The organism is Bradyrhizobium sp. 138, from assembly GCF_023074075.1.
In the GTDB taxonomy this organism is placed as follows: Bacteria; Pseudomonadota; Alphaproteobacteria; order Rhizobiales; family Xanthobacteraceae; genus Bradyrhizobium.
Map to the genome: position 1 here is coordinate 224365 of NZ_JADPKT010000022.1, position 57415 is coordinate 281779.

Annotated in this window: 51 protein-coding genes (1 of these 51 cut by a window edge); 21 read left to right on the forward strand and 30 right to left on the reverse strand. The window is 62.6% G+C overall.

The window, feature by feature from the left end; genetic code table 11:
- The first annotated feature begins 11 nt into the window (after window positions 1-11).
- On the forward strand, window positions 12-1007 hold the full coding sequence (locus tag IVA79_RS12785) for an MBL fold metallo-hydrolase (protein ID WP_247553352.1): 996 nt from the start codon (window positions 12-14) through the stop codon (window positions 1005-1007).
- Window positions 1008-1142: 135 nt separating this feature from the next.
- Window positions 1143-3605: a hypothetical protein gene (locus IVA79_RS12790; RefSeq protein ID WP_247553353.1), complete on the forward strand. Its 2463-nt coding sequence runs from the start codon at window positions 1143-1145 to the stop codon at window positions 3603-3605.
- Between the two features lie 75 nt (window positions 3606-3680).
- On the opposite strand, the gene IVA79_RS12795 is transcribed toward IVA79_RS12790, so the two are convergent.
- From IVA79_RS12795 to IVA79_RS12805, 3 genes are all read right to left on the reverse strand, one after another.
- Entirely contained in the window at window positions 3681-4634 is a 954-nt protein-coding gene (locus tag IVA79_RS12795) for a phosphatase PAP2 family protein (RefSeq protein ID WP_247553354.1), read from the reverse strand.
- Between the two features lie 78 nt (window positions 4635-4712).
- Window positions 4713-6503 (reverse strand): adenylate/guanylate cyclase domain-containing protein, encoded by a 1791-nt coding sequence (locus tag IVA79_RS12800; RefSeq protein ID WP_247553355.1) that lies wholly within the window; start codon window positions 6501-6503, stop codon window positions 4713-4715.
- Window positions 6504-6904: 401 nt separating this feature from the next.
- On the reverse strand, window positions 6905-7624 hold the full coding sequence (locus tag IVA79_RS12805; protein WP_247553752.1) for a haloacid dehalogenase type II: 720 nt from the start codon (window positions 7622-7624) through the stop codon (window positions 6905-6907).
- 172 nt (window positions 7625-7796) lie between these two features.
- Between IVA79_RS12805 and IVA79_RS12810 the strand changes: the two genes are divergently transcribed.
- Complete coding sequence (locus tag IVA79_RS12810) at window positions 7797-8990, forward strand: hypothetical protein (protein WP_247553356.1); 1194 nt, start codon at window positions 7797-7799, stop codon at window positions 8988-8990.
- Between the two features lie 77 nt (window positions 8991-9067).
- Here the strand turns inward: IVA79_RS12810 and glpX are convergent, their stop codons facing one another.
- The 4 genes from glpX to IVA79_RS12830 all read right to left on the reverse strand — a co-directional run bounded on the left by glpX (window position 9068) and on the right by IVA79_RS12830 (window position 13209).
- Window positions 9068-10069 carry a class II fructose-bisphosphatase gene (gene glpX, locus IVA79_RS12815; RefSeq protein ID WP_247553357.1) on the reverse strand — a complete coding sequence of 334 codons (1002 nt, stop codon included), beginning with the start codon at window positions 10067-10069 and terminating at the stop codon, window positions 9068-9070.
- A gap of 84 nt (window positions 10070-10153) precedes the next feature.
- Complete coding sequence (locus tag IVA79_RS12820) at window positions 10154-11470, reverse strand: homoserine dehydrogenase (RefSeq protein ID WP_247553358.1); 1317 nt, start codon at window positions 11468-11470, stop codon at window positions 10154-10156.
- A 29-nt stretch (window positions 11471-11499) separates the two neighbouring features.
- The gene (locus IVA79_RS12825; protein ID WP_247553359.1) at window positions 11500-12720 is read right to left on the reverse strand and encodes an LL-diaminopimelate aminotransferase; all 1221 of its coding nucleotides are present in this window, start codon (window positions 12718-12720) and stop codon (window positions 11500-11502) included.
- A 213-nt stretch (window positions 12721-12933) separates the two neighbouring features.
- On the reverse strand, window positions 12934-13209 hold the full coding sequence (locus IVA79_RS12830) for a hypothetical protein (RefSeq protein WP_247553361.1): 276 nt from the start codon (window positions 13207-13209) through the stop codon (window positions 12934-12936).
- A gap of 252 nt (window positions 13210-13461) precedes the next feature.
- Here IVA79_RS12830 and phaC point away from each other — a divergent pair, with 252 nt between their 5' ends.
- Both phaC and IVA79_RS12840 read left to right on the forward strand, forming a co-directional pair.
- Entirely contained in the window at window positions 13462-15270 is a 1809-nt protein-coding gene (phaC, locus tag IVA79_RS12835) for a class I poly(R)-hydroxyalkanoic acid synthase (RefSeq protein WP_247553362.1), read from the forward strand.
- Window positions 15271-15334: 64 nt separating this feature from the next.
- Window positions 15335-15733, forward strand: a complete 399-nt coding sequence (locus tag IVA79_RS12840) for an MAPEG family protein (protein ID WP_247553363.1) — start codon at window positions 15335-15337, stop codon at window positions 15731-15733.
- Window positions 15734-15810: 77 nt separating this feature from the next.
- Here the strand turns inward: IVA79_RS12840 and IVA79_RS12845 are convergent, their stop codons facing one another.
- The 6 genes from IVA79_RS12845 to IVA79_RS12870 all read right to left on the reverse strand — a co-directional run bounded on the left by IVA79_RS12845 (window position 15811) and on the right by IVA79_RS12870 (window position 22220).
- Entirely contained in the window at window positions 15811-18168 is a 2358-nt protein-coding gene (locus IVA79_RS12845) for a nucleoside triphosphate pyrophosphohydrolase (protein ID WP_247553364.1), read from the reverse strand.
- 92 nt (window positions 18169-18260) lie between these two features.
- Window positions 18261-18815 (reverse strand): hypothetical protein, encoded by a 555-nt coding sequence (locus IVA79_RS12850; protein WP_247553365.1) that lies wholly within the window; start codon window positions 18813-18815, stop codon window positions 18261-18263.
- A 99-nt stretch (window positions 18816-18914) separates the two neighbouring features.
- On the reverse strand, window positions 18915-19538 hold the full coding sequence (locus tag IVA79_RS12855) for a hypothetical protein (RefSeq protein WP_247553366.1): 624 nt from the start codon (window positions 19536-19538) through the stop codon (window positions 18915-18917).
- A gap of 266 nt (window positions 19539-19804) precedes the next feature.
- Entirely contained in the window at window positions 19805-20803 is a 999-nt protein-coding gene (gene argC, locus IVA79_RS12860) for an N-acetyl-gamma-glutamyl-phosphate reductase (RefSeq protein WP_247553367.1), read from the reverse strand.
- Window positions 20800-21465: an FMN-binding negative transcriptional regulator gene (locus tag IVA79_RS12865; RefSeq protein ID WP_247553368.1), complete on the reverse strand. Its 666-nt coding sequence runs from the start codon at window positions 21463-21465 to the stop codon at window positions 20800-20802. The genes argC and IVA79_RS12865 overlap by 4 nt, the downstream gene beginning before the upstream one ends.
- A gap of 224 nt (window positions 21466-21689) precedes the next feature.
- Window positions 21690-22220 carry a DedA family protein gene (locus tag IVA79_RS12870; protein WP_247553369.1) on the reverse strand — a complete coding sequence of 177 codons (531 nt, stop codon included), beginning with the start codon at window positions 22218-22220 and terminating at the stop codon, window positions 21690-21692.
- Between the two features lie 272 nt (window positions 22221-22492).
- Here IVA79_RS12870 and parE point away from each other — a divergent pair, with 272 nt between their 5' ends.
- The 4 genes from parE (at window position 22493) to IVA79_RS12890 (ending at window position 26996) form a co-directional block, all read left to right on the forward strand.
- Window positions 22493-24535: a DNA topoisomerase IV subunit B gene (parE, locus tag IVA79_RS12875; RefSeq protein ID WP_247553370.1), complete on the forward strand. Its 2043-nt coding sequence runs from the start codon at window positions 22493-22495 to the stop codon at window positions 24533-24535.
- A 441-nt stretch (window positions 24536-24976) separates the two neighbouring features.
- The gene (locus IVA79_RS12880; protein WP_247553371.1) at window positions 24977-25759 is read left to right on the forward strand and encodes a porin family protein; all 783 of its coding nucleotides are present in this window, start codon (window positions 24977-24979) and stop codon (window positions 25757-25759) included.
- Window positions 25760-26024: 265 nt separating this feature from the next.
- Window positions 26025-26204 (forward strand): hypothetical protein, encoded by a 180-nt coding sequence (locus tag IVA79_RS12885; RefSeq protein ID WP_247553373.1) that lies wholly within the window; start codon window positions 26025-26027, stop codon window positions 26202-26204.
- Between the two features lie 21 nt (window positions 26205-26225).
- Window positions 26226-26996: a glucose 1-dehydrogenase gene (locus IVA79_RS12890; protein WP_247553375.1), complete on the forward strand. Its 771-nt coding sequence runs from the start codon at window positions 26226-26228 to the stop codon at window positions 26994-26996.
- A gap of 111 nt (window positions 26997-27107) precedes the next feature.
- Here the strand turns inward: IVA79_RS12890 and IVA79_RS12895 are convergent, their stop codons facing one another.
- From IVA79_RS12895 to IVA79_RS12905, 3 genes are all read right to left on the reverse strand, one after another.
- Window positions 27108-27881 carry an outer membrane beta-barrel protein gene (locus tag IVA79_RS12895; protein ID WP_247553377.1) on the reverse strand — a complete coding sequence of 258 codons (774 nt, stop codon included), beginning with the start codon at window positions 27879-27881 and terminating at the stop codon, window positions 27108-27110.
- 179 nt (window positions 27882-28060) lie between these two features.
- A complete protein-coding gene (locus tag IVA79_RS12900; RefSeq protein ID WP_247553379.1) occupies window positions 28061-29308 on the reverse strand; it encodes an FAD-dependent oxidoreductase in 1248 nt (415 codons plus the stop codon).
- A 334-nt stretch (window positions 29309-29642) separates the two neighbouring features.
- Window positions 29643-29894, reverse strand: coding sequence for a hypothetical protein (locus IVA79_RS12905; protein WP_247553381.1), 252 nt, complete (start codon window positions 29892-29894; stop codon window positions 29643-29645).
- Between the two features lie 549 nt (window positions 29895-30443).
- Here IVA79_RS12905 and IVA79_RS12910 point away from each other — a divergent pair.
- Both IVA79_RS12910 and IVA79_RS12915 read left to right on the forward strand, forming a co-directional pair.
- The gene (locus tag IVA79_RS12910; protein WP_247553384.1) at window positions 30444-31277 is read left to right on the forward strand and encodes a hypothetical protein; all 834 of its coding nucleotides are present in this window, start codon (window positions 30444-30446) and stop codon (window positions 31275-31277) included.
- A 59-nt stretch (window positions 31278-31336) separates the two neighbouring features.
- Complete coding sequence (locus IVA79_RS12915) at window positions 31337-31597, forward strand: hypothetical protein (protein ID WP_247553387.1); 261 nt, start codon at window positions 31337-31339, stop codon at window positions 31595-31597.
- Between the two features lie 577 nt (window positions 31598-32174).
- Here IVA79_RS12915 and IVA79_RS12920 read toward each other — a convergent pair.
- Window positions 32175-33689, reverse strand: coding sequence for a caspase family protein (locus IVA79_RS12920; RefSeq protein ID WP_247553390.1), 1515 nt, complete (start codon window positions 33687-33689; stop codon window positions 32175-32177).
- Window positions 33690-33888: 199 nt separating this feature from the next.
- Between IVA79_RS12920 and IVA79_RS12925 the strand changes: the two genes are divergently transcribed.
- From IVA79_RS12925 to fabA, 4 genes are all read left to right on the forward strand, one after another.
- Complete coding sequence (locus IVA79_RS12925; RefSeq protein ID WP_247553392.1) at window positions 33889-34845, forward strand: helix-turn-helix domain-containing protein; 957 nt, start codon at window positions 33889-33891, stop codon at window positions 34843-34845.
- Between the two features lie 298 nt (window positions 34846-35143).
- The gene (locus tag IVA79_RS12930; protein WP_247553394.1) at window positions 35144-36694 is read left to right on the forward strand and encodes a DEAD/DEAH box helicase; all 1551 of its coding nucleotides are present in this window, start codon (window positions 35144-35146) and stop codon (window positions 36692-36694) included.
- A 169-nt stretch (window positions 36695-36863) separates the two neighbouring features.
- Window positions 36864-37931, forward strand: coding sequence for a GGDEF domain-containing protein (locus tag IVA79_RS12935; RefSeq protein ID WP_247553396.1), 1068 nt, complete (start codon window positions 36864-36866; stop codon window positions 37929-37931).
- Window positions 37932-38032: 101 nt separating this feature from the next.
- Window positions 38033-38566 carry a bifunctional 3-hydroxydecanoyl-ACP dehydratase/trans-2-decenoyl-ACP isomerase gene (gene fabA / locus IVA79_RS12940; RefSeq protein ID WP_247553398.1) on the forward strand — a complete coding sequence of 178 codons (534 nt, stop codon included), beginning with the start codon at window positions 38033-38035 and terminating at the stop codon, window positions 38564-38566.
- A gap of 60 nt (window positions 38567-38626) precedes the next feature.
- Here fabA and IVA79_RS12945 read toward each other — a convergent pair whose 3' ends face one another.
- The 9 genes from IVA79_RS12945 to IVA79_RS12985 form a co-directional block, all read right to left on the reverse strand.
- Window positions 38627-39067 (reverse strand): TfoX/Sxy family protein, encoded by a 441-nt coding sequence (locus IVA79_RS12945; protein ID WP_247553399.1) that lies wholly within the window; start codon window positions 39065-39067, stop codon window positions 38627-38629.
- Between the two features lie 133 nt (window positions 39068-39200).
- On the reverse strand, window positions 39201-39602 hold the full coding sequence (locus tag IVA79_RS12950; RefSeq protein WP_158671097.1) for an iron-sulfur cluster assembly accessory protein: 402 nt from the start codon (window positions 39600-39602) through the stop codon (window positions 39201-39203).
- Window positions 39603-39651: 49 nt separating this feature from the next.
- A complete protein-coding gene (locus IVA79_RS12955; RefSeq protein WP_063683732.1) occupies window positions 39652-40023 on the reverse strand; it encodes an SUF system Fe-S cluster assembly protein in 372 nt (123 codons plus the stop codon).
- Complete coding sequence (locus tag IVA79_RS12960; protein ID WP_247553400.1) at window positions 40020-41267, reverse strand: cysteine desulfurase; 1248 nt, start codon at window positions 41265-41267, stop codon at window positions 40020-40022. The genes IVA79_RS12955 and IVA79_RS12960 overlap by 4 nt, the downstream gene beginning before the upstream one ends.
- A complete protein-coding gene (gene sufD, locus IVA79_RS12965; RefSeq protein ID WP_247553401.1) occupies window positions 41264-42568 on the reverse strand; it encodes a Fe-S cluster assembly protein SufD in 1305 nt (434 codons plus the stop codon). The genes IVA79_RS12960 and sufD overlap by 4 nt, the downstream gene beginning before the upstream one ends.
- An 11-nt stretch (window positions 42569-42579) precedes the next feature.
- Window positions 42580-43329: a Fe-S cluster assembly ATPase SufC gene (sufC, locus tag IVA79_RS12970; protein ID WP_247553402.1), complete on the reverse strand. Its 750-nt coding sequence runs from the start codon at window positions 43327-43329 to the stop codon at window positions 42580-42582.
- Window positions 43330-43391: 62 nt separating this feature from the next.
- Complete coding sequence (sufB, locus tag IVA79_RS12975) at window positions 43392-44888, reverse strand: Fe-S cluster assembly protein SufB (protein ID WP_247553403.1); 1497 nt, start codon at window positions 44886-44888, stop codon at window positions 43392-43394.
- 125 nt (window positions 44889-45013) lie between these two features.
- Window positions 45014-46153 carry a cysteine desulfurase family protein gene (locus IVA79_RS12980; protein ID WP_247553404.1) on the reverse strand — a complete coding sequence of 380 codons (1140 nt, stop codon included), beginning with the start codon at window positions 46151-46153 and terminating at the stop codon, window positions 45014-45016.
- A gap of 50 nt (window positions 46154-46203) precedes the next feature.
- Window positions 46204-47397, reverse strand: a complete 1194-nt coding sequence (locus IVA79_RS12985) for an acyltransferase family protein (RefSeq protein WP_247553405.1) — start codon at window positions 47395-47397, stop codon at window positions 46204-46206.
- Window positions 47398-47456: 59 nt separating this feature from the next.
- On the opposite strand from IVA79_RS12985, the gene IVA79_RS12990 reads away from it, so the two are divergent.
- Entirely contained in the window at window positions 47457-48449 is a 993-nt protein-coding gene (locus tag IVA79_RS12990; RefSeq protein ID WP_247553407.1) for a LytTR family DNA-binding domain-containing protein, read from the forward strand.
- A 338-nt stretch (window positions 48450-48787) separates the two neighbouring features.
- On the forward strand, window positions 48788-49435 hold the full coding sequence (locus tag IVA79_RS12995) for an alpha/beta hydrolase (protein ID WP_014495555.1): 648 nt from the start codon (window positions 48788-48790) through the stop codon (window positions 49433-49435).
- A 129-nt stretch (window positions 49436-49564) separates the two neighbouring features.
- Here the strand turns inward: IVA79_RS12995 and IVA79_RS13000 are convergent, their stop codons facing one another.
- A complete protein-coding gene (locus tag IVA79_RS13000) occupies window positions 49565-50323 on the reverse strand; it encodes an SDR family oxidoreductase (protein ID WP_247553408.1) in 759 nt (252 codons plus the stop codon).
- Between the two features lie 173 nt (window positions 50324-50496).
- On the opposite strand from IVA79_RS13000, the gene IVA79_RS13005 reads away from it, so the two are divergent.
- Window positions 50497-51396, forward strand: coding sequence for an AraC family transcriptional regulator (locus IVA79_RS13005; RefSeq protein WP_247553409.1), 900 nt, complete (start codon window positions 50497-50499; stop codon window positions 51394-51396).
- Between the two features lie 113 nt (window positions 51397-51509).
- Here the strand turns inward: IVA79_RS13005 and IVA79_RS13010 are convergent, their stop codons facing one another.
- Window positions 51510-51833: a multidrug efflux SMR transporter gene (locus IVA79_RS13010; RefSeq protein WP_247553410.1), complete on the reverse strand. Its 324-nt coding sequence runs from the start codon at window positions 51831-51833 to the stop codon at window positions 51510-51512.
- A gap of 10 nt (window positions 51834-51843) precedes the next feature.
- On the reverse strand, window positions 51844-52521 hold the full coding sequence (locus IVA79_RS13015) for a glutathione S-transferase family protein (protein WP_247553411.1): 678 nt from the start codon (window positions 52519-52521) through the stop codon (window positions 51844-51846).
- 180 nt (window positions 52522-52701) lie between these two features.
- On the opposite strand from IVA79_RS13015, the gene IVA79_RS13020 reads away from it, so the two are divergent.
- On the forward strand, window positions 52702-53727 hold the full coding sequence (locus IVA79_RS13020; protein ID WP_247553412.1) for a serine protease: 1026 nt from the start codon (window positions 52702-52704) through the stop codon (window positions 53725-53727).
- An 850-nt stretch (window positions 53728-54577) separates the two neighbouring features.
- Here the strand turns inward: IVA79_RS13020 and IVA79_RS13025 are convergent.
- On the reverse strand, window positions 54578-55681 hold the full coding sequence (locus IVA79_RS13025) for an anhydro-N-acetylmuramic acid kinase (RefSeq protein WP_247553413.1): 1104 nt from the start codon (window positions 55679-55681) through the stop codon (window positions 54578-54580).
- Between the two features lie 164 nt (window positions 55682-55845).
- On the opposite strand from IVA79_RS13025, the gene tyrS reads away from it, so the two are divergent.
- Window positions 55846-57099: a tyrosine--tRNA ligase gene (gene tyrS, locus IVA79_RS13030; protein WP_247553414.1), complete on the forward strand. Its 1254-nt coding sequence runs from the start codon at window positions 55846-55848 to the stop codon at window positions 57097-57099.
- Between the two features lie 56 nt (window positions 57100-57155).
- On the forward strand, window positions 57156-57415 hold the 5' portion of the coding sequence (locus tag IVA79_RS13035) for an MFS transporter (protein WP_247553415.1). 994 nt of this gene lie beyond the right edge of the window; 260 of the gene's 1254 nt are visible here — the first part of the coding sequence; the start codon lies at window positions 57156-57158; the stop codon falls past the right edge of the window.

A 57415-nucleotide genomic window follows, 5' to 3' on the forward strand; every position in this document is an offset into this window, starting at 1 on the left:
GGAGGAAACGCATGACAATCGATGTCTCACGCCGATCCCTACTCGCACTTGGAGCCAGCCTTGGAGCCAGCCTTGGGGCAGGCCTTGGTGCCAGCGCGATGCTCGGCAGCAGCGCGATGGCACGGGCTCCCAAGCTCGGCACCCAGACGCCCTACTGGCACCGCTTCATTCTCGGCGATGCCGAGGTGACCGTCGTGTCCGACGGGCCGTTGCCGCTCGGCGATCCCTCCGGGACCTTCACCGGCGTTCCCAAGGAAGAGGTCAAGAAGATGCTGGCGGACAATTTCCTGTCGCCGGACAACGTCGTGCTCGAACAGAACTCGCCGATCGTGAACACCGGCGACAAGCTGATCCTGTTCGACACCGGCATGGGCTCATCAAAGATGTTCGGCGCCAGCACCGGCCGGCAGCAGAAGAGCATGACCGAGGCCGGCATCAAGCCAGGCGACATCGACGCCGTGGTCTGCTCGCATGCCCATATCGACCACATCGGCGGCATCGTGGACGAAGGCGGCAAGCCGCTGTTTCCGAACGCGCAAGTCTACATCTCCCAGACGGATTTCGATTTCTGGACCGACGAGGGCAAGCTCGGCAGTCCGGTCAAGGACTTCGTCGTTCACGCCCGCAAGAACCTGCTGCCGGTCCGCGACCGCATCGTATTCTTTAGGGACGGCCAGGAATTTCTGCCGGGGGTGCAGGCGATTGCCGCGCCCGGTCATACTGTCGGTCACACCATCTTCCTGGTGTCGTCGGCCGGCAAGTCCTTCGCCTTCCTCGGCGACCTCTCGCACCATTCCGTGCTGCTGCTGGAACGGCCGCGGATGGAATTCTCCTACGACACCGACCCGAAGCAGGCAGCCGAGTCGCGCGTCAAGCTGCTGACGATGCTTGCGGCCAACAAGACTCCGGTGATGTCCTATCACTTCGCCTGGCCGGGTTACGGTCATGTCGCCAAGGCCGGTGAGGGATTCCATTATTATCCCGAACCGATGCAGATGACGCTGTAGCTCATCAGGTCCGGGCGGCGCGCGCTGCCCGGACCTGTGATGCCGGCAGACCTTGAAGGTCGCTTGCCTCGCGCAACCACCCGGAGCATGATCAAGCCCAACGGTGCCGGAGATCGAGACCCCTTGAGGTGAGCTGTGATTCTTCCGCAAGAACCAGATCTTTTGATTGAAAGGGATGCAAGCGGGATCGTTCGGGAGCTGCGCCATTTGCAGACACCGGCGAAGGCCGAGCCCGGCCAATCCGCAAAGCAGGCCGCGCTCGCATATCTCAAGGAAGCGGCGCTCGAGAGAGGATTGTTTCCGCTCGATGAGAGCGATTGGTACCACCTCAAGGACACCATCGCGTCCGACGGACCGGAGCGATCCGGCAAATCCAGATTTCGATGGGCAGAAGCTCGTGAGCTGAAACGAAATTCGGTGGTCGAGACCACGATCGTCTGGTGTCAGCAGACAGCTCCTCTCGAAAAGCATCCTGAATTTGTCCCCGATGCATTGAGCCGCAGCATACGCTTGGTTGTCCATCATCGGCGGCAGACCCCACAGATCACCAGTGCACGATTAACGACGATCGACCGCGCTCACCTGTCAATCACATCGGACCATGTCGAGCGGGCGTTCGGTCGCCTGGATCCAGCGTGGGCAGACAATCTCCGCACCGACATGGTTTCGCGCTTTCTCAGCCCGGTTCTGGGCCTTCTCGATCCAACAACTGGAATTGACGACGCAAGGCTCGTGGCCTATCTGCGGAATGAACACAGCGCCGTCTATGACGGCGTGCTGGGCCTGGCGATCAGCGCCACCGTTTTCATGCCCGTGGCGAGCGGAGACTCGATTGCACATCGAGTCCTGTTCGACCCACTCAAGAACGAGCTGATACGCAAGGCGCCGATCGCGTCGGGTTGCGCTGGATATGCCTTCCTCAATGATCCGAACAGCAAGAGGGGTGGCTTCGAGCTTCGCCCCGACAGCAACGCCGACCTGCTCGATCACGAACGCGATCCAGTCGGATTGCTGGACCTCGACCATGCCGGTGGCGGACGCCGCAAGCTTTCAGGACCGCGCGTGCGCGTGCTTGCGCCGGCGGCGTTGGGCAAGGACTACGATCCGCCGCGGCAGCGGCCCCCCTTCGCTTTCTCAGCCCGAACCAACGAGTTTGCAGCGGTCTGCGCCTACTGTCATTGCGATTCGATGATGCAGCTGATCGAACAGTTCGGATATGTCCTTACTGATCATTTCGGCAAGATAGCGTTGCCGCTGACCGTTGAACATCGAGCCAAGATGTTGACCGGGCCGGGAGCACGCGATGGCCGGGGAATCAATGCATATGTGACGCCTTTCCGCGCTGACGAACTGGCGCCAAGCTGGGACGTCAGAATGCTGTTCGGGCTCGCCGATTTTGCCGATACCTGGAGACATCCTCTTGGACTCGTCGCGGATGTGCGTTTTGTGTGGCACGAGTTCTGCCACGTCCTGATCCTCGCCGCGACCGGCTCGACAGAATTCGACTTCGCTCACAGCGCAGGCGATGCGCTGGCGGCCATCATGAGCGATCCATCCTCGAAGCTCCCGGCGGCGTATCGCGGCGTGACCTTCCCTTTCATTCAGTTGCCACTGCGGCACCACGATCGCAAGGTCAAGGACGGATGGGGCTGGAACGGCACGCAGTATGAGAGACCAACTCCCAGTTACGGACTACGGGACCCCGCCGGCTACAACGCGGAGCAGATCCTGTCGAGCACGCTGTTTCGCCTCTATTGCGCCATCGGCGGGGACGCGGTCCGCTGCAATGACGCGGGTCAATGGGAGGCGGATATCGAAAGCCGCAGGGCTGCGGCCTATCATTGCGCATATCTCATCGTGCGCGCGATCCGTTCGCTTGGACACGTCGCAACGGAGCCTACCGGCACGGTAAGCCAGTTCGCCACGGCGCTCATGGACGCCGATATCGGCACCACATCCGATCTCGACTATGAGGGTTCGAAGCGACCAGGCGGAATGATGCACAAGGTCGTCCGCTGGGCATTCGAGCGACAGGGCCTTTATCAGACCGCGCCGGGCGGCCCACGCAACGAACCTGGACAGCCGCCGGCGATCGACATCCACGTGGACGATGGCCGCGGCCCCGAGATATACGGCTACACTACCGGCTGGCACGCGCTCCCCGACGTACTGTGGATCCGGAATAGCGCGGACGGCGGCACGACAAGCCAGCCGCCACAGCCGGGCCGGACCAACTATGTCTACGTCATTCTGCGCAATCTCGGCGACCAGCCGGCGATCGCGGCGACAACGGATATTTTCGCAGCCGTCGGCGATGCTGCGGAGACCTGGGATACCAGGCCGGGCCGATGGTTGAAACTGCAGGGGAGTAACACGAGACAGGACGTTCACAGCGGGGCTCTGGTGACATTCGGCCCCTTCGAATGGACACCACAGGCCGGAGCCAGAAATGCGCTGCTTGTCCGCGCAACCGCTGCCGGCGACCCCAGCAATATCGACGACTACTCTGACCTGCCTTGTGCCATTGGTCCTACACCGCTGCCAGATCTCGTCCGCCACGACAACAATCTCGGTTACCGTGAGTGGACGATCCAGTAGGCGCCGCCACCGGCACAACGGCGGGCTGTTTCAGTTGGAGCGCCGGCTGTGCACTTCTACCCCTTGAAATCCGAATTATGCCGGAGCTGCGGGTGGGAAGGCGGGGAATGGTTCGTTCGTCGTGGGTGTGATCGATAGAGCCCACTCACTCTTCGCCTCCGCAAACAGTTTCATGATGTTCGGACACCGGCTCGGTGTCTTGATCAAGTCCACGCATGCTCGGGCGATGAATTCACCCGCGGCCGTATCGCTCGGATAGTGCACACCTGCCCGTTCGCGATTGAACGCAACCCGTCTCGCCAGCCAATCGAGCTCGTTCTGATAGTCAGGTAGCACTTCTGCAAGGAACAGTGACATCAGCCAGCTCTGGAGGGAGTGCCCGCTCGGGAACGAAGCGTGAGCCGGCGGGCCGAAGGCCGGCAACAGACCGGGACATACGAATGATGGGCGCGGTCGATTGTAACTCTTCTTGTAATAGGCGGCCACGATCTGGCCAATGCGCACCGCAAGGTTGATGACCACGAGAGTCTTGAAGTGCGCCCGGCTATTGATGTCCAACATGCTCACCCAGTAACCAGGCGCATTGTCATGCTGGAATATGATCTCGGTCATATACCGCTCGCGGTCGAACTGCATGAGCTGCTGGATGTGGTGAATTTCGGCATTGATGAATGTGAGATAATTCGCCTTGCTCGATTGCCAACCAAGCAAGTCAGGGCTCTGTCCCGTCAGATCAATCGTTTTCCAGTCGGGACCACATTCTTCTATGAACTCGGTTAGAAAGAGCAGCGAAAGCACATCGGGATCCCATGGACCGATCCTGCCTTGCCAAGCGGCCGTCGGCAGCGATCTGTCCGGAAAGCTCGGATCGGAGTTCGGTCCAAGGTCGAACTGCAGCGTCAGGGGCCGGAGGCCAAGCTCGGGCGGGGTCGCTCCGAAGGCCATTCCCATACCCATCCCCATACCCATACCCATCCCCATGCCCATGCCCATTCCCATACCCATGCCCATACCCATTCCCATGCCCATGTCATCCTCCAGAGTTTGTTCGGCGGGAAACCAGTTCCTTGAAGACCACCGGACGCGGCGATCCAATTCGTCTTGCAGTCAGCGAGGCAGCCCAGCTTCAATCAATCGCTCGGCAAGCAGAGCGCGCCGCGCCGGCTGCTTGATCGGATACCAACTGCAATATTTCTCGACGGAGAATGACGGGTCGATCCGCATATGCGCGGCGCCAACTTCGCGCGCCCGCTGTAGAGAACCCGCGGCCACCAAGCTCGCCGCGAGAAGTCGCAAATTGGCGACAAACTGAGGCGCGCTCGCCATGACCTTCGTGCCCCAATACACGGCCTCGTCAAAGGTCTCGTTGGTGTAATGCGCGTTGGTAAGCGCCGATTGGTAAAAATAGGCGTACGGATCGAGCGGCGACAACGATATGCCGTAAGAGGCGCGCGCCACCGCCCTCGGCCCGTCTCCGAGATAGCAATATGTCGATGCGCTGAGGGACCAGGCGATTGCGGAATTCGGCGTTCCCCCGATCGCACGTTCAAAGGCGTCGATGGCGCGATCATACGCGGCAAAGAGAAAGGAATTGATATGCCCGAAGATAGCGAGCGCCATGGGGTCAGACGGCTCGAATTCGAGTGCGCGCGACGCGAGCCTTAGAGCTTCGCGGGAATCGGCTTTGAAGTCGGTGGTATGTCCTTCGCCGATGTGCAGGATGTACCACTTTGCCATGAGCGCGTAGGCGACCGCATATTGGGGGTCATGGTCAAGAGCGCGCTCAAACAGGGTCCGCGCCAGTTGCATGTCATCGCGTCCGAGACGATAGAGGCGGTACATTCCCTGCAGGACCAGGTCGTAGGCGTTCATGCTCTGCGGAATTTTGCGCTCGGCATGCTTCAGTTCGGATATATGGATGTGAGGCAGGAGCGCGTATGCGATGCTTGTCGCGATCTTCTCTTGCACGTCGAACAACTGGCTGATCGCGGCCTGATACTGATTGGTCCACAGCATGGACCTGGTATCGACATCAATCAACTGCACCCGCATTCGCAACAATTCGCCGCTACGCGTGAGGGTACCGGTGACGAGATATCGCACGCCCAGCCGATGGCAAACGCCGGCAGGGTCGACGCTGGGATCAGTGAAACCGAGCGTTGACGTGCTCGACACGACGAACAGCTCACGGATCCCGGCCAATGATGCCACGATGTCGTGGATGATCCCCTGCGCGAGATAAGCATCAGCGGCTTCGAGACCGAGCATTTGCAACGGCAAGACCGCCACAGAAGGCTTCAGCGCATGGGCCACCGAGATCGTTGGAGCCCGCAACTCGTGATGCGCTATCTTAAATGCCCGGATGCGCCGCTCGATATTCTTCAGCGTGAGGAAGCCCAGCTCGGCGGCTTGGTAGCGTAGACTATCCTTCACTTGATCATGGATGGCCCCCGAAACTACGATCCCGCCCGGGCCGGCGAATTCCTGAAGCCGGGCCGCAATATTGATGCCGTCCCCGTAGATATCATCGTGCTCGGCGATGACCTCGCCGACATTCGCCGACATCCGCACCTCGAGGGGATTGCCTCCTTCCGACGAAGAATTGGCCAAATGGAGCTGCGTGCCGAGTACGAAGCGGATTGCGTCGAGCGGGTTCTTGAATTCCAGCAGCAGGCCGTCGCCGGTGCTTTTGATCACCTCGCCGCCATTCGCGGCGACGCGCGGCTCAATCACGTCCAACCGCATGGACATCCATCGTCGGTGCGTGCCTTCCTCGTCGTGTCCCATCAGCCGGGAGTATCCGACAACATCGATAAAGACGGCGGCTGCGGTGCGCCTTTTCGGCCAACTCTGATCCGAGCCGTTTTCCGAAGACGTGTTGTCGACACTGATCATCATCACAGGCGCAACAACTGCTAAGCGGCCACAACCATTTGCGGCGCCGAGAGATTGTAGCAGACAGCGACTGCCGGGCCAATGTAAGGCCTGCACACAGACGGAGCAGGACTCGCGCTCACGTCAGTCCCGCCTCCTCATACGGCGTGCGTTGCTGCGATACGCATTTGCCAAGGGGATGGAAACACTCGCCTTTTACCAAAAGAGCGGGCGTATGCGGGTGGTGATACCAAGCCGTTTGATGCTTAAAAGTTGTACCGCAAGAACGGAATGCTCGCGGACATGAGCAACCCGGATGTCATCCGGCGCACATGATCGCTGGCCCGCCCGCGGCCCTCTTTGCCGCGCAGCGACAACGTCGGTCCGGGTGCAAAACCTGACTTACGAGATTGCCAATACGCGCCTTAGCACCCCAGCCTCACGGCGATCCCGCCAAAGTCCTTGGCGACGATGTCCCAGTTGCCGGTCGCCTCGAAGTCCACTTTCTGAAGCGGCCCGTACTCCGTCGGCCGCGCCACGAAGGCGGTCTTCAGCCCGTTCTTCTGGGCGGCGGCGAGATCGCCGTTGTGGGCGGCGACCATCATCACCTCTTCCGGCTTGAGGCAGAGCAGCTTTGCTGCGCCGAGATAAGTCTCGGGATCCGGCTTGTAGTGCTCGAATAGCTCGGCCGACAGGATGAGGTCCCATGGCAGCCCAGCAAATTTCGCCATGTTGGTGAGCAGCGCGACGTTGCCGTTCGAGAGCGGCGAGATGACGAATTTCGACTTCAGCCGTGTGAGGCCGGCGACGCTGTCGGGCCAGGGGTGCAGGCGATGCCAGCCTTTTGTGAGATGGTCGAGATCGGCGTCAGTGAGGCCCTTGATCGAGAATTGATCGACCAGCTTTTCCAGCGAGCGGCGGTGCAGATCATCCAGCATGACATAGCCGCGCTCGGGATGTTTGCGCACGTCGTCCATCGAGGCCATGTACATGCCGCGCCAACCGTCGACCAAAGCAGTCCAGTCGGCGGCGATGCCGCGCTGTTTGCCCCACCACATGAACTCGCTGATCAGGCTGGTGCGCCAGTCCACGACAGTGCCGAACACGTCGAACACGAGGGCTCTGACGGCGGAGAGATCGGGCATCGTTGTCATGGTTTTCTCCGCGCTTTCCCTGGGCCTTGAAGCAGCGCGAGGGTGCGTCGTGGCTTTAAAGCACGATCCATCCCATGCAACAATAGCGCTAGCCTGGCTAGCCAAACACGTCAAAGATGAGCACAATGATTGGCCTCAACCCCTCGGAGCGTGCGCACCCGCCATGACCACCCCTGTCGCATTCGTGATGCTGGAGGAGGCGCGACTTCCAGACGAGGCGGTCCTGATCGAAACGCTGCGTCGCCGCCATCCGGCTTTGCGATGGGAAAGCAGCACGGCCGCTGCAAAAGAAAATGCCGATGGCCCGACGCTGATCCGTGCGGGCGATCATCTCATGGCCATCCTCTTGATGCCCGCGCCCATGCCCTTCGATCAGCGGCTGTGGCAGCAAGCCTCCTGGGTATGGCCCGACGCGTTCCAGGCGGCGGGGCGACATCGCGCACACCTGATTGTCTCAACGATGGGATCCGCCGTGGAGGGCGCTGGAGCGGTCAAGCTGAGCATGATCGAAAGCACGCGCCTCACGACAGCCGTTGTCGGCGGCGTACTCCAAGCACAGCCACGCAGCCTCGGCGTCGTCTGGAGTGGAACAGTCGGCCGCTCCCGCGAGATGTGGCTGGACCAATCGCGCCGCGCGTTCGATCCTTATCCAGATCAACCGTTCGGGCTGTGGATGGAGATCGTTCCCTACCGTTGCGGCAAAACCATAGGAGCCTACACGGTCGGACTATCCCCGTTCATCGGACGAGAGATCGAATTCGAGGTGGACGGGCTTGACCAACGCGGCGTCGCCGCCCGCGTCGCCCAGCTTTCGGCATATCTCATCGGAAACGACCTGGACGACGGACCCAAGAGTGGCGAGGTGTTCGAGGCCGATTCCGAGATCGATCATCGCGTCGCGGTACTCCACCGCAACTCGCGCTTCAATATCGGACCGGTCATCTCGTTCTCATCCCTCGATGATCGATCGGGGAGAATCAGGACCTATCCGATCATTCCCGATGCCATTGCCCGCAATCATCCGCTGCTGGTCATGCTGGGCAAGGTCGGGCTTTTCGATCCGGCACAGGTCAAGAACCAAATCAGGCTCAGGCCGGATCACTATGAATCGGAAGTCCGCATCGAGAGCTTCGATCAAGGCCTCTCGCAGGCGCTGTCCGGAATGATCGCAACCGATGCCTATGCCGAGGCCGACACGAACGCGCGCCGCGCGCTCGAGAGCGGAGACATGGCGTCCGCGAGGTCCATTCTCCAGCCCTGGGCCGAGGAGGTTGACTTGCTGCAAGGAGCAGCCAAGCTCGCTCTGACTTTGTGCGACGTGTTCTTGTTCATGCCGGCGCCGCTGCGCAGCCCGTAGCGGGCAGACGCTGGACCAGTCCCTGCGACGTCCGGCTGAATCGGCCGAACGATCGCGTGGGCGGGACGGCCGCGGGCTTAGTCCAGATGGAATTTGGCCAGCTCGCGGTGCTCGGCCTTGATGTAGCGCACGGTGCCGGTGACGGAGCGCATCACCACCGTCTCGGTCTCGATCACGCCGTCCTTGCGGAATTTGACGCCCGATAGCAGCGAGCCCGTGGTGACGCCGGTGGCGGCGAACAGGCAGTCGCCGCGCGCCATGTCCTCGATGCCGTAGATCATCTTGGGATCGTTGACGCCCATCTTAGCGGCGCGCTCGATTTTCTCGCCGGAATCGAGGATCAGCCGGCACTGCATCTGGCCGCCGATGCAGCGCAGCGCCACGGCCGCGAGCACGCCTTCCGGCGCGCCGCCGGTGCCGAGATACATGTCGACGCCGGTATTGTCAGGATCGGCGCAATGGATCACGCCGGCGACGTCGCCGTCGGTGATTAGGCGCACGGCGGCACCGGTCGAGCGCACACTCTCGATGATGCTGGCATGGCGCGGACGATCCAGCACGAGAACCGTGATGCCCTCAGGCTGGACACCCTTGGCCTTGGCGAGGCGGCGGACGTTGTCGGCCGGTGTCGCATCGAGATCGACGACGCCCTTGTTGTAACCCGGGCCGATCGCGAGCTTCTGCATGTAGACGTCGGGCGCGTGCAGCAGGGTGCCGCCGTCGGCCATCGCCATGGTGGCAATCGAGCCCGGCATGTTCTTGGCGCACAGCGTGGTGCCTTCGAGCGGATCGACGGCAATGTCGACCTGCGGGCCGGCATTCAGGCCGACTTTCTCGCCGATGAAGAGCATCGGCGCCTCGTCGCGCTCGCCCTCGCCGATCACGATGGTGCCCTCGATCGGCAGCTTGTTGAGCTCGCGGCGCATCGCATCCACCGCAGCCTGGTCGGCCGCTTTCTCGTTACCGTGCCCGCGCAGCCGCGCCGACGACACCGCCGCCCGCTCCGTCACCCGCACGATCTCCAGCGTCAGGATGCGCTCGAGCAAGGCGTGCGGGGGGACTTCAATATGGGTCGACATCGGCTAACTCCTTCGAAACGGTTTGGGACAGGACGCCCTGCCCGCATCAACTCGTAACACCCACGGTTCGTTCGACGAACCGCCTCAGTTCTTCTCGATCCGGATCACCTGCGGCCGTCCGCTGATCACCTTGTCCTTCTGCACGGCAGCGAGCGCGCGGCGCACGGCATCCTCATGCGTGGCGTAAGTGATCAGGATGACGGGCACCGGGACCGCCTTTCCGTCCTCCGGCGCAGCGCCGCCATTGGGATGACGCTGCACGATCGACTCGATCGAAATCTTCTGTTCTGCAAGCCGCGTCGCGATCGCGGCCGCGGTGCCGGGGAAATCGCGTGCCAGAAGACGGATGTAATAGCCGCCCTCGTGGCGCTCCATCGGCGCCTTCTTGGTGTCGCGCAGTTGCGAAATGGGCCGGCCGAACGGATTGGCACAGATGCCGCGCGCGACATCGGCGATGTCGGCGACCACGGCTGATGCCGTCGCGGCGCCGCCGGCACCAGGGCCGACCAGCGTGATCGGCGGAATGCCCTCGCCGTCGATCGTAACCGCATTGGTGACACCCATCACCTGCGCGATCGAGGAGGATTTTGGAACCATGGTCGGATGCACGCGCTGCTCGATGCCCTTGGCGGTGCGCACCGCAACGCCGAGCAGCTTGACGCGGTAGCCGAGATCGGCGGCCGCGCGCAGGTCTTCCGGTGCGATGGACGAGATGCCTTCGACATACACCGCGCTTTGAGCAACTTTCGTGCCGAAGGCCAGGCTGGCGAGGATCGCGAGTTTTTGCGCGGTATCGTGACCATCTACATCGAAGGACGGGTTGGCTTCGGCATAACCGAGCCGCTGCGCGTCCTTGAGGCATTCGGCGAAGGACAGGCCCTCCTGCTCCATCCGCGTCAGGATGTAATTGCAGGTGCCGTTGAGGATGCCGTAGACGCGATTGATGCCGGTTCCGGCAAGACCCTCGCGCAACGTCTTGATGACGGGGATCGCGGCGCCGACGGCTGCCTCGTAATTCAGCGCACCGCCGTGCTTTTCGGCTGATTTGGCGAGCTTGAGGCCGTGCTTGGCGAGCAGCGCCTTGTTGGCGGTGACGACCGACTTGCCGGCGTTGAGCGCGGCCTCGACCGCCGACAGCGCGGGATCGCCGGCGCCACCCATCAGCTCGACAAAGCAATCGATGCCGGGATGGGTGGCCAGTGCCATCGGATCCCTGGCCCATTCGACGCCGCGCAGATCGACGCCGCGCTTCTTGGCCTTCGAGCGCGCGGTGACGGCAACGACACGGATGCCGCGGCCGCTGCGGCCCGCGAGCACGCGGGCCTGCGTTTCAATCAAACGGACCACTTCGGCGCCCACGGTGCCGAGCCCCGCTATGCCCACTTTCAGGGGTGCAACCATGATGTCTTAGAAAACCTGCCGAAGAGAACTTAACGCCGAGTGGCGAGCGGAACGACGTTGTGCAACGTTTCGATGCCGCTTTCAAGGAAGCGTCGCACGCCGCGCGCGGCCTGCCTGATCCGTTGCTCGTTTTCCACCATGGCGATGCGGACATATCCTTCGCCATGCTCGCCGAAGCCGACACCGGGCGACACTGCGACGCCGGATTTCTCCACCATCAGGGTCGCGAACTGCATGCTTCCGACGCTGCGGAAGGCTTCCGGCAGCGGCACCCAGGCGAACATCGAAGCCTCCGGCGGCGGGATCTCCCAGCCGGCACGGCCGAACGATTCCACAAGTGCATCGCGGCGCTTGCGGTAGGTGTCGCGCATCTCCTTGATGCAATCGTCCGGGCCGTTCAGCGCGGCGGTTGCCGCGACCTGGACCGGCGTGAAGGCGCCATAATCGAGGTAGGATTTGACGCGGGCGAGCGCCGCGATCACACGCTCGTTGCCGACCGCAAAGCCCATGCGCCAGCCGGCCATCGAATAGGTCTTCGACATCGAGGTAAACTCGACGGCGACATCCATCGCACCGGGCACCTGGAGCACCGAGGGCGGCGGATTGTTCTCGTCGAAATAGACCTCGGCATAAGCGAGATCGGACAGGATCAGGATCTCGTGCTTCTTCGCGAACGCGACCAGGTCCTTGTAGAAATCGAGGCTCGCGACATAGGCGGTCGGGTTCGACGGATAGCAGACGACAAGCGCCAGCGGCTTCGGGATCGAATGCACGATCGCCCGCTCCACCGCCTCGAAGAACTGCGGCGTCGGCTCGGAGGGCACCGAGCGGATGACACCGCCCGCCATCAAAAAGCCGAAGGCGTGAATCGGGTAGCTCGGGTTTGGACAGAGGATGACGTCGCCGGGCGCCGTGATCGCCTGCGCCACGTTGGCAAAGCCCTCTTTCGAGCCGAGCGTCGCAACGATCTGGGTGTCGGGGTTGAGCTTCACGCCGAAGCGGCGGGCGTAGTAGCCGGCTTGGGCCCGGCGTAGTCCGGGGATGCCGCGGGACGCCGAGTAGCGGTCGGTGCGCGGCTTGCCCAGCGTCTCCTTCAGCTTCTCCAGCACATGCGCCGGGGCCGGCAGGTCCGGATTGCCCATGCCGAGATCGATGATGTCGGCGCCGGCATTCCGCGCGGCCGCCTTGGCCCGGTTGACCTGCTCGAACACGTAAGGCGGAAGGCGGCGGATGCGGTAAAATTCTTCCATGGCTCTCTGGGCTCCGGGCAACCGGTCAGGACAGAATCGACAGGACGGACGACGATCCCGAAGGCGCTCAGGCTCATCGTGAAAATTACTCAAAATCAAATACTTAGAGCAATCATCGACAACGAAGACTGAAGTCGTTCGCCCTGACTCTCGGCTGAACCGGGATCTTTTAGCACGGCAAGACGGGGGCGCCAGCGATTACCTTGCTGTGCCTCATTTCGCGTCCTTAGCGGCAGCGGCCTGGCGATCGCGCGCGGCGGCGAGCTCGGCCTCGATCTTGGCGCGCTGCTCCAGCGGGATGGTCGCCTGATCGCGATCCGGCGGCAGGTCGTGCACCGGCAGGTAGGTACCGGGCTCTCTCGGATGGGCCTGCGCGTCCACGGGCGTCATGTCCGCGAGCTGGCTCGAGCAGCCGCCCATGGCGAGCGCCGCGATCAGCAACGCGCTGCGGATCGGCAGCGTCTTTTGCAGGTCCCATAACGCCAACACTTGGGAAATCCCCTACTCGTCCCAAAGCACGGCCCCGGGCAACCTTACCCAAGACCGCGCCCAAGCTCAAACCATTGCTGCCCAAATGGCGCGAGCGAGAAAACAGCCAGTGCCACCAAGCCGAGCGGTGCGGCCCGAATGTGACGGAACCAAGAAGATTTGTCGCACTGCAACACATCTTCGAGAGTGTTTAACGCCAAACATGCGAGCTTCGCGGTGACGAATACGGAATGAGTCGTTACTGTTCTGCTCATGAGTATGGCCACGACCGATACGCCCAAACCCGAGACGAAGTTCGATGCGGAAGCCTTCGCGATGAATGTCGCGCGGGCGATGGAGAGTGGCGGCAAGGCGCTCGCCGCCTACCTCAAGCCGCGCGAGAGCGGCGAGGTGCAGGATCGCCCGCCGGCCGAGCTTGCCGAGGTCGTCAAGACCTTCACCTCGGTCGCCGAGTACTGGTTGTCGGATACGTCCCGCTCGTCCGATCTGCAGACCAAGCTCGCCAAGGACTATCTCGACCTCTGGGGCTCGGCGGTGCGCCGCATGGCCGGCCAGGACGCCCCGCCCGCGATCGCGCCCTCCCCGCGCGACAAGCGCTTTGCCGACCCGGAATGGAAATCGAACCAGTTCTTCGATTTCGTCATGCAGCTCTATCTGCTCACGACCAAATGGGCGCAGGAACTCGTGCGCGATGCCGAAGGGCTCGATCCGCACACGCGCCGCAAGGCGGAGTTCTACGTCCAGCAGGTCACCAACGCACTGTCGCCGTCGAACTTCGTGCTGACCAATCCGGAGGTGCTGCGCGAGACGATGGCAAGCAGCGGCGAGAACCTCGCGCGCGGCCTGACGATGCTGGCCGAGGACATCGCGGCCGGCAAGGGCATGCTGAAGATCCGCCAGTCCAATCCGGACAATCTCGTCGTCGGCGTCAACATGGCGACGACGCCGGGCAAGGTGATCTACCAGAACGAGATGATGCAACTGATCCAGTATTCGCCGACCACGGAGAGCGTGCTGCGCACCCCGCTCCTGATCGTGCCGCCCTGGATCAACAAGTTCTACATCCTCGATCTCAAGCCGGAGAAATCCTACATCAAGTGGTGCGTCGACCAGGGCATCACCGTGTTCGTGATCTCATGGGTCAATCCCGACAAGCGGCTCGGCAACAAGACCTGGGAAGACTACATGAAGGAAGGCCCGCTCACGGCGATGGACGTGATCGAGAGGGTCACCGGCGAGATGAAGGTGCACACCGCCGGCTATTGCGTCGGCGGCACGATGCTGGCGACCACGCTGGCCTGGCTCGCCGAGAAACGCCGCCAGCGCGTGGCGTCCGCGACGTTCTTCGCCGCCCAGGTCGACTTCACCCATGCCGGCGACCTCCTCGTGTTCGTCGACGAGGAGCAGATCGCAGCCCTCGAACACGACATGAAGACGGCCGGCGTGCTCGAAGGCTCGAAGATGGCGATGGCCTTCAACATGCTCCGCTCAAACGATCTGATCTGGTCCTACGTCGTCAGCAACTATCTGAAGGGCCAGCAGCCGAGCGCGTTCGACCTGTTGCACTGGAATTCCGATGCGACACGCATGACCGCGTCGAACCATTCCTATTATTTGCGCAACTGCTATCTGGAGAACCGGCTCTCCACCGGCACGATGGTGCTCGACAATACGCTACTCGATCTCTCCAAGGTCAAGGTGCCCGTCTACAACCTCGCCACCCGCGAGGACCACATCGCGCCGGCGGAATCGGTGCTGTACGGCTCGCAGTTCTTCGGCGGCCCGGTGAAATATGTGCTGTCGGGCTCGGGCCACATCGCAGGCGTCGTCAATCCGCCGGCCTCGAACAAGTATCAGTACTGGACCAACGACAACATCAAGGACGTCAATGTCGCGCAGTGGATGAAGGACGCCGTGGAGCACAAGGGCTCTTGGTGGCCGGACTGGCGCGAATGGCTGCGCGGGATCGATCCGGAGGAAGTCCCGGCGCGCAGCGTCGGCAGCGACGCCCTGCCCCCGATCGAGGACGCGCCAGGCAGCTATGTCAGGGTCCGCGCATAGCGGAATCTTCCGCGCTTTTGTATAGACTCGCGCTCGACGCAGCGACGACAGAGGGGATCGAACCATGACGCGCGAATTGTTCTGGCTGACACTGACGGTGATCCTGACCGGCATCCTTTGGATCCCCTATATGGTCAACCGCTGCCAGGTTCGCGGCCTCGGGAGCGTGATGGCCAACCCCACCCGAAACGACAAGGCGCAGTCCGAATGGGCGACGCGGCTGATGTTCGCGCACGACAATGCGGTCGAGAACCTCGTGATCTTCGCGCCGCTGGTGTTGATCCTCAACGCGATCGACTATTCCACCAAATGGACCGTGCTCGCCTGCGCCGTCTATTTCTGGTCGCGCGTCGCGCATCTGATCGTCTATGCGCTCGGCATCCCGGTATTCCGCACGCTGGCCTTCACCGTCGGCTTCCTCGCGCAGGCCGTGCTGGCATTGGCGATCTTCAGGGTGCTTTGAGCGCTAGGCGCTCAGCAGAGCAGCGACCCACCGATTTCATAGAGTTCCACAAGTTGGCGCCGACACGATACTGTCCATCATCGCGTGCGCCTTTTGGGAGCCGGCGGCGGATCCGGCTCGCTTGTCACTTCCAGATTGAGCGGCAAGTCCAGTTGCTGCGGCTCCCTCATTAGCCGCAAACCAAGGCGATCGCTCTTGAGCGTCACCTCGAGAGAGATGCCGAGTTCAGAGAATTGAACTGTACGCGGCTGATCAAGTTCCGCGAAGCCAAAGAAAGTGAATGGCAACTCGACCGCATCGGGGCCAACTTCACGCGACAACACCTGCGCTGAAGACGAATCAGTATTGATTGCTGTTTGCCCAGGGCCGCCAATGCCGGTCCGCAGCAGAACTTTGCCACTCTCGAACCCACCGACTTTTGACCGTTTCACATCTGCGGCCGCGATGACCTCCTCTAAGGTCAACCCGTCCAATTTGGCGAGCGCGCGAACGACCTCAATGACATCAGCCAACTCTACGCATCTTTCCTTGGTCGTTTCGCTTTCTCGGACTTCGAGCGCCTCTTCTAGTATCTTTCCGATAAGAAAGGCTTGAAGGGTGCTGCGGGGGACGGTCTTCGTCGCCTCAAGTTCCTGCCTAGCAGCAATTTTCTCCGGAATCTTGTCGCGAACAAGCTTTCCAAATGTCACATTCTTCCGAACGCGCAAATGGTCCTTTTCGCTGCTGGCGATGACGGTACAACCCAAGCGGTTGAGTTGATAGTAGGCATGCGCAAGCGTCGATCCTTCAAGATCGATCGGCATCCCATGGCGCAGCGCTTGCTGAGCGACTTGCTCCAAGAAGGCATTATCCCGGAATAAGTCTTGATGGTCGGGTCGGAGCACGATCATGTACTGCCCTTCGGCAAGATTAGCTTCCGCGAGGGCTAAGAGAGAGCTCTGATTGCTAACGACGAAGGAGTGACGCCGATTGCGGTCGTGATTCGTGACGGAATGCGCCGGCGTCCAATACCATGGCATGTTAAATGGTCGGCCATCATCGCGCACACAGCCGATGAACCACATCACGTGGCAAGCCCTACCAAGACGCGTCGCAATTTCATGAGTTCGTCTAGCTAGATCGAGCGCTTCTTTCTTGCTGATGCTGAGAGAACGTGCAATCTCATTTTTTACGCGCACATACGACCACGAGCCATCATCCTTGCAACGAAGGATGTTCGACTTGTATTCCGGGTATTCGGTCGCTGTGCCGGTCGGAAGATGCACCTCCCAAATATCGTAGGGGCAATACTGGAGCGCATCTGGCAGGCCCCATAGCCCATGAATTTCAACCGTGAGCTCATCCGGTGCCGCGCGAACCCAGGCTGAAGCGCGTGCATCAGCGTAACGGTGGGTAACGAAAGCGTAGTCATCAAGGCCGAAATCCGTTGCGGCGATGACATCCCGCGTCGCGAGACACCACGCGGCCGCTTCATCTGGCCTAAGACAATTTGGAGTTCGCGGCAGGTTGACCGGCTTATTCTCTTTGCGTTTGACGCTTGTTCGAACCATGATGTAGTCAGGTCCCAGCAAGCGACCGAATTCATCGCCCAAAGCTTTCGCCGCAACAGAGTCGCCCGTATGAGGAAGACTCGATAGCGGTATGTAGAACAGATTGGGCTTGCGCTCGCTTCCCTCCGACCAAAGCTCTTTTAAGACTCGGAGCTTGTCCCAATGCTCAATCGCGTCCGAATCTGGGGTTTGGATGTACTGGCCTGCGCCACCCTGGACGGTATGAATCGGCGTGATAGCAATTTGCCACGGATTGATACCAGTAAGATCTTCATCTTCTTCATCGAGTTGAACTAAATAAAAGCGCGTGGAGTCACTTATCCACTCGATGTTGAGTCGCGTAGATTGTCCGTGCAGCAGCTCGTTGTTCACCCAAGCACCGACTGAACCGAACAATCGCTCGAGCGATAGACCTGCCCGAGCCAGTAGAGGACCGCCTATTGCGGCAGCCGCATCACGCTGCACATTCAAGCGTAAACTGGTCGCATGACTCTGCTCGTGAGTGGTAATCTCCCACTGATCGCGCGTTCGCGAAATTCGCAAGAGATTTCCAAACTCGCCGCGCCGCTTCGGCTCCAGATATCGCTGAAGAACAATCCCACAAGCACGATTGCCCGCCGAAACAGCGACCTGTTTGCATACAGCTTGGAATGTTTGAACCCAATCCCCAACTGCAAGGTCGACAGCGATAGACTTGTAGCTACCGCGATCCCAAATTGTTTCGCCTACTACACTTGATCGAACAATGATCCGTGAGTCGCGGCCGCCTAGCGCGCAAAGCTGTTCAACGAAGGCGACGTCGAGAGCGTTCGGCAAAAATAGACCTTCGACTTCGCTGGCGCGGACAAGAATATACGGTAGTGTCCATGCCCGCGGTATCGCCATTAGTCCCGCAGCTTTGGGACCGAATATTTTGCGCGCGTCAATCGTGTCTACCCAAGTCGCGGGAGCGCTTGTCTGAGAATGGTAGACTCCATTCATTTTTCGCGAATGGTTCCAAATACTGCGTTTGCGATGTTTGTCAGAAGCCCGCTGACGCCATCGGAAAAATAGCCGATTAAGAACGCCATCGAAGCCGCGCTGGCCGTTCCGCGCGACGCATCTCCCGCGTGGCCCAAGATCATTCCGCTATCAAGGAGAGTAAGAACGGCGCAGGCATAAACGCCACCAACAAGCGGAACAAACAACCGCCACAACCGACGATCGAGATGCCAACTGCCTTTAGCGACAGAGTGGATGAGCCATTTGATCGAAAAGGTGGTCCCGCCCACAGCACCACTGAAAAACAATACTAGCATGCGGGGGTCAATTTTCGCCGACGTATCCGGGCCAAACGCCGGAAATGGCATCAAATAGGAGTTGCCGGAAAATGCCAACGCGATACCGGTGCAGCAGATCGAAATCACGAGGCCTAAGGCGAGGACTACAGCTTCACGTCGAATATACCTGACGGCTTCCGCAGGGAATCTTGATTGCCAGTCGTAAGGAGCCCGGCCATCCGTGTAGTCGGTGGTCTTTCCCGGAATCGCCATTGGCGGCGAGCCATCGGATGCCTTCGGTGCTGGGCCGGCTGGCCCACCAGCCCGCTCAATCCCCGTCGCCCCGTCCTCTGACACCACTCATCTCCCGGCTCATGCCGCGCGCGAGGCGGTAGCAATCGTTTCGGCGACATTTTCGATGTGTGGATGGGATCGATAATCCCACGCGGCCTCTCGACCGACAATGCGGGCAATAGCCCTGCGAAAAAACTGCGACCCGGCCGTCTCTACTGACTGAGCAAGCAAAAATTGGGTGCCGCTTCCGACGACGAGATACGATTGGCAAGCATCAAGTGCCGTATAGGCATCCCCTCGACCAGAGCACCACCGGAGCCCAACGTCGGACCTTACTTCGTCGCACAGCCGCTCGAAGGAGAACGGGGGCTCCAAAAGGATATGAATATGTGCGTGATCAACGCCGCACCCCACGATCGAGCGCGGCTCCGTCGCGCCATGCTCGAACCAAATGACCTCCGTCAGGTTCCGGCCGAACGAGCGTGCTATATCCTCAATGATCTGAAGCGGGGAAGTGCTCCAGTCCTCACTCCACCGTGCGGCATTAACAGCGTGGCGCTTTGGGATAGCCAGAACCCAATTTGGAACGATCGAACCGAGTGTAGGCGTGACAACCATCGTACCGGTGTCACGGATAACCGTGTCATACAGCGGCTTGGGGCAAGCACCCGATAATATTTTGGAAAAACGTGAGTTGCGCACGGAGCCCTCCGCCGAAAGTCGAATCGCAGCGGTATTGTAAGCGTATTGCGGTCAAACTGCTGGAGATTTCAGAGGATAGTCATTCCAGCGACGAACCGCAATACCAGCTTACCCATAAGTCGGGCGGTTCAGAAGGTGCATTGGGTCCCCACAATCGAAAAAGATTAACGGGAATTGTTTTCGAATGAGCGCGCTGCATTCATCCTAGCCCGGCTCTGCAGCGCACCGCCAGAGGCGCTGCGCTGCGTCCGGGGCACGAGACTGTCTTACGCCTCCGGCAAGCCCAGCATCAGCCGCATGTTCTGCACGGCCGCGCCGGAGGCACCCTTGCCGAGATTGTCGAGCCGGGCGACCAGCACGGCCTGGTGATATTTGTCGCTGGCGAAGACGTAGAGCTCGAGCTGATTGGTCTCGTTCAGCGCCTCCGGCTCGAGCCGGCCTCCCTTTGACGCCTCGTTCTGCAGCGGCATCACCTTGACGTACTTTGAGCCGGCATAGCGTTTGGCCAGCGCGGCCTGCAGGTCGGCCCCGCCAGGCTTGCCCGGCAGCGTGTCGAGCTGCAGCGGCACCGAGACCAGCATGCCCTGCCGGTAGTTGCCGACAGAGGGAATGAAGATCGGCCGCCGCGTCAGGTTCGAATAGAGCTGCATCTCCGGCAGGTGCTTGTGCTCGAAGCCGAGGCCGTAGAGCTCGAAGGACGGCGCGCTACCGTCTTCGAAGCTCGCGATCATCGACTTGCCGCCGCCGGAATAGCCGCTCACCGCGTTGACAGTGACGGGATAATCGGGCGGCAGCAGGCCGGCATCGACGATCGGCCGCAGCAGCGCGATCGCGCCGGTCGGATAGCAACCGGGATTGGAGACCTTCTTGGCGGCCTTGATCTTGCCGGCCTGGTCAGCCGTCAGCTCGGGAAAGCCATAGGCCCAATCGGGCGCGACCCGGTACGCGGTCGAGGCGTCCAGCACCTTCGGACCCGAGGCGCCCATGCTGTCAACGAGAGCAACGGTCTCCTTGGCGGCATCGTCGGGCAGGCAGAGAATGACGAGATCCACCCCCTCCATCAGCGCCTTCTTGGCCGCGGGATCCTTGCGCTTGTCGTCGGCGATCGTCTTCACGACCACGTCGTTCTGGAGCTTCAGCCGCTCGTTGATGCCGAGCCCGGTGGTGCCGGAGCCGCCGTCAACGAAGACGCTGGCAGTCTTCTTGGCCGCACTGGTGCTCGGAGCTTTGGTGGTGTCGGCGAGACCGGTTTCAGAAAGGCTCATGGCGCGCTCCCTTCGAGCATGTTCGTGTCGTCGGCAAATACTTGCGGCCTTGCCTGCCGCATCAACTGTGAGATCTGCTTGGCGTCGGCATCGCCGGCGCTGAGCGCATTGGCGATCGCCGCATAATCGGCGTCGGATTTGTGCTGGTTGAGCTTGAAGCTGCCTTCGACCTCTTCAACATTCATCACCAGACCCACGATCGCCTTTTTCATCGCTTCGAGCCGTCCGGCCGTCATCTTGCCCGACGTCCACGGCTTCTTCGGCAGCAGCCAGTGCTCGAACTTGTCGCTGAGCGTATCGATCTGCACCGACAGCTCGTCGTCCGACAGCAGCCGCACCGGACCGCTCAGATGCACCGATTGGTAGAGCCAGGTCGGCACCTGGTCCGGAGAGACGTACCAGTCGGGCGATACATAGGCATCGGGGCCGTTGACCGCGAGCAGCCAGGACGCATCGCCGCCCGCAAGCTTTAGCAGCGGATTGTGACGGGCGACATGAAACGCGGCCTGCGGCGTCCCATCAGCCGCATAGGTCAGATAGAACGGCAGCGGGGAAGCGACCGGCCTGTTGCCGTCGAAGGCGCACATGATGCCGAAGCCGCGCTCTTCGGCGAATTTCAGGCTTGCGGCGCGGTCCTGCTTGAAAAAGGGTGGCGTGTACATCGTGGTCTCCTGCTGGGCCTCCTTGGGGGCCGCCGGATCAGATCGCGCTGACAGGAGAGAGAATGCCGCGGATCGGATCCAGCGGCAAAGACGATGATCTCAAACGCGATCGACCGCCCAAACCGCAAGAGCGCGGCGGCGGCGACGGGCGAACAGGATGGTCGCGGCGTTGATCATGGCGCGGGGCTATAGAGCGAGATCTGGTTCCCGTCAAGGTTTGGAGGTCAGATCACCCGCCAGATCCACTCCATGATCTTGGCGAGCACGTCACCGAACAGCAGGAGCACAGCCGACCAGACCAGGGCCGAGATGAAATTGGCAGCCTGAAAGCTCCAATAGGGCATCTCGAAGATGCCGGCCGCGAGCGGCACCGAGGCGCGCAAGGGACCGAAGAACCGGCCGATGAAGATGCTGGGGATGCCCCAACTGCGCACGAAGGCCTCGCCTCTGGGCAGCAGTCCCGGATAGCGCGAGAGCGGCCACATCTCGGCGACCTTCTCCTTGTAGCGATAGCCGAACCAGTAGGAGACCCAATCGCCTAGCGCCGCGCCGAGGCCGCCGGCGATCCAGACCGGATAGAAGCTGATGCCGCTCGCCCCGATCAGGGCTCCGATCGCCACCAGCGCGCCCCAGGCCGGGATCAGTAGCGAGATGAAGGCGAGCGACTCCCCGAAGGCGAGCAGGAACACGATCGGAGCTGCCCAAGCCTGGTGAGCGCGCACGAAATCGGCCAGGGCGTGCGCAAAATGCTCCATCAAAAATAGCCTTCCCGCCCCGTCTCAAGGTGCTGCTCGATGAAAAAGACTGGTAAGCCAAGCACTTGTGTGACATCAAGTCACAAAGCCCGGCTCGGTGCAGACCGGCAGGTCAAATTGCCGGGAATTGGAGGACCTGCGGCGTAAAATCGCCGGGATTGGCTCCCAACCCACACCGCCCGGCCGCCTGCGATAACCTTTCCAAGTCAGAAGTGGCATAGTCGGCCTAATCGATTCGCCGCCCATGCGGCCCTCAAAACGCATCAAGATATATGTCCAAACAGTTGAAACCAAAAGCAAAAGACGACTTTTTCGGCGGCGATGAGCCGAAACCCCGCGCCGCCAAGGCGGCGCCGCGCGGAAGCGGCGGGGAAGCCGATTACACCGCGGCCGACATCGAGGTGCTCGAAGGCCTGGAACCGGTGCGACGCCGGCCGGGCATGTATATCGGCGGCACCGATGAGAAGGCGTTGCATCATCTGTTCGCCGAAGTCATCGACAACTCGATGGACGAGGCGCTGGCCGGACACGCGACCTTCATCGGAGTCGAGCTCAGTGCAGACGGGTTCCTCACCGTCACCGACAATGGCCGCGGCATCCCGATCGATCCGCATCCGAAGTTTCCGAAGAAGTCGGCGCTCGAAGTCATCATGTGCACGCTGCATTCGGGCGGCAAGTTCGACTCCAAGGTTTACGAGACGTCAGGCGGTCTGCACGGCGTTGGTATCTCCGTGGTGAACGCCCTGTCCTCGCGTCTCGAGGTCGAGGTCGCGCGCGGCCAGAAGCTGCACCGCATGACTTTCGAGCGCGGCCATCCCAAGGGCAAGCTCGAGGACCTCGGCAAGGTCAACAACCGCCGCGGCACGCGCGTGCGCTTCAAGCCCGACACCGACATCTTCGGCGCCAAGGCTGCATTCAAGCCGCAACGCCTGTTCAAGATGACGCGCTCGAAGGCGTATCTGTTCGGCGGCGTCGAGATCCGCTGGAACTGCGCGCCCGACCTGCTCAAGGGCATCGAGGATGTACCGGCCGAAGCGACGTTCCACTTCCCCGGCGGCCTCAAGGACTATCTGGCGGCTGCAATCCACGCCGACACGCTGGTGCATCCCGACATCTTCTCCGGCAAATCGGGCCGCAACGGCGCGCACGGCGCCTGCGAATGGGCGGTGGCCTGGACCGCGGACGCGGACGGCTTCCTCTCCTCCTACACCAACACCGTGCCGACGCCGGATGGCGGCACGCACGAATCCGGCCTGCGCAGCGCGCTACTGCGCGGCCTGAAGGATCACGCCGAGCGCGTCGGCCAAGGCAAGCGCGCAGCCTCCATCACCTCCGAAGACGTGATGGTGGGAGCGGCCGTAATGCTCTCGGTGTTCGTCCGCGAGCCCGAATTCCAGGGCCAGACCAAGGATCGTCTCGCCACCGCGGAGGCGCAGCGCATCGTCGAGCAGGCGATGAAGGATCCGTTCGACCATTGGCTGTCGGGCAATCCGAACATGGCCAACAGGCTGCTCGACTTCGTGATCGACCGCGCCGAGGAGCGGCTGCGTCGCCGTCAGGAGAAGGAGACCGCGCGCAAGACCGCCGGCAAGAAGCTGCGCCTGCCCGGCAAGCTCGCCGACTGCACCGACGCCGGCACCGATGGCTCAGAGCTGTTCATCGTCGAGGGTGACTCGGCCGGCGGCAGCGCCAAGCAGGCGCGCGACCGCAAGACGCAAGCGGTCCTGCCGTTGCGCGGAAAAATCCTCAACGTCGCTTCCGCCGGCAAGGACAAGCTGACGGCCAACGCCCAGCTCTCCGACCTCGTGCAGGCGATCGGCTGCGGCCAGCTCTTACATTACCGCGAAGAGGATCTGCGCTATCAGCGCATCATCATCATGACAGACGCCGACGTCGACGGCGCCCACATCGCTTCGCTCCTGATCACCTTCTTCTACCGGCAGATGCCGCGGCTGATCGACGAGGGCCACCTCTTCCTCGCGGTGCCGCCGCTCTACAAGCTGACCCACGGCTCGAAATCGGTCTACGCGCGCGACGACAAGCACAAGGAAGAGCTGCTCAAGAGCGCATTCAACGCCAACGCCAAGGTCGAGGTGAACCGCTTCAAAGGACTCGGCGAGATGATGCCGGCGCAGCTCAAGGAAACCACCATGGATCCAGCTAAGCGCACGCTGCTCAAGGTGGTGCTGCTCGCCGACGATCGCGATACCACCGCGGATTCGGTGGAGCGCCTGATGGGCACCAAGGCCGAGGCGCGTTTCGCCTTCATCTCGGACAAGGCCGAGTTTGCCAGCGAAGAGTTGCTGGACGTCTGAGCCATCGGGGACGTCCGCTCGGTTCAAGAGCCTCGGCGAGGAGCCGGGGCTCTTTTGCTTTTTGGGGACGCTGCCCTATGTCGATAGCGCCAGCCTGTGGCCCGGCTTTGCGCGATTTCCGGCGCCGCCTGCGCGACTCGGCCAACGACTCACGGCGCTGAAGCTGAGGCAGGACTGCCTCCATTTCGGACAAAGCCGAATTTCCTAACGAAACCTTACCCGAATTCGAGATTTCAAAATCGCCGCAAGATACTGACTTTACGCAATTATTTCCAATTCCGAGAACTGCGCAGCAAATACCCGCTCACCGGCGTTTTCCGGCGACTGTGCCCGCGCGGCAACAGCATTTCGGCGCGAAACGTCTATAGTCCGGGTCATCAGATGACACGCACTTCAGCGCGCTCGCGCCTGCTACGACAGACCAAGGTTGGGGATTTTGACATGAAAAAGACTTTGCTCGCTCTGACCGCGGTTGCCGCGATGACCGGTTCGGCCTCGGCGGCCGACCTCGGTGCCCGTCCCTACGTGAAGGCTCCGATGCCGGCGCCCGTCGCCAACTGGACCGGCTTCTACGTCTTCGGCGGTGGCGGCGGCGGCCTCTCCAATGCCGACCAGCATGTCCAGACCACCGTCGGCGCGGTTCCGCTGACGATCGATCAGCGCCAGGGCGGTTCGGGTTGGTTCGGCACCGTCGGCGCCGGCTACGACTGGCAGTTCAGCGGCACCTGGGTCGCCGGTGTGTTCGCTGACGGTCAGTTCGGCAGCATCCGCGCAACCATCCAGGATCCGATCGCTGGCATCACCGGCAACCAGAAGCTGGAAACCTCCTGGGCCGCGGGTGTGCGCCTCGGCTGGCTGGTGGCTCCGAACGTTCTCTCCTACGTCAACGGCGGTTACACCGGCGCTCACTTCGGCCAGACCAACTTCACGACCCTCGGCGGCACGCCCGCCGGTATCCACCTGAGCAGCTACAACCGCAACGGTTGGTTCGTCGGTGGCGGCGTCGAGAACAGCCTGAACATCTTCGGCATCACCTCGCCCGGCTGGTTCATGAAGACCGAGTATCGTTCGGCCTTCTACAATGCCAAGACCCAGGACGAGCTGTTCGACGGTACCAACGCGCTGGTTGGCAACAGCATCCGCGCCAACAGCTGGAACCAGACGATCTCGACCTCGCTGGTCTATCGCTTCAACTGGACCGGTCCGGTCGTTGCGAAGTACTGATCTGATCTCACGATCAAACGTCAAAGCCCCGGCATTGTCCGGGGCTTTTTCGTTGTGAGCGTGTCGGCAGCCAATGCTCGCCTCCAGGGACAGTACTCAGCGTGAGCTGAGCTTCGATCCCACACGACATCGTCGATCCCCTGCCCCGCGCATCGCGCATTGTAACCGAACCAAGGCTACGGTTACTGTGCGCCCCAAGCTTTCGAGGCCGCAGCATCCTTGATGCCGCGAGTCGCGACGGAAGCAGATCGATGGGGAGGAATACATGCGCAGATTTCTGCTTGTAGCAGGCCTGTTTGCCCTCGCCGTCGGGCTGCTCTGGATCGGACAGGGCACGGGCCCCTGGCCGCGATCGAGCTTCATGGTCAACCAGCTGCAATGGGCCGGCTATGGCGCCGCCATGGCCGGCTTCGGGCTGGTGCTGATCTGGCAGAGCAACCAATAACAGAAACCAGGGAATACAAGCATGACATCCAGCCGCTTCGATCTCCGCGGCAAGGTCGCGGTCGTAACAGGAGGCAATGGCGGCATCGGGCTCGGCATGGCGCGCGGCCTTGCCGATGCCGGCGCCGACATCGCCGTGGTCGGACGCAACGAGGCCAAGTCCAAAGCAGCGGTCGAAGATCTCAGCCAGCGCGGCGTCAAGGCGATCGCGGTTGCGACCGACGTCACCGACAAGGCCGCGATCGAAGCCATGATTGCCCGCGTGGTCAAGGATCTCGGCCGCATCGACATTCTCGTCAACAATGCCGGCATGAGCATCCGCAAGCCGCCACACGAGCTCGAGCTCGACGAGTGGAACAAGGTGATCGACACCAACCTCACCAGCGCCTTCCTGTGCTCGAAGCTCGCCTATCCGCACCTGAAGGCGTCAGGCAACGGCAAGGTGATCAACATCGGCTCGATGATGTCGATCTTCGGAGCGAGCTTCGCCACCGCCTACGCGGCGAGCAAGGGCGGCATCGTGCAGTACACCCGTGCCTGCGCCAATGCCTGGGCGCCCGACAACATCCAGGTCAACGCGATCCTGCCGGGCTGGATCGATACCGACCTCACCCGCGGCGCGCGGCAGCAGGTGTCGGGCTTGCACGAGCGGGTGTTGGCGCGGACGCCTGCGGGACGTTGGGGCGACATCGACGACTTCGCTGGCATCGCCGTGTTCCTGGCATCGCCCGCGTCGAACTTCGTCACGGGCACCGCAATCCCCGTCGATGGTGGCTTCTCGGTGATGGCCTGAGGCCAACCCCGCCCGCAATCCAATCGCGCAAAAAAGAAGCCCCGGTCGAAGCCGGGGCTTTTTAATTTTGGCAGTGCTTTTTTGATCGTTGGTCGCGTTGCGTCGACGTGCTCAATAGCGGGCGATGGTCGGGGCGTCGAACTTGTAGCTCGCGCGCACGACGGCCCACTGGATATCGCGCGGCTTGGTGTCGAAGGTGTAGTTACCCGAGGTGCCGCCGAGCTGATAGGTCTGGCTGGCGAAGGCCGCGTAGTTGTATTCGAGGCCGACGATCCAGTTGCGGGTGATGCCGTATTCCCAGCCGGCGCCGACGGTCCAGCCGTTGTGCCAATGGGTCTGACCACCCGAGCCCGTGGACGGGTTCGCAACGTTGTCGACCACCGAGAGACGGTTGTTCATGCCGGCATAGCCGCCCTTGATGTAGAACAGGTTGTTCTGCACGGCGAAGCCGGCACGGCCAACGACCGTCGCGAGCACGTTGGCGCGCCAACTGAACTGATCGTCGAGGCCGGCGCCGAACACGGTGTTCGTGAACGAGCCCTTGTTGTCGAGGCCGGAGATCGTACCTTCCATGCCGAACACGTAGTTGTTGGCCTGCCAGTTGTAGCCGATCTGGGCGCCGCCCATGATGCCCGAATTGCGCTGACGGAAGCCTTGGCCCAGCGAAAGATCGCCGAACGGCGCGCCGGTCCCGTTGTTGATGAACTGCTCGTTGGTCCACGCGCCACCGATATGGCCGCCGACATAGAACCCGGTCCAGTTGAACAGCGGCTCGGCATAGGCGGGCGCCTTCGTGTAGCGCGCGCCGAGATCGGCGGCGGAAGCAGCACCGGTCGAAACCAGAGCGGTCGTGCAGGCGAAGGCGGCAATCAATTTATTACGCATGGTACACCCCGTGTCCTTTGATGGGCGCACGGTCACAGACGGGTGTTACTAAAATTCGAATCAACAGAGTTAACGTGGCGCCTGCGCACGCGCGGGTTCGCAGATCCGCGAGCGCTGTTGCACGCTCGCAACGCCGCAGGCACGATTTAACGCGAAATTATCCCTACCGATTTCCTGCGCTACGACGTCGGCGCGGCCTTCGAATGCACGTGCTCGGGCCGCACGCCGAGTGCCAGCAGGCGCGCCGGGATGCCCTGGAGCCACGGTAGCGCAGTGATGAGGCGCACGATCAGCGGCACCTTCAGCGGCACGTCGCCGCCTTTCAAGGCGCCGCTGATGATGTTGTTCTGCACGACCACCTGCATGCGCTGCGTCATCTTCACCGGGAACTCGCGGCGACGCCTGACGGCGTCGAGATCGTTCTCGGAGGGACAGCCGTGCTGCATCTTGTCCGCCAAGAGATTGGCGGTCGCGACCGCATCCTGGACGGCGAGATTGACGCCGACGCCGCCGATCGGCGACATCGCATGCGCGGCGTCGCCGATGCAAAGCAGGCCCGGCCGCGTCCAGCGCTTAAGGCGGTTGATCGCGACGGTCAGCAGCTTGACGTCGTCGAAGCTCTTCACCTCGGCGATGCCGCCCTTCAGGATCGGCGCCATGCGCACGACGTCGTCGAGCAGCGCCCGCAGCCCCCTCGCCTTCACCGCCTCGTGCTGTCCCTTGGCGATGACATAGGCGCATTGCCAATAGTCGCCGCGGTCGAAGGTAATCATCATCTTGCCGGGCTCGACGCGCGCGAACACCTTTTCGGTCTCGTCTGGTTTGCGGCCGGCGCGGAACCACAGCACGTCCATCGGTGCGCCGATCTCCTCGACGGCAAGGCCCGCGAGTTCGCGCACCGTCGAATGCCGGCCGTCGCAGGCGATGGTGAGATCGGCTTCGATGTCGATGATGCCATCAGGCGTCTTTGCCCGCACGCCGGCGATCGTCTCGCCGCGGCGGATCAGATCGACCGCCTCGGTGCTCATCATCACCTCGAGCGAGGCAAAGCGCCGGCCGGCCTCGCGCAGAAAATTCAGGAAGTCCCATTGCGGCATGAAGGCGATGAAGGGGTACTTGGTGTGCAGCCGGGAAAGATCGGCAATGCGCACCGGCGTGCCGCCGAACAGGCCGTCCATCTTCTGCAAGCGTTGATGCGGCAGCTTCAGGAAGCCGTCGATCAGGCCAAGTTCGTCCATCACTTGAAGCGTCGATGGATGCACCGTATCGCCGCGGAAATCGCGGAAGAAATCCGCATGCTTCTCCAGCACCACGACCTCGATGCCAGCGCGCCCCAGCAGATATCCGAGCATCATGCCGGCCGGCCCGCCGCCGACGATGCAGCAGCGGACCTTTTTCGTCCGGTTCGATTGTGGGTCGGACGTCATTGCAGCCACGATCCGCGATGTGAGTGTCGATCAAGATATGGCGGGCAATGTAACGCCGATTCCGGTCGAACGGAGCCTGAATCTGGATGCGCGGTGCCAGCGCTGGCCGGCCGCTTGGATCACACTGGCCCTTTCCGATCCCGGGTGAGCCGCGCGCCGTATCGCGCTGGTCTATCTGCGCACGCGCCGAAGCCGCGATGCGGAAGAGAGCGAGCCGAGGACTTAGCTTGGCTGCGGCGCAGACCGCGCCTGCACCGGCTGTCCGCGTCGGTTGCCACTCGCAAGGCGACAGAAAGGCCCGCATCGCGCGGGCCTTTCCTGGACGGGAACTGGACTATTTCTGATCTTCGTTGCTGGTCCCGGTGCCCGGGCTGCCGATCGGCAGTCCGTTGGGCGCATGACCGGCCCCCATGTTTCGCGCGGCCTGCGCCGCTGTCGGCGACGTGACGTTCGCAGTCGGCGGCTGAACGTTCGGACTGCTCTGGCTTCTGTTGGTGTTGGCGTTGGCTCCCGTGGTGGTGGCACGCGTCCCCATCCCCGAAGGAGCCGACGGCCCCGAATTGGCACTGCTGGATGACGTGCCCATTCCGGCCCCCGAGCTGGCCGCGGATCCCGCGCCTCCGGTACCCGTTCCGGCAGCGGCACTGGCGCCCCCACTGCCCGCACCACCACCGCCCGAACCGCCGCCGCCAGCGCCGCCACCTCCCTGAGCATAAGCGGCTGTCGAAAGCGCAGCGCTAGCGAAGGCTACGAGGATGGTCTTGCGGATCATGGGGCGTCTCCCTGGTTTGGTGGACAATCCAGGTGACCGAGGCGTTGTTCCTTCGCGTGCGGCCTTGCCGAACCTCTAGGCCTCAGTCACGGGATGCCGAAGTCGTTAGCTTTCGTCGCTCTGCCAGAAGCTCAGCGATGGTTGGATGACGACCGCAAATGCTGCAAGGGCAAGCAAGGCCACGACGACAAATGCAATTGCGAACCCTTCCATGGAGTCTCCTGGCGCCACAGCCCTCTTCCGGCATGAATGCCGGTACGGTGCGGCGGCATGGTGGCTCCAAGGTGGACTTAACATGCCTTTTGAAGACCAGTTCCGTGTCGGTTCGCGCCCCTTGGGGGAGCGAGCAAGCCCGCGACTGCCATGTCGCTGCTCAAGAAGGCGGTGACTAACGGTCTTCCGGCAGACGTGTGCGTTATTGGCGACAGCAATGTGACCAACGCGCTGCACTACACCTACCGGTTTGCGAACGTTTTCATCAAGGCGGCAAATGCCGCTTTGACGATAAGGAATAGGTTCTACGACGACACCACGAATACCTGGCCCGCAGCAACGACGCTCGCCTCTGGCGGAGCGGGGCCAATCGAATTCTGGCACGCCACCAGGACTGGTTCTCAGCCCACCTACTTTCTAGGAGGCAAGCGAGCGACCTGCATTGATGCAATGCCGGCGTCACCCGCTCTATATATAATCCACCATGGCCCGAATTCGACCGCCTACACGGGCACATACTCTCAGCGTGCGCAGTTCATGACGCTGATCGAAGCTTTGAAACTGCGTTCGCCGAGTACGCCCATTTTGCTGGTCTATGAGCATCCTGATCGCGACGACAATCTCATGGCGGCGGTCAACACCGCACAGCAGGCCATCGTTGCGCTTTATCCCGATATTTTGAAGATGGACGAGTACGGGTTTTTGTCGCAGCCGGCAAGCCGAGCGGTTGGTACTCCGACAACATCCACACCTCGACACCCGCTGGAACGGCGGCGACGGGTCAGGCTGTCAGCTACGGATTGCTGTGTGACTTGTATAGTGCGTGCTCAGCGTCGGCTATCATTACGCCATCGGCAGCGTTCCTTTCGCAGAGCGGCACGCAGCTGCTGGCAAATCAGAACTTCTTTTTGTTCTCCGGTGCGACGCCCGACAGTTGGACAGGCGCCAACGGCGTCACAATCACCAAGGACACAAGCATTGTAGATCCGCGGCGGCCGGGCTCATACTCTGTGCAGTTCAGCGGCAATGCCGGATTTCAGTCGATGGATCAGGTTGTCACCGGAGCCGCGCTTGCTGCCCGTAAAGCCGCTGGTGTAGCTACTCTAGTGGCTGGTGTTTGCACTGATCCGGCGTCACTTTCAGGTGTTGGTTCGATTGGCATGACGATGTTCGGGGGCGGCGCAGATGCGCTCGAAACGAACGTGGTGGTGCCTGGCGGTTGGATGGACGTGATTTTTCCGAGTGAGCCAATTCCGAGCAACGCGTCCAGCTTCAAGGTGAACCTGTACGCCTCGCTTCACTGATGTCGCCGGCATCGAACGCAGCAGCGGATGCTTCTAGCCACTTGAGTTGCTCATCAAGATGGGTTTCGAGCTCTTCTCGCGTCAGTGCACGTTTTGGGCGGTGCATTGCTATCGTTCCGGTAGGTTGGGATGCTGGGAAGCTAGCCGGCTCCGCAAGTAGTCCACTCCCTTCAGGCTAACGTTCACTCCTCTCCAGCTCCTCGGTGCTTCCGTTCGGTGGCCTCCAATCTTGTTTTTCGGAATTGATCTACGCCATAGGCGATCATCACTCCGACAATACACCCGACAAAGGTGCCTATGCCGGTCGTGTGGCCGAACAGCTTCTCTTCGATCCATCCGAACACCCAGATTGAGACGAGCACTAAGATTAGCGGCCCCAGAGCTTCAGTCGTCGTTATTTTTGGCTTTGAGAGCACTTCTCGCCTCCCTTGCCTGGCACAGTGCTAAGCATAACACCCCAAGAGGACCAAGGCGAAAAGTGGCCCGCCGACCGCCCACTCCCTTCAAGATCGCGAACTCCTCCGCTCCGTCAGCTTCACGGCCCCCTTCGTCGCGCGACGCTCGATTAAGAAAGACCTCAATTGTTACTCCGGTTCGCGCTGCGAAAACTCTTGATCTCGGACACACTGCCGTCGCGATAAGTCAGCTCCACCGAGACGGACTGCGTGCTCGGTGCGAGCTTCATGTAGAGCGGCATGCCGGCGGTGACCGCGCTGGGGTCGCGCATGTCGCACGGCGGCATCTTCAGCACCTGGTTGGGCACGGCGGTGTCGATGCCGATGCGCACCTCGCGGATGGCGCAGCGATAGGACACGAGGTGCGTGTAGTAGACCAGCAGCCCGTTGAACTCGCGGAACGACAGCCAGCTCGTCGCGGTCATGTCGAGGATCTTGCGCTGGTCGCGGATCAGCGCGGCCTCGGGATCGAACCTGATCGGAAACGGTCCCTGCATGTCGCCGGACTGATCGACATAGCGGACTTCGATGGTGCCGGCCGAAGCGTCCGGCGGCAACTCGATCGACGGATTCGGCATCCGCTTGCGCGTGCGCGGATCGAGCGTGTCGATGAAGCCGGTCTCGCGGAAATCGCCCTTGCCGGCCATGCGCCAGGAAATGCCGAGCGCCGGGTCGGCGAAGGAGAACACCACGCTCCAGCCGCCATTGTGCCGTGAGAAGCTCGCGATCGGCGCGTTGGTGGCCTCCTCCTTCGGCAGTTGCGGCACCGACACCGGCGGCAGCGCCGCGAGCTTCTGCGGCGGCGGATCGTCCGAACGCGCGGCGGCATCCTTGGCGAGGCCGCTGAGGAAGACGTCGTCGACCATCTGGTCGAAATAGACCGGCACCTGGCGGTGCTTCACGGTATCGGCCATCTCGCTGACGGCGCGGCGGGTGCGCTGCGCCACCTGGACGAGGTTCTCGCCAGGCTTGAGCAGCTCCCTGGCGAAGGTGCGCGTGAACACCGAATTGGGATTGGCGTCGTCGTTGGAGAGGCGATCGAGCGCGGTCTGACGGGGACCGGCCGAGAACACCGAGAACACGCCTTCGGGCAGCTGCGTCATCGGCGCAAGTCCGCCGCCGCCGGCGACCGCGCGGGTGCCCTTGCGCTCGAACGGGTTGTTGCGGCAGGCGTCGAACACCAGGATCGAGGTCCGCGCCTTCTTGTTCTGAAGGCGCTCGACGATGCGGTCGGCCAGGATGGAGGCGTCGCGCACCAGCTCTTCCTGCCCTTCGGTCGCCGCCGGCACATCAGTGGGCAGCAAATAGTTCTGACCCGCGATCTCGAAACCGTGGCCGGCATAGAAGAAGAACGCGGTATCGCCGGGCTCGATCGCCTTGTCGAAGGCGAGCAAGGTCTCGGAGAATTGCTGCCGGTTCTGGTTCTCAGCGACCATCACCGAGAAGCCGAGCTGCTTCAGCGTGTCGCCCATGGTGCGGGCATCGTTGACCGCCTTGAGCAGCTTCGGCACGTTCCTGTAGTCGTTGTTGCCGACGACGAGCGCGACGCGCTTCTCGGCATAAGCGGGACCTGCAAAGCCGATCAGGCCCGCCACGAGGCCAAGGGCCGCCAGAATTCTGAAAAGCCGAGGCGTCATCGCAAGATTCCCGTTGCGGAACGGCCCCGCGCCGCTCCCTTCGAACAGCAGTTCATTGGACCCCCTGCCGCTGTGTGATAGTCGGCTGAGGCGCAATGGCGGTTCAAGGGCCCGGGTCCCGTTTCATGAACTGTCTATGGCAGATTCCGGCGGAATCTGCTCTTTCTGGGGAGCAATTGCGTTGCAAGCGGGGGCTGCCGTGTATTGGTGTACCAACGAGGTCGAACCGAATGATCGCTTCGACTATTGGCGCGAGGTGCGCTCCAAGGGATTGTTCGGCGTCACCGCCGAGCTCGCGCGCGAACGGCGCGCGGACTTCTTCGGCGAATTCTCGCTGCGCCATCTGGGCGGGGCCGGCCTCGTCGAGCTGAAGGCCTCACCCTACACGGTGGAGCGCAGCACGTCCGACATCGCCTACGCGCCGGGCGATGCCATCTGCGTCTACCAGCAGCTCGGCAGCGGCGGCTGGTTCGGCGGCCTGCGCGGAAGCGACTTTGCGATCGCGAACGGCAGCTTTGCCACCAGCCATACTGACCTGCCCTACCGCACCGCGCCGCTGGGCACCGGGGGCTTTCACCTTCGCATCCTGAAGATCCCGCTCAGCACGATTCCGGCGCAGGACAAGCGTATGCGCGAGCTGGCGGCCCGGACATTCGGCGATCCCACCCTGGCGCCCCTGCTCGCGGCGTGCTTTGCCGATCTCAATGAGGCCGCCGACGATGCCGCGCTCGATGCGACGTCGCTCGTCCAGGCACTCGCCCATCTCGCACTGATCGAGCGCGGCATCGTCAGGCCTGGCAGCCGGCGCGGACAGGCCGCGCTGCGGACCGCCCGCCTTTCGCAGGCCCGCCGCCTGATCGCGCGCCACCTGCAAAACCCTGATCTGGCGCCAACGATGGTGGCCGACGAGCTCGGGGTCTCCGTGCGCCACCTGCACATGCTGTTCGAGACCTCAGAGAAGAGCTTCTCGCAGACCGTGACGGAGGAACGCCTGAAACAGAGCCGCCGCCTGATGCGCGAGGCGCCCGAGCGGTTGATCGCCGACGTCGCGGCCGCCTGCGGCTTCGAGAGCCTTGCGACCTATTACCGGGTCTTCAACGCCGCCTATGGCATGGCCCCCGGTGACTTCCGGGCCCAGGGCTCGGATTGCCGTTAGCCGCGGTTTTGGCGGCTCCGGCCGGAGCGCGAGACCGAGCAGAAAACCCCAATCGCGCCCGCTATTTGGCAAAAACCTCAGGCTTTTTAGGGTCTTCCCGCGCCCGCTCCATTGACTTTGGCCGATTCCGGCCTATGTTCCGGGGCGACGCGGCTCAGATCGAAGAGCGATTCCTGAGCCTTGCGCTTTGTCCGCGTGAGTCAGCACCCCCAGCTTCCTAGAGAGCGCGCCGTTTCGGGGTGGAACGCGACAGCCTTATCACCCTCGATTCCGAACGGCGGTTTCGACCAGAGGCTCAATGTCCTTTTCAAATCTCGGACTGTCCGAAAAAGTCCTCGCCGCAGTGGCGGCCACCGGTTACACCACTCCCACCCCCATTCAGGAACAGGCGATCCCCCACGTCCTCGCACGCAAGGACGTGCTCGGCATCGCCCAGACCGGCACCGGCAAGACCGCGGCCTTCGTGCTGCCGATGCTCACGATCCTCGAGAAGGGTCGCGCCCGGGCGCGCATGCCGCGCACGCTGATCCTCGAGCCGACCCGCGAGCTCGCGGCCCAGGTCAAGGAGAACTTCGACCGTTACGGCGCCGGCCAGAAACTCAACGTCGCCCTCCTGATCGGCGGCGTCTCGTTCGGAGACCAGGACGCCAAGCTGACACGCGGCGTTGACGTGCTGATCGCAACCCCCGGCCGCCTGCTCGACCACACCGAGCGCGGCGGCCTGCTGCTCACTGGCGTCGAGCTCCTCGTCATCGACGAGGCCGATCGCATGCTGGACATGGGCTTCATTCCCGACATCGAGCGCGTCTGCAAGCTCGTCCCGTTCACGCGCCAGACCCTGTTCTTCACCGCGACCATGCCGCCGGAAATCCGGCGCATCACCGAGACCTTCCTGCACAACCCGCAGAAGGTCGAGGTGTCCAAGCCCGCGACCGCCGCCGTGACCGTCACGCAGGTCCAGGTGCCCGCCGGGCGCGAGGCTCACGAGAAGCGCGAGCTGCTGCGCCGCCTGCTGCGCGAAGCCAAGGACCTCAAGAACGCGATCATCTTCTGCAATCGCAAGCGTGAAGTGGCGATCGTGCACAAATCGCTCCAGAAGCATGGCTTCAGCGTCGGCGCCCTGCACGGCGACATGGACCAGTCGGCCCGCACGGCCGCACTCGAGCAATTCCGCAAGGGCGAGCTGCCGTTGCTCGTGGCCTCCGATGTCGCCGCCCGCGGCCTCGACATTCCCGAGGTCAGCCACGTCTACAATTTCGACGTCCCCCATCACGCCGACGATTACGTTCATCGCATCGGCCGCACCGGCCGCGCCGGCCGCACTGGCACGGCGATCTCGATCGTGACGCGGCTCGACCAGAAGTCGATGGCCGCGATCGAGAAGCTGATCGGACAGAGCATTCCGCTCGCCGAAGGCGATTTTGAAATCCACACCGAAGCCTCCGATGCGACCGAGCGTCCGCGCGAGGCGCGTGGCCGGGAGCGTTCGCGCGGCGGACGCGGCAAGCCGCAGCGCGGCCGCGACCGTGACCGCAGCCACGAGCCGCGCGAGGCGCGTGGTGAGGCAAGACATGCTTCCGAAGCAAGACATGCTTCCGAGGCGGGACATGCGTCCGAAGCCAAGAGTCCTTCGGAGGCAAGACAGCCCGCTGAAGCAAGGCATCGTTCCAGCGACAAGCGCAGGGCGGAGCCGCGTCACGACGCGCGCCAGCAGGCCAATCCGTCGCATGTGCCGTCGATCGGCCGTCCCGAGCCGCGCCGCCAACGCGAGGCCGACACCGAGCCGGGCGATCACTCGCATCTGCCGGCGTTTCTGCTGCGGCCGGTTCGCTCCCCCGCCGGGGCCTGAAGCGCGCGAGCGCGCTCCAGGTTGCGGTTGAGAAAATAGCGGTGCACAATTTTTCAGACGTTTCGTGAACGTATATTTACGGGGTGTTCACGATCGTCCGTTAGCCTACGAACATAATTTTAAGCATTGCTGCGGTCGATGGCGCCTCGACCGCTGTGGGGTATGTTCCTTGGTCAAGGTTCTCGACGAACACGAACGCACGATGGCGTTCGCCGAAGTGGCGCTCGGTCAGATCCGATCGCTGAGACAGACTGCAATTCCCCGCAATTACGAGATCTGGTACGTCTACGCCACCGGCTACAACGCGCCGCTCAACAAGATCATCAACGAGACGCTGGCGCGCAGTGGCAAGCTGACCGAAGCCGATCTCGAGCAGATTTACGAGACCTATCTCTCCCACATCAAGACCACCGACCGCATCGACAAGGTCGGCGCGCGCGTCATCGGCGAGATCGACGACGTGATGAAGGTCTTGGGCGATGCACTCGGCATGACCGGCTCCTACGATGCCAGCCTGTCGGGCGCCACCGAAAAGCTCTCGTCGGCCAAGAGCCGCGAGCAGATCAAGTCGATCGTCGAAACGCTGCTGCGTTCGACCGGCGAGATGCGTGAGACCAACAAGGCGCTGGAAGACCGGCTGACGCTGTCGAAGAGCGAGATCAGCAACCTGCAGCAGAGCCTGGAGGCGATCCGCGCCGAGAGCCTGACCGACCCGCTCACCGGTCTTGGCAACCGCAAATATTTCGATCGCATGATCGGCATGGCCGTACAGAACGCGCTCGCATCGGGTGAGCCGCTGTCGCTGTTGCTGTTCGACATCGACCACTTCAAGTCGTTCAACGATTCCTACGGCCATCTGACCGGCGACCAGGTGCTGCGGCTCGTCGGTCTGTCGCTGAAGCAGACCATCAAGGGCCAGGACATCACCGCACGCTATGGCGGCGAGGAATTCGCGGTCGTGCTGCCCAACACCGCGCTGCGTCAGGCCCTCACGGTGGCCGACCACATCCGCCGCGCGGTGATGGCGAAGGAATTGAAGAAGAAGTCCACCGGCGAGATCCTCGGCCGCGTCACCATCTCCGTCGGCGTCTCCATGCTCAAGCAGGGCGACGACACCGATGCACTGATCGAGCGTGCGGATGCCTGCCTCTACGCCGCAAAGCGCAACGGCCGCAACCGCGTGATCTGCGAAGCCGATCCGGAATACGCGATCGAGACGCACAGCCGCGTGGCGTGATGGAAGCAGCGCGCCGAAAAATACCCTCGCTTGACTTTCCCACCTGACGAACGACATCTTCCTCGCCGCCTCAACGCGCCTGACCGCGAGGATTTGTCGTCTTGCCCAATCCCCACGATTTCCACACGCCGCAGCCGTCCTACACCAGGGACGAGCTGTTGAGATCGAGCGAAGGCGGCTATTTCGGCCCCGGCAATGCGCAATTGCCGGCACCGCCGATGCTGATGATGGATCGCATCACGGAGATCAGCGTGGACGGCGGCGCGTTCGGCAAGGGCCATATCGTCGGCGAGCTCGATATCACACCTCACCACTGGTTCTTCGATTGCCACTATCGCGGCGACGCGATGATGCCGCCAACACTGGGCCTCGACGCCATGTGGCAGATGATCGGCTATTGGCTCGGCTGGTCGGGCTCACCCGGCAAGGGCCGCGCCATCGGCGTCGGCGAAGTGGAGTGCATCGGCGCCGTCACACAGGACACGCGATGCGTGCGCTACGAGGTCGCCATGCGCATGGTCCGCCGCGGCAAGCTGGTGCTCGGAATCGCCGATGGACGCGTGCTCGCCGACGGGGTCTGTGTCCTCACAGCCAAGGATATGAGGGTTGGGTTGACCAAAGCCGCCGCGGATTGAGGTCCCGTAGGGTGGGCAAAGGCGCGCAGCGCCGTGCCCACGATCTCTTTCCACAACATCCTAACCGTGGGCACGCTTCGCTTTGCCCACCCTACGCACCGTCTTCTTGACCGCCTTCTTGGCAGCAGGCTTCTTTGGCGCGGTTTTCTTCGTGGCCGCCTTCTTCCCCTTCCGCGGCTTTTTCACCTTGGCGCGCTGCGCGGCGGCGAGCGCCGCCCTCGCCCATTGCACCAATTCCTCGGAATCGTCGAACAACCGAGCCGGCAGCTCCCAGTAGGAGTTCACCGTCACGGTCTTGGCCCGGGTCGAGTACTGGAACGGCTTTAAGCCTTCGGCTTCAAAGTCCGGGATCGTCACCTCGTCGGCGCGGAAGTACAAGCCGGCGCGCAAAGCGAGCGCGAAGTTGATGCCATCGGCGGAGATGCCGTAGCCGGAAAACATCTTGCGGATGGTGACGGGGCCGAAATCGGTGAAAAGGTCGGTCAGGAATTCGCGGTCCATGCGGGCGTCCCCAAGCGAGAAAGCCACCCTTCATAGCACGCCGTCATAGCGAGCGAGCGAAGCAATCCAGACTGCCCCAGCGGAGACAGTCTGGATTGCTTCGTCGCAAGAGCTCCTCGCAATGACCGGGAGACTATCCGTCGATCTTCGCCGGCCGCAACTCGACCGACTCGCCGCAGCCGCAGGCGGAGATCTGGTTGGGGTTGTTGAAGACGAACTGGGCCTGCATTTTGTCGGCCTTGTAGTCCATCTCGGTGCCGAGCAGGAACAGCACGGCCTTGGGGTCGACCAGGATCTTGACGCCCTTGTCCTCGACGACCTCGTCGGTCGGCCGGATCTCGTGGGCATATTCGACCGTGTACGACTGGCCGGCACAGCCGCCGTTCTTCACGCCGACGCGCAGACCGACGATTTCGGAATCGGCGCGTTGGGTCAGCTCGGTGATGCGCTGGGCAGCAGCGTCCGTCAGCCGCATCACCTGCGGGCGCGGACGCCGCGGCTTCGGAGTGGACGATGCTGGTGTTGCCTGGGTCATGTTATTTATGTGGTCCGTTGCGGAGCGAATTCAATGCAGGCTGAGACTGTCACCACATGTTGAGGACGAGGCGCGCCTCGTCGCTCATGCGTTCGGGCGACCACGGCGGCTCCCAGACGACCTTGACGTCGACCACGCCGACCCCGGGCACGCTGGCGACCGCGTTCTCGACCATGGTCGGCAGCTCGCCGGCGGCCGGGCAGTTCGGCGTCGTCAGCGTCATCTGGACGTCGACCGAGCGATCGTCCTTGATCTCGACCTTGTAGATCAGGCCGAGCTCATAGATGTCGGCCGGGATTTCCGGATCGAACACGGTCTTGAGGCCCGCGATGATCTCCGTGGTCAGACGCTCGGTCTCCTCCGGCGGCAGCGCCGAATGCGTTTCCATCGGATTGGCTTTGATTTCGGCCGTGTCACTCATGCGAACAAATCCCGCGCCTTCAAAAGCGCCTGTGCCAGATGATCGACTTCTTCCCGTGTATTATACATGCCGAACGAGGCCCGGCAGGTGGCCGTGACGTTGAACCGCTCTAAAAGCGGCATCACACAATGGGTGCCGGCGCGCACCGCGATGCCCTGGCGGTCGATCACGGTCGCGACGTCGTGGGCGTGTGCGCCCTTGAGCTCGAAGGAGATCACAGGTCCCTTGCCCCGCGCCGTGCCGATCAGCCGCAGCGAGTTGATCTCGCGCAGGCGCTCCTGGGCGTAAGCGGTGAGGTCGGCCTCGTGGGCAGCGATGCGCTCCTTGCCGATCGAATTGACGTAGTCGATGGCAGCGCCCAGGCCGACGGCCTCGACGATTGCGGGCGTGCCCGCCTCGAATTTGTGCGGGGGATCGCCATAGGTGACGATGTCGCGCGAGACTTCGCGGATCATCTCGCCGCCGCCGTTGAAGGGGCGCATCGCGACCAGATGGTCGTACTTGGCCCAGAGCACGCCGATGCCGGTCGGACCGTACACCTTGTGGCCGGTGAAGACGTAGAAGTCGCAGCCGAGGTCCTGGACGTCGACGGGCAGGTGCACCGCGCCCTGGCTGCCGTCGACCAACACGGGAATGCCGTGGGCATGGGCGATTCTGACAACGTCCTTGATCGGCACGATGGTGCCGAGTGCATTCGACATCTGCGTGATCGCGACCAGCTTGGTCTTCGACGTCAGCAGCTTCTCGAACTCGTCGATCAGGAAGTTGCCCTCGTCGTCGACCGGCGCCCACTTGATCACGGCACCCTGGCGCTCCCTGAGGAAATGCCAGGGCACGATGTTGGAGTGGTGCTCCATGATCGAGATGACGATCTCATCGCCTTCTCCGATGTTCGGGCCACCCCAGGACGAGGCGACCAGGTTGATCGCCTCAGTCGCGTTGCGGGTGAAGATCACTTCCTCGGTTCGGGGCGCATTGATGAACTGCGCCACCTTGGTGCGGCCGCCCTCATAGGCTTCGGTCGCAGCGTTGGCGAGGTAATGCAGGCCGCGATGCACGTTGGCGTATTCGCTACTGTAGGCCTGCGTCATGCGATCGAGCACGACGCTGGGCTTCTGCGCCGAGGCGGCGTTGTCCAGATACACCAGCTTCTTGCCGTAGACCTGCATGGCGAGCGCAGGAAAGTCCTGGCGCACGCGCGCAACGTCATAGGTGCCGTTCTTGACTGCGGGATGCGTGCTCATTGGCGCCGCTCCAGCCAGCGCTCGGCGATGCCGATCACGTGCGCGCGCAAGCCGTCATCGGCGATCTGCTCGATCGCCTCACCGACGAAGGCCTGGATCAGCAGCGCCTGGGCCTGCTTCTCCGGCAGGCCGCGTGCCTTCAGATAGAACAAGAGGCTGTCGTCCAGCGCGCCGGCGGTGGCGCCGTGGCCGCAGGAGACGTCGTCGGCGAAGATCTCGAGCTCGGGCTTGTTGTCGGCCTCGGCTTCGTCCGAGAGCAGCAGCGCGCGCGTCATCATCTTGCCGTCGGTCTTCTGCGCATCGGGACGGACGATGATGCGGCCCTGGAACACCGAATGGGCGCGGTCGTCGATCACGGCACGGAAGACTTCGCGGCTGACACAGTTCGGCACGGCATGGTCGACCACCAGCGTGGTGTCGCCGTGCTCGGTCTTCTGCAACAGGTTGACGCCGTTGGCCGAGAGCTCACTGCCCTCGCCCGCCAGGGCAATGAAGCCCTGGAGGCGGCTGACGGCGGCGCCGGTGGTCATGTTGAAGAAGTTGAGCTTCACATTGGCGCCGACGGTGACGAAGTGCGACGAGACGTTCATCGCGTCAGGCGCATCGTCCATCAGGCGGATGTGGGCGACGTCTGCGTCGTCGTCGACCGAGACGAGCACGGCGTCGTTGACCTGGTAGGCCTTGGCACCCGCCGCGACAAAAGTCTCAACGATGGTGGCGCGAGCGCCCTTCCCGACCGCGACCTGCGAGCGGGTGAACGCCGAGGCCGACGCGGCGGTCGCGATGTGGATGATCTGGATCGGCGCGGGCAGCTGCGCGCCGTCGGCGATCGACAGCACGACGCCGTCAGTCGCCATCGCCGCGTTCAGGGCGATCACGGCATCAAGGGACGCGGTCTTCAGCAGGCCGGCGTCCTTCTCCAGCGTCTCGCGCAGGGTCCCGAAGCCCGCCTCGGCGGCGAGCGCCTTCACGTCGGACAGATCGGCTGCGAACACGCCGTCGACCAGCACCAGCTTGCGGGCGCCATCGATCGCATGGACCTTCACCGCGTCCGCTGCGCGCTTCAACGCGGCCGCGTCTGGCGCGGCCGCCAGCGGCAGCACCTCGCCGATCAGCGCGCGCAGGTCGGTGTATTTCCATTCCTCGATCCGGCGATGCGGCAGGCCGAGACGTTCATAGGTCTCGAACGCCTCGCGGCGCACCGCGGTGACCGCGGGTGAACCCGGCAGCCGGCCCTCCGCGCTGGTGAAGAGATCGCTCACCGCGCGGCCTTTTCCGGTCTTTGCCACAGCAACGTTCATCGCAAAAATCCTTACGCGTCCTCGAACTGGGCGTAGCCGGACGCTTCCAGCTCCAGCGCCAGATCCTTAGCGCCGCTCTTCACGACCCGACCGCGCGACATCACGTGCACGAAATCGGGCACGATGTAGTTGAGAAGCCGCTGATAATGGGTGATGACGACCATCGCGCGCCCCGGCGAGCGCAGCGCGTTGACGCCGTCGGCCGCAATGCGCAGCGCGTCGATGTCGAGGCCCGAATCCATCTCGTCGAGGATGCACAGGCTCGGCTCGAACAGTGCCATCTGCAGCACCTCGTTGCGCTTCTTCTCGCCGCCGGAGAAGCCGACATTGACGCCGCGCTTGAGCATGTCCTGCGGGATGTTCAGCGACTTCGAGACCTCGCGGACCTTCTTGAGGAAGTCCGGCGTCGAGTATTCATCCTCGCCGCGCGCCTTGCGCTGGGCATTCAGTGCCGTGCGCAGGAAGTTCATGGTGGCGACGCCGGGAATCTCGACCGGGTACTGGAACGCCAGGAACACACCCTTGGCGGCGCGCTCGTCCGGGCTCATCTCCAACAGGTCCTCGCCTTTGAACAGGATCTGGCCGTCGGTGACCTCATAGCCGGGCTTGCCGGCGATGACATGGGAGAGCGTCGATTTGCCGGAGCCGTTCGGCCCCATGATCGCGTGCACCTCGCCTTCGTTCACGGTCAGCGTCAGCCCGTGGAGGATCTCACGCTCCTCGACACGAACCTTGAGGTCTTTCACTTCAAGCAAAGCCATCTTGGTGTCCAGTCTATTCAAATGATGCATGGAGCGCCGCAGCGCACCGCCGGGGTCGGCAATCAGCCGACCGACCCTTCAAGCGAGATCGAGATCAGCTTCTGTGCTTCCACCGCGAATTCCATCGGCAGCTGTTGAAGCACGTCCTTGACGAAGCCGTTGACGACGAGGCCGACCGCTTCTTCCTGGCTAAGCCCGCGCTGGATGCAGTAGAACAGCACGTCCTCGGAAATCTTCGAGGTCGTCGCTTCGTGCTCGAACGTCGCCGAGGAGTTCTTGGCCTCGATGTACGGCACGGTGTGCGCGCCGCATTTGTCGCCGATCAACAAAGAGTCGCAGGCGGTGAAGTTGCGCGCGCCGGTCGCCTTGCGGTGCGCGGTGACGAGGCCGCGATAGGTGTTCTGCGACTTGCCGGCGGCGATGCCCTTGGAGATGATGCGGCTCGACGTGTTCTTGCCGAGATGGATCATCTTGGTGCCCGAGTCGACCTGCTGGAAGCCATTCGAGATCGCGATCGAGTAGAATTCACCACGCGAATTGTCGCCGCGCAGGATGCAGCTTGGATACTTCCAGGTGATCGCCGAACCGGTTTCGACCTGGGTCCAGGAGATCTTGGAATGGTTGCCGCGGCAGTCGCCACGCTTGGTGACGAAATTGTAGATGCCGCCCTTGCCTTCCGAATTGCCGGGATACCAGTTCTGCACCGTCGAATATTTGATCTCGGCATCGTCATGCGCGACGAGTTCGACCACCGCTGCATGCAGCTGGTTCTCGTCGCGCTGCGGCGCGGTGCAGCCTTCGAGATAGGAGACGTAGGAGCCCTTGTCCGCGATGATCAGCGTGCGCTCGAACTGGCCGGTGTTGCGCTCGTTGATGCGGAAATAGGTCGACAACTCCATCGGGCAGCGCACGCCGGGCGGCACGTAGACGAACGAGCCGTCGGAGAACACCGCCGAGTTCAGCGTCGCATAGAAATTGTCCGAGGTCGGAACCACGGAGCCCAGATATTTCTGCACCAGCTCGGGATGCTCGCGGATCGCCTCCGAGATCGGCATGAAGATCACGCCGGCCTTCTTCAGCTCCGCCTTGAACGTGGTCGCAACCGAGACCGAATCGAACACCGCGTCGACCGCGATCTTGCGCCGCGCCGGGTCTTCCTCGCCGGGCTTGGGCTCGACGCCTTCGAGCATGGCGACTTCCCGCAAGGGGATGCCGAGCTTCTCGTAGGTCTTCAGGATCTCCGGATCGATCTCGTCGAGCGAGGTGACCGTCTTTTTCGGCTTCGGCGCCGCGTAGTAATAGAGGTCCTGGAAGTCGATCTTGGGATAGTCAACGCGGGCCCAAGTCGGCTCGGTCATGGTCAGCCAGCGCCGATAGGCCTCCAGCCGCCACTGGAGCATCCAGTCGGGTTCGTTCTTCTTCTGCGAGATGAACTTGACGGTCTCTTCCGACAACCCCTTGGGGGCCTTGTCGGACTCGATCAGGGTCTCAAACCCATAACGATATTGGTCGACGTCGATGCGCTTCACGCGCTCGACCGTCTCTTGTACGGCTGGCATTCCATCCTCCGCTCGCGGTTTCAAGGACCGCGGTGGATCAAACTCGGACGAGTATTACGACGTCTAATACGATGTTTTTTGGCGGAAAGCACGGGCTTAGAACCGTTCAAGCCGTGTTTCATCGCTTAGCCCTTAAGTAGGGTATTACCAAGCTTTCGCCAAGCCTCTAACGCCCTATTGATGTCATCTGGTTTCGTGGACCAGCCCAGACTGAGACGCACCGCTCCCTGGGACACCACCGGATCAAAGCCCATGGCGGAAAGAACATGGGACGGCTGGACCTTGCCGGAGGAACAGGCCGAGCCGGAGGAAACCGCGACGCCTTCGAGGTCGAAGCCAATCACGGCGGTCTCGGCCTTGAGGCAGGGCGCCGTAAACAGGACGGTATTTGGCAACCGCTCAACCTCCTCCGAGAAGATCGTTGCGCCCGCAACTCCTCGGATGCCATTTTCCAAATGATTTCTGAGGGTTGCCATCCGTTCCGCATCCTTCCGCAGAGCCTGAAGCGCGGCCTTTACAGCCGCGCCGAAGCCGGCAATGCCGGCAACATTCTCGGTTCCGGCACGACGGTTGAGCTCCTGCCCCCCGCCCCGCAGCACCGGCTCCAGCCCGGCGATCCCCTCTGCCACGACCAGGGCGCCGATCCCCTTGGGGCCGCCGATCTTGTGCGCAGAAAAGGTCGCAAGATCGGCGCCTACAGCCTTGATGTCGAAAGGGATTTTTCCCAAGGCCTGGATCGCATCGATGTGCAGGAGGCCGCCGGCCTCGTGAACGATCTGGGCCGCCTCGGCGACCGGTTGGAGCGCGCCCGTCTCATTGTTGGCGGCCATGATGGAAACCAAAGCCGGCGGGCCGTCATTGAGCTGCGCCGTCAGATGGTCAAGGTCGATCACGCCGGAGCGCGTGACCTCGATCAGAGCGATCGAGGCACCCGGGAACCGGCCACCCGCCAGCACCGAGGCGTGCTCGACTGCCGACACCAGCAGCCGCTCGACAGGGCCGCCGGCCGGTCCACGCAGACCCGGGGACAGCGCCAGCGCATTGGCCTCGGTTCCGGCGGAGGTGAAGATGACGTTCCGCGGCAACGCACCGACTGCCACGGCAAGTTCGGCGCGGGCCTCCTCGACCAGCCGTCGTGCCTCCCGCCCCTCGGCATGGACCGAGGACGGATTGCCGAGGAGGTCAAAGGCCGCAACCATCGCCGTCCGCGCCTCGGGGCGCAGCGGCGTGGTCGCGTTCCAGTCGAGATAGACACGGCTCGGCATCTCGCCCTCTTAGCACCTTTTGCCATCCGGCCAATCGGACAGCCGTCGCATCAGGCCGGCTGGTGCTGTTCCATCCTGGCGACCGTCCGCGGCACCGCCCGCAATCCGAACAGGGGCCGCAGCCAGGCGATGCGCCGGACGAGTTCATAGGTCGCCACACATGTGAGCGCGGTCCCCATGATGACAATGGAGGCCTCGATCCCGGCCGGGAGCCCGCTGTCATGCAATGCATGCGCGACCACGATGATCGCGGTCTGATGCATGATGTAATACGGGAAGATCGCATCGGTCAGATAGCGGCGCACGGGACTGTCGGTGGTGAGATGGCGGCGCGCAAAGCCCAACACGGCGGCGATTGCGAGCCATTGATAGCAACCATAGGCCGAGGCCGCGAACGCCTTCAGCGCGGACGATGGCGCGAACAGACCGGCGCGAACCAGGATGAAGGCAGAGAAGCAGGCGGCTGCAGCCACCAGTGCCGCCCAGCGCTGGCGCTCGACATTGCGCCAGATCCCCTCCTGCTTCGCCAGCAGGAAACCGAGCAGGAAGGCCGTCGCGTGGTCCGCATGGTTGTACCAGTCGCCGAATAGCGCATGGGTCGACGGGAAAGCCGGGAACAGCACCAGGCGCCAGGCCGCAAACAGCAGGCAGGGCACGATCAGGAGCCATGGTCCGGCGAGCAGGACAGCCAGCTTCCGGCCAAGCCAGTCGGCGCCGGCCGGCCATAGCGCCAGCACGCCGATCAGGGCCATCGTGTAGACCCACAGATAGACCACGAACCAGAGATGGTTCCAGGTCGGCAACACGATGCACGGGCTGGGACAGAACTGCGCACCGAAGGCAAAATAGTGCCTGGTGTAGAAATCGAAAAAGCCCGCGGGATAGCCGAGGCTTTCGACGACCTGGAGATAGGATTGCGGCGGCACGATCGCGATCATGCCGAAAATCAGCGGGATCAGCAGTCGTGCCGACCGCGCACTGGCGAGCGAGGTCAGACTGGACTTGCCGAGCATGAAGCGGGTGGCAACCCCGGACACCAGGAACAGCAGCGACAGCCGCCAGGGGTTGAGGAACAGCATCACCGGTTCGAGCCAGGTCAGCCGGTGCACGCTCTTGATGTGAAATCCCCAGGACACGTAGAGCATGCCGACGTGGTAGAAGATCAAGAGCCCGAAGGCTAAAATCCGTACCCAATCCAGATCGATACGCCTGTCCGAGTTTTGGAATTGCTGTGGTGTTGTCATGGTTTTCTGCTCCTTGACGGGACGACAAACGCGGTTTTCGGGCCAGGTTGACACTGAAAATGGCTGACACCGAGAATGCCCCGCCGACGGAGCGCGTCGAGCCGGTTTGGGATCAGAATCGGAGCCGAGGGGATGAGCCGCCGGCGGCTGGGACGAACAGCGGGCCCCTGGGGATCAGCGGCGGCGACCGGACGATATTCGCTGCGATTGCGGCCGTCGCGCTCGCGATCGGAATCGTGAATGCGTTTTCGGGCGCCCAGGACGCCGCCTGGCGCGGCGACAGCTACGACGTCGGCCGGCGGCTGTTCTGGGAGATGTCGAGCATCGCCGTCATCCTGCTGCTGCTACCGATCCTGGTCTTGGCGGTCCGCCGCATGCGCCGCGCATCCGGCGTCGCCGCCCGCGCTAGCATCGGGGCGATCATCGTTCTCGGCTTTTCAGCCCTCCACATCACCGGCATGGTCTGGGTGCGGAAGCTCGCACTTTGGCTTGCCGGAGGCGCCTACGACTTCCGTTTCTCGCTCGCGACGGTGCTGTACGAATTCCGCAAGGACGCGGTGGCCGTTGTCCTGATCGCCAGCACGATCTGGCTGCTCGAAAGCCGGCGTGAGCTAAGGAAGGCCGCAGTCGCTCCGCCGGCGCCGCCAGCTCCGCAGCAGCCGTCGTCGCCCGATGTCATCTGGCTGCGCGACGGTACGAGCCGCATTCGCGTGGTGCCGCGCGACATAATCTGGGTCGCTTCCGCCGGCAACTACATCGAATACAGTCTCGCCGACGGCACCCAGCACCTGATCCGGGGCACGCTGGCGGCGGCGGAAAGCGAGCTGGCGCGCTTTTCCATCGTTCGCGTTCATCGGACCAAGCTTGCCAATCTCGACCGGGTGCGCGGCGTGGACCTCAAGTCATCAGGAGATTTCGAGCTCGCCTTCGACAACGGGCAGACACTCGGAGGCAGCCGGCGTTACCGGCCGGCGGTCGCCTCGATCGGAAGCCGAACCGCCACAGCGGGAATCGCCACCGCCGATCCACCAGCGATCCATAAACAGTCGTGATTCCAATCGGTTGAGCGCTGCTCTGCGGCACAGCGTCAGGCTTTTTGCCGCTGTCCGGTTGAATTCAGGCAGGTCCGGTCATGGGCGGCAGGCCAGAGATGACGCTGCAATGACGGGCTAAGCTCTTGAGCCCGTTGAGAGATGTCGAAGAAGCTTGCTTTTTGACCCTTGCCTCGTGTTAGAAGGCGCGCGTCAGTTCACCTGCGCGCCACTCGCGCATCATCCGAGGGCGCGCCTCTCCACCCTTCATTCGTGCTCTCGTCGGCGGCAACGCTGATGGAGCCACAATCGGTTGATTGCGCAGGGATCACCTCCAAGGGACTCAATCAGAGACATCCATGCCTGAAGTTATTTTCACTGGCCCTGCCGGCCGCCTCGAGGGCCGCTATCATCCGGCGAAGCAGAAGAACGCGCCGATCGCGATGATTCTGCATCCGCATCCGCAGTTCCACGGCACGATGAACCATCAGATCGTGTACCAGTGCTACTACGCCTTCGCGCATCGCGGCTTCTCGGTGCTGCGCTTCAACTTCCGGGGCGTCGGCCGCAGCCAGGGTTCGTTCGACCACGGCACCGGCGAATTGTCGGATGCCGCCGCGGCCCTCGACTGGGCGCAGACCATCAATCCCGAAGCGCGCGCCTGCTGGGTCGCCGGCTTTTCCTTCGGCGCCTGGATCGGCATGCAGCTCTTGATGCGCCGCCCCGAGGTCGAGGGCTTCATCTCGATCGCGCCGCCGGCCAATCTCTACGACTTCTCGTTCCTCGCGCCCTGCCCGTCGTCGGGCCTGATCGTGCACGGCGAGAAGGATGCGGTGGTGCCGCCCAAGGACGTCAACACGCTGGTCGAGAAGCTGAAGACGCAGAAGGGCATCGTGATCGACCAACAGGTCATCCCCGGCGCCAACCACTTCTTCGACGCCAAGCTCGAGCCGCTGATGGAGACCATCACGGCCTATCTCGACATGCGCCTCGCCAACGTGCGCTGACGAGCGCCGCTCAAGCCAGCTTGAGCCGACGATCCCCAACAGCACGAGCGCGATGCCGCAAGCTTCATCGCGCTCAAGGCCTCGGCAAGCGAGGAAGGCTCTGCGTTCCTCGCGATGCCATGGCGGCCGCTACAGCATCTGGCCGCCCGAGATATCGAAGCAGGTGCCGTTGGCCCAGCCCATGTCGTCGGAGAGAATTGCGGCGACCGCACCGCCGATATCGTCCGGCAGGCCGACACGACCGAGTGCGATACCCTGTGCGACGAAGGCGTGGACGGCCTCGTTATCGCGCACAGCGCCGCCTGCAAAATCGGTCGCGATCGCGCCAGGCGCGATGGCGTTCACCCGAATCCTGCGCTCGCCCAGTTCGACGGCCATGAAGCGCGTCAGCACCTCGGTCGCCGCCTTCATTGCCGCGTAAACGCTGTAGCCAGGCAGAGTGAAGCGTACGAAACCGGAAGAGACATTGAGGATACGGCCGCCGTCCTTGATCAGCGGCAGAAGCCTTTGGGTGAGGAAGACCGGGCCGCGCAGATGTGTCGCCACCAGGGCGTCGAACTGCGCTTCCGTCGTCTCCGCGAAATTGGCGCGCACGCCTATCCCGGCATTGTTGACGAGATAATCGAACTGCTGGCGGCTGAAGGTGTCGCGCAGCGTCGCAGCCACGGCTTCTGTAAAGCGCGGAAAGCCCGACGTGTCGGTGACGTCGAGCGGGATCATCGCGGCCTTGCCGCCCTTCGCTTCGATTTCATGCTTCAACGCATCGGCTTCGGCAGCGCCGGTACGGTAGGTACCGATGATGCCGGCCCTACTGCCGGCGAGGTGAAGCGCCATGGCGCGGCCTAGACCGCGGCTGGCGCCGCTGATGAGTGCGATTCTGTCAGTCATGTTCTGCCTTTGGGAGCGATGATGTGGCGAGAGGCAAGTCGCTCGCGATGAGCACCGCCTGCATCTGCAAGGTAGCGTCGCCCCGTCCCCCAAACCCGCCTGATCGGATCAACATCTTGCCCGATTGTCTCAACCGGCTTGTCCCATGCCACGAGACCTGACATGGTCAGTGCATGACCGGGTTCTTCGAACCACATCTCGACATCGCCTTGCGCCACGCAACGCCCGATACGGCGCACACGCCGATCCCGCGTGTCGAGCTAAGTGTCGGACATCACGCGACCGGTGAGACGCCGTGCCTCTACCGGTCGATGGTCTGCTTCATTCTTCAGGGCTCCAAACGGGTCGCCATCAACGACAGCGTGCTGAGCTACGACAGCTCGCAATATCTGATCAGTGCCCTCGATCTGCCGCTGATGGGCCAAGTGCTCGATGCCGACCGACATCACCCCTATGTCGCCGTCTCGCTGACGCTCGATCCCGCCTTGCTGGCAGAACTGGCGGCTACCATGCCGGTTGTGCGGGAGAGTGACGGCAAGGGGATCGGCCTGTCGATCAATCCGATGACGGTCCAGCTTCGCGATGCGCTGCTTCGGCTGCTTTTGCTGCTGGACACACCGGCGGACATTCCAGTCCTCGCGCCCATGGTCGAGCGGGAATTGCTTTATCGTCTCCTGCAGGGCCCGCAGGGACGCCTTCTGCGCCAGATTGCGCAGCCGGAGGGGCCGCTGGTGCGCATCCGGCGCGCCATCGCGTGGATCAGGGACAATCACGACCAGCAATTGCGGATTGATGCCCTGTGCGAGGCGAGCGGCATGAGCCGGGCGAGCCTGCATCGGCACTTCTCGGCGATCACCGGCCTCAGCCCGCTCCAGTACCAGAAGCAGCTTCGCCTGCAGGAGGCACGCCGGCTGCTCCTGGGGGGCGAGCACAGCGCATCGGACGTCGCCTTCGCGGTCGGCTACGAGAGCGCATCCCAGTTTAGCCGCGAATATCTCCGCCAATTCGGCGCGCCGCCCGCCCGAGACATTCGCCAGATGCGGCAACAGATCGATGCCGCTTTGGTCGACTGATCGGCCTGTCCGCTAAAGCATGATCCGGAAAAGTGCGCAGCGGTTTTCTGAAAAGATCATGCTCAAACAACAACCTAAAGCGCGATGGCGCTTCATCCTGATCGCATCGCGCTTTAGGCCAGCTTCAGCGCAACGATTCCCATCAACACGAGCGCGATGCCCGCAAGCTTCATCGCGCTCAAGGTCTCGCCGAACAGCACGACGCCCATGATGAAAGTGCCTGCAGCCCCAATGCCGGTCCACACCGAATAGGCGACGCCGACCTCGAGCACCTTCAACGCGCGCCCGAGCAGGAAGACGAAGGCTGCGAGCAGCACCAACGAGGCGATGCTCCAGCCGACGCGCGTGTAACCTTCCGCGTATTTCATCGAGATCGCCCAGCCGACATCAAGCGCGCCGGCGATCAAGAGCATCAGCCAAGCCATGGACGACGACATCGGAATGCGCTCAGGCCGCGAGCTTGAGCAGATGCGCGTCGTGACGGACGAGGAAGGCGCGCAATAGTTGCGGATAGTCCGCGCCGACCGCGCTGCGCACGCTCGGACGTTTCGCAAGCTCGGCGCGCCACGCCCGCACCTTCGGCACATCGCGGAAGATGCCATGCTCGGTCAGTTCGTCGAACAGGTCGAAATAGCGGAAGATCGGCGCGAACACGGCATCGACCAGCCTGAATTGCTCGCCGGAGAAGAATGGGCCTGCGCCGAGCGCGGCTTCGACACGCGCGAACTTCGACACCAGCGCCTGACGCTTGCTCTCGAAGGTCGCAGGATCTGTCGTGGTCTCCAGACCCCAGAGGTCGCCGAGGATGGCCGAACCGAACTCCATCCAGGCACGATGCTCCGCACGCTTCAGCGGGTCAGCCGGATGCAGCTTCGCGCCGCCTTGCGTTTCCTCGATGTACTCGCAGATCACGTTGCTCTCGAACAGCGCGACCTCGCCCTGGTCGGTCGTCACCACCAGCACCGGCACCTTGCCGAGCGGCGACAGTTTTAGAAACCAGTCGGGCTTGGCAGCGAGATCGATATCGATCCGCTCGAACGGGACGCCCTTCTCCTTGAGCGCGATCACGGCGCGCTGCACATAGGGACAAAGCTTGTGGCTGATCAGTTTGAGCGATGCGGTCATGGTGGTGATCCCGGCGTTAAATGCAATTGCATCCAAAATAGATGCGCCTGCATATTCCTGTCAAGGTCCATGCAACTGCATTTATTGCAAGCCGCACGTCAGCAATCTAACGTGTACATTTATACAATAACACGCTTAACTAGATTATTTGCCTTATGCAGCGCCATCGGAGGCAATCGCATGGCCGACCGAGTTCAGTTTTCGTTTTCGGACAATAGGATTTTCGAAGTGCACACGGTGCCTTTAGGCGCAGATGCAAACGAGTATGCAAAGACCATGTTGCCTAAGCTCAGGCCTCGCAACGGCGCGCCTTTGTCGTATTCGATCTTGCCTATGAGCCAACCGGAAGGAACCAAGCACGTGCCAGAAGCTACGCCCGCTTTGGGAATTTCACGGCAGCTTCAACACGCGACGATACGCCTCGAATGCATGAAACCAAGCGGTGCAGTCTCCTCCGGCACGGGCTTTCATTTCCGTCTGCAGTTGAAAGGAGACACTTGGGTACCTGCCATTATAACAAACAAGCACGTCGTGGCTGGAGCGTCGGAGTGTGCAATTCACCTTTCGCTGGCGGACGCGACCGGAGCGGCATTAGGCCTTCACGAGCGATATATTGTTAAACCTTTTCAATGGCTAGATCATCCTGACCCAACTGTCGATCTGGCGCTTATCCCAATACAGCCATTGTTGGCGCAATTAAGCCAAGTGGGAAAGAGACCTTTCTACATCGACCTTGTAGAATCTCTCATCCCTGAAGCTTCTGTTCTCGAAGGGCTTAGTCCCCTCGAGGAAATCTTGTTGGTTGGCTACCCCAATGGCATTTGGGACACGGAGAACAATTTTCCGATCTTCCGGAGGGGCATCACGGCTACTCCTTGCAACAAAAAATATCTCGGTCGGACGGAATTTCTGGTCGATGCGGCTGTATTTCCAGGATCGAGCGGATCTCCAGTGTTCATTTACAACGAGGGGACCTATCTAAACGGGAATTCTGTGATTTTCGGAGGAAGGTTGCTACTTATCGGGGTCCTTTACGCCGTCCACCTCCATACGGCGCAGGGAGAAATCCGCACGGTCACAGTTCCCACTGACACAAAATCGATGTCGTTTTCTGCAATTCCAAACAACCTCGGCATTTGCCTACATGCGGCGAGAATCCTAGAGTTTCGAGAATTGTTACAGAGAGTCGTAGACTCTCAAGGCTAGTCACGGCCGTGCGATCACCCCGCCGGTCATCGGCATCGGCACGCCCCTAATGGTCATCGGCCGGAGCGACCTCCCCGACCTTAAGCGTCGCAAAGTCGTAGCGGTATTATGGTAAGGCACTTTTGCCACTGCTGGCAACAGCTGAAGCGTCGGGCAAAACACCCGAAACGCGTCAATCCCCGCATGCAAAAATATTCCACTTTCCCGAATTTCGGATTTATGGCATACACACGCCATCCCGGCCCCTGCCAGAGGGGCGCTTCGCGATCGTCACGAGATGCGGGCCGGGGTGCGGTGGACGCGGTAGCGCCGGCGCGATTTGCGTGAGGACAGGGCGGGCAACCGTGAGTCCCGGCGCGACGCGCATACGACACGGCGCGGTCACAGCGGTCTCGTTGATGCCTGGGGGCGAGCACACGCAAGCCTCCAGGCATTTCGGCGGGATCGTCCGCGGACGGAAAAGTCGTGTGGTCCTGACGCCCGGGGTTCTGGCGTCAAGTCTCAGCGGTGATGCAGCGGCCAACCGGTGCGCGCATCGATCATCCGCAAGGCGACGGGGGCAATAGTGCAACGCTCCCCGAGGAGAGCACGAAGGACACCGTTAAAACCATCCGCGCAGGGAAGGCCGGGCGACCGGCACACCTGTGGTCCACCCCGTGTGCGTTCTTATCGCCCACGGACCTGCGGGTGCCGCCGGCGCCCGGCCTTCCCTGCGCCCTCTGGTCCGATTGAGGGCGCCGAACGACAGCAAGGCTCGGGCGAAACCTGCCGCGAGACTGCAACGGCATGTCTGCAATCTGGAAAGCCAATTGAAAGAGCGATGCAGTTGCCCCAATCCGGGAAGCCGCCCTCACGGCCGCGCGATCACCCCGCCGGTCATCGGCATCGGCACGCCAGTGGTGGCCGGATAAGACAGCGGCAAGCCCTTCAAGCCGCGGGCGGCGAGGAAGCCGAAGGCCTGGGCCTCGATGGCGTCAGAGGCCCAGCCCAGCGTCTCGGCCGCCTCGACGGTGGCCGAGCCCACCCGCTCCCGCAGCATGCGCAGCATGGTGAGGTTGCGAGCGCCGCCGCCGCAGACGATCCAGCTCCACGGCCGCCGTGGCAACAACGGGATGATGCGTGCGATCGCCGCCGCGGTGAAGGCGGTGAGGGTCGCCGCGCCATCGGCCGGCGCGACGTCGCCGAGTCTCAGCGCCGCGAAGTCGTTGCGGTCCAGCGATTTCGGCGGCGGCAGCGCAAAGAACGGCAACCCCAGCGCGCGAGCGATCCAGGCCTCGTCGCCCTTCCCGAGAGCTGCGAACTTTCCTTCCGCATCGAACGCCTGGTTCATGGTGCGGTACATGAAATCGTCCAGCAGCGCGTTGCCGGGCCCGGTATCGCAGGCGATCAGCGTGTCGTTGCCGTCGATATAAGTGATGTTGGAAACGCCGCCGATATTGACCACGACGATCGGCCCTTCGCGGTCCAGGGAATGGGCGAGCGCGCGGTGGTAGACCGGCACGAGAGGTGCCCCCTGCCCGCCGGCCTCGACATCGGCGGCGCGGAAATCAAACATCACCGGAATGTGGATTGCCCTGGCCAGCGCCGGCGCGTCGCCGATCTGCACCGTCAGCCGCTTCTCGGGGCGGTGCAGCACGGTCTGGCCGTGGAAGCCGACGATGTCGATATCCTCCGGCTTCATCCGGTTCTGGGTGAGGAAGGCGGCCACTGCCTCGGCATGTGCCTGTGTCACGGCGCGCTCGGCATCCGCCAGCACTCCCGGGCGGGCATCGCGTTGCGGCAGGTGCACCGCCTCGGCGAGCGCCTGGCGCAGCAGATTGCGCTCCGCCGGGTGATAGGGTCGATAACCGGATGGCCCGAAAGCCTTCACCTGCTTTCCGTCGGTCTCGATCAGCGCGACATCCACCCCGTCCAGCGAGGTGCCGCTCATCAAGCCGAGTGCCGTCAACATCATGGATCAGCGTCCTCAAACACCCTCTCCAGCATGCCGATCTTGTGCCAGAGGGACACATCTTATAATGCCACAGCGCCAAGTGGCGGGCGGCCGTCGGGTTCCCACACAAGACCCTTAAATTGCCCCCAAAACAGTAAACCAAGAATTGTCAGGCGCGCCGACAGATGACTGCATTTAAATCGGATTTCCTCAATATCCTGCAGGAACGTGGTTTCATCCACCAGTGCTCCGATTTCGAGGGGCTGGATGCGCTCGCCGCCAAGGGCGAAGCGACCGCCTATGTCGGCTACGATTGCACCGCCCGCTCGCTGCACATCGGCAACTATCTGACCATGATGATGCTGCACTGGCTGCAGCAGTCCGGCAACAAGCCGATCACGCTGATGGGCGGCGGCACCACCATGGTCGGCGACCCCTCCGGCAAGGACGAGACCCGCGCGATCCGCACCGTCGCCGAGATCGAGGCCAACAAGGAATCGATCCGGGGCGTGTTCGCCAAGGTGCTGCGCTATGGCGAGGGTAAGAGCGACGCCATCATGCTCGACAACGCCGAATGGCTGACCAAGCTCAACTGGATCGAGATGCTGCGCGACGTCGGCCGGCATTTCTCGGTCAACCGCATGCTGACCATGGACTCCGTGCGGCTGCGCCTCGAGCGCGAGCACGAGATGAGCTTCATCGAGTTCAACTACATGGTCTGCCAGGCCTACGACTTCGTCGAGCTCGCCAAGCGCACCGGCTGCAAATTGCAGATGGGCGGCTCGGACCAGTGGGGCAACATCATCATGGGCGTCGATCTCGGCCGCCGCATGGGCACGCACCAGCTGTTCGCGCTGACGACGCCGCTCCTGACCACCGCGTCGGGCGCCAAGATGGGCAAGACCGCGCAGGGCGCGGTGTGGCTCAACGCCGACCAGTTCAGCCCTTATGATTTCTGGCAGTACTGGCGCAACACCGAGGATGCCGACGTCGGCAAGTTCCTAAAACTGTTCACGACGCTGCCGATGGCCGAGATCAAGAAGCTCGAGGCACTCGGCGGCTCGGAGATCAACGAGGCCAAGAAGGTGCTCGCCACCGAAGCAACCGCGCTGCTGCACGGCCGCGATGCCGCGAACGAAGCCGCGGAGACCGCGCGCCGCACCTTCGAGGAAGGCGCGCTCGCCGAAAGCCTGCCGACGGTGGAAATTCCGCGCGGCGAACTGGACGGCGGCCTCGGCGTGCTCACCGCCTTCGTCAAGGCGGGCCTCGTTGCCTCCAACGGCGAGGCGCGGCGGCAGATCAAGGGCGGCGGCCTGCGCGTCAACGACGAGCCTGTTACGGACGAGAAGATGGCGCTGTCCGCGGCCAATCTGACGCCGGAAGGCGTGATCAAGCTGTCCTTCGGCAAGAAGAAGCACATCCTGATCAAGCCTGCATAGGCGTATGAGCTTTTCGCTGCTTGTCAGGGTGCGCGGATGCGCGCTCCCTGACGGCAATGGGTCAGAACACGTCCACGGAAACGAACAAGGATAGCGTGACGCCGCAAGGCGTCGTGCGCATCGCGCTCACCGTGCTCGCGCTCTGCTTCACGCTGGCCGTGCTCGGCCGCGGGCTCGGCGACAGTTTTACGGTCTTCCTGAAGCCGATCTCGGAGAGCTTCGGCTGGGACCGCGCGCAGATCGTCTCGGTCTATTCGCTCACCTGGCTCGCGAGCGGTCTCACCGCTCCGTTCGTCGGGCGCCTGTTCGACCATTC

Coding starts and splice junctions, on each gene's coding strand:
- IVA79_RS12900 (WP_247553379.1), bottom strand. CDS start 29,308: ATGACGTCCGACCCACAATCGAACCGGACGAAAAAGGTCCGCTGCTGC.
- tyrS (WP_247553414.1), top strand. CDS start 55,846: ATGACTGCATTTAAATCGGATTTCCTCAATATCCTGCAGGAACGTGGT.
- IVA79_RS12865 (WP_247553368.1), bottom strand. CDS start 21,465: ATGTACACGCCACCCTTTTTCAAGCAGGACCGCGCCGCAAGCCTGAAA.
- IVA79_RS12785 (WP_247553352.1), top strand. CDS start 12: ATGACAATCGATGTCTCACGCCGATCCCTACTCGCACTTGGAGCCAGC.
- IVA79_RS12915 (WP_247553387.1), top strand. CDS start 31,337: ATGGATCAGGTTGTCACCGGAGCCGCGCTTGCTGCCCGTAAAGCCGCT.
- IVA79_RS12870 (WP_247553369.1), bottom strand. CDS start 22,220: ATGGAGCATTTTGCGCACGCCCTGGCCGATTTCGTGCGCGCTCACCAG.
- argC (WP_247553367.1), bottom strand. CDS start 20,803: ATGAGCCTTTCTGAAACCGGTCTCGCCGACACCACCAAAGCTCCGAGC.
- IVA79_RS12825 (WP_247553359.1), bottom strand. CDS start 12,720: ATGGAAGAATTTTACCGCATCCGCCGCCTTCCGCCTTACGTGTTCGAG.
- IVA79_RS12795 (WP_247553354.1), bottom strand. CDS start 4,634: ATGGGCATGGGAATGGGTATGGGCATGGGTATGGGAATGGGCATGGGC.
- IVA79_RS13000 (WP_247553408.1), bottom strand. CDS start 50,323: ATGACTGACAGAATCGCACTCATCAGCGGCGCCAGCCGCGGTCTAGGC.
- IVA79_RS12905 (WP_247553381.1), bottom strand. CDS start 29,894: ATGGGCACGTCATCCAGCAGTGCCAATTCGGGGCCGTCGGCTCCTTCG.
- IVA79_RS13015 (WP_247553411.1), bottom strand. CDS start 52,521: ATGACCGCATCGCTCAAACTGATCAGCCACAAGCTTTGTCCCTATGTG.
- IVA79_RS12980 (WP_247553404.1), bottom strand. CDS start 46,153: ATGCCGAGCCGTGTCTATCTCGACTGGAACGCGACCACGCCGCTGCGC.
- sufC (WP_247553402.1), bottom strand. CDS start 43,329: ATGGCTTTGCTTGAAGTGAAAGACCTCAAGGTTCGTGTCGAGGAGCGT.
- IVA79_RS12990 (WP_247553407.1), top strand. CDS start 47,457: ATGGCTGACACCGAGAATGCCCCGCCGACGGAGCGCGTCGAGCCGGTT.
- IVA79_RS12920 (WP_247553390.1), bottom strand. CDS start 33,689: ATGACGCCTCGGCTTTTCAGAATTCTGGCGGCCCTTGGCCTCGTGGCG.
- IVA79_RS12955 (WP_063683732.1), bottom strand. CDS start 40,023: ATGAGTGACACGGCCGAAATCAAAGCCAATCCGATGGAAACGCATTCG.
- IVA79_RS12910 (WP_247553384.1), top strand. CDS start 30,444: ATGTCGCTGCTCAAGAAGGCGGTGACTAACGGTCTTCCGGCAGACGTG.
- IVA79_RS12945 (WP_247553399.1), bottom strand. CDS start 39,067: ATGGACCGCGAATTCCTGACCGACCTTTTCACCGATTTCGGCCCCGTC.
- IVA79_RS12930 (WP_247553394.1), top strand. CDS start 35,144: ATGTCCTTTTCAAATCTCGGACTGTCCGAAAAAGTCCTCGCCGCAGTG.
- IVA79_RS12845 (WP_247553364.1), bottom strand. CDS start 18,168: ATGGCGATACCGCGGGCATGGACACTACCGTATATTCTTGTCCGCGCC.
- IVA79_RS12810 (WP_247553356.1), top strand. CDS start 7,797: ATGACCACCCCTGTCGCATTCGTGATGCTGGAGGAGGCGCGACTTCCA.
- IVA79_RS12880 (WP_247553371.1), top strand. CDS start 24,977: ATGAAAAAGACTTTGCTCGCTCTGACCGCGGTTGCCGCGATGACCGGT.
- IVA79_RS12950 (WP_158671097.1), bottom strand. CDS start 39,602: ATGACCCAGGCAACACCAGCATCGTCCACTCCGAAGCCGCGGCGTCCG.
- IVA79_RS12985 (WP_247553405.1), bottom strand. CDS start 47,397: ATGACAACACCACAGCAATTCCAAAACTCGGACAGGCGTATCGATCTG.
- phaC (WP_247553362.1), top strand. CDS start 13,462: ATGAGTATGGCCACGACCGATACGCCCAAACCCGAGACGAAGTTCGAT.
- IVA79_RS13025 (WP_247553413.1), bottom strand. CDS start 55,681: ATGATGTTGACGGCACTCGGCTTGATGAGCGGCACCTCGCTGGACGGG.
- IVA79_RS12800 (WP_247553355.1), bottom strand. CDS start 6,503: ATGATGATCAGTGTCGACAACACGTCTTCGGAAAACGGCTCGGATCAG.
- parE (WP_247553370.1), top strand. CDS start 22,493: ATGTCCAAACAGTTGAAACCAAAAGCAAAAGACGACTTTTTCGGCGGC.
- sufB (WP_247553403.1), bottom strand. CDS start 44,888: ATGCCAGCCGTACAAGAGACGGTCGAGCGCGTGAAGCGCATCGACGTC.
- IVA79_RS13010 (WP_247553410.1), bottom strand. CDS start 51,833: ATGTCGTCGTCCATGGCTTGGCTGATGCTCTTGATCGCCGGCGCGCTT.
- IVA79_RS12890 (WP_247553375.1), top strand. CDS start 26,226: ATGACATCCAGCCGCTTCGATCTCCGCGGCAAGGTCGCGGTCGTAACA.
- sufD (WP_247553401.1), bottom strand. CDS start 42,568: ATGAACGTTGCTGTGGCAAAGACCGGAAAAGGCCGCGCGGTGAGCGAT.
- IVA79_RS12820 (WP_247553358.1), bottom strand. CDS start 11,470: ATGGTTGCACCCCTGAAAGTGGGCATAGCGGGGCTCGGCACCGTGGGC.
- glpX (WP_247553357.1), bottom strand. CDS start 10,069: ATGTCGACCCATATTGAAGTCCCCCCGCACGCCTTGCTCGAGCGCATC.
- IVA79_RS12895 (WP_247553377.1), bottom strand. CDS start 27,881: ATGCGTAATAAATTGATTGCCGCCTTCGCCTGCACGACCGCTCTGGTT.
- IVA79_RS12805 (WP_247553752.1), bottom strand. CDS start 7,624: ATGCCCGATCTCTCCGCCGTCAGAGCCCTCGTGTTCGACGTGTTCGGC.
- IVA79_RS12840 (WP_247553363.1), top strand. CDS start 15,335: ATGACGCGCGAATTGTTCTGGCTGACACTGACGGTGATCCTGACCGGC.
- IVA79_RS12995 (WP_014495555.1), top strand. CDS start 48,788: ATGCCTGAAGTTATTTTCACTGGCCCTGCCGGCCGCCTCGAGGGCCGC.
- IVA79_RS13005 (WP_247553409.1), top strand. CDS start 50,497: ATGACCGGGTTCTTCGAACCACATCTCGACATCGCCTTGCGCCACGCA.
- IVA79_RS13020 (WP_247553412.1), top strand. CDS start 52,702: ATGGCCGACCGAGTTCAGTTTTCGTTTTCGGACAATAGGATTTTCGAA.
- IVA79_RS12850 (WP_247553365.1), bottom strand. CDS start 18,815: ATGGCGATTCCGGGAAAGACCACCGACTACACGGATGGCCGGGCTCCT.
- IVA79_RS12885 (WP_247553373.1), top strand. CDS start 26,025: ATGCGCAGATTTCTGCTTGTAGCAGGCCTGTTTGCCCTCGCCGTCGGG.
- IVA79_RS12960 (WP_247553400.1), bottom strand. CDS start 41,267: ATGAGCACGCATCCCGCAGTCAAGAACGGCACCTATGACGTTGCGCGC.